Source organism: Chitinophaga tropicalis (genome assembly GCF_009758205.1).
GTDB classification, from domain to species: Bacteria; Bacteroidota; Bacteroidia; order Chitinophagales; family Chitinophagaceae; genus Chitinophaga; species Chitinophaga tropicalis.
Genome location: NZ_WRXN01000003.1, coordinates 230,685 through 288,355, shown reverse-complemented (window position 1 = coordinate 288,355; position 57,671 = coordinate 230,685). Strand labels below are relative to the sequence as shown.

The following is a 57,671-nucleotide window of genomic DNA, read 5'->3' as shown; positions in this document are numbered from 1 at the left end:
TCTTTCTCTGAGAAAGGGTCTGCAATAAATTTCTCTTCTGTTAATGCAGGCTGGTTCAGGTAACCGGCACTGACGCCGTCACCTCCTGTATAAAGCTCACCAATAGTTCCCGGCGAACATACCCTTCCCCACGCATTCAGCACATAAGCCGTCCTGTTATTAAGCGGGCGGCCTATCGGAATATGATTATCCAACGCCTGCTTATCCAACAGGCACGTTAATGAGAAAGTAGTATTCTCGGTAGGCCCATATCCATTAACTATCTTAAGATGAGGATATGCATTGCTTAATTTCCGCACATGCGGTTCAGATAGTTTCTCTCCACCCGCCAATACAGTATCTAAACCGCTGAATATATCAATATCCAGGTCTATCAGCTGGTTAAACCAGCTGGAAGTAAACCACATGATATTAACCTTCTGATGGCGCATCTCTTCCTTTAACAGCCCTGCATCCATCAGCTGTTGCGGCTTACAGCATACCAATCGCCCGCCGTTAAGCAACATACCCCAGTATTCAAACGTAGTAGCATCAAAACCGGGTGCACCGGTAGATAGCAATACACTTTTAGGGGATAGCTGCACATAGTCCACTCCCTTCACCAGGCTCACCACATTACGATGTGTGATCATTACCCCCTTGGGCTGCCCTGTCGAACCGGAAGTATACATCATATAAGCCAGGCTGTCTCCATCTTGCGCCAGTTCAGGAAGGGATTCCTGCATAACAGGATATTGTATCTCCGACAGGTCAATCAGTTCAACTGCGCTTCTTTCCGGGAGTATATCATCTGCGGCGCCACTAAATATCATGTACACAGCACCTGTATCGGCAAGCATGTACCTGATACGCTCCGCCGGGAAGGCAGGGTCCAGCGGTACATAATACCCGCCCGCCTTCAGTATGCCCAACAGGGCCACTATCATGTCTATCCCTTTTTCCATATATACAGGCACAGGCATTCCCTTTTTCACTCCACGGGCCACCAGGTAACAAGCCAGCTGCCCGGTCCTTTTATCAAGCTCACCATAGGTTATTTCTTCACTTCCGGCACTCACCGCCACAGCCGCCGGCGTAGTCTTTGCCTGCATCTCAAATACCCTGTGTACCGGCATATCAGCCGGATACACGGAAGCCCGGTCATTAAACCTGCGCACCAACCGGTATTGTTCATCCTGGTCCAGCATATCCAGGCTACCCACCGGGGCAATGGGGTCCTGTACAACGGCTTCGAGTAAACGGAAGTAATGTCTGGCCATCCTTCTGACCGTATCTTCCTTATAAAGCGAACTATTACAGATCAGATCAAGGTATAACCCATCCGCTGTTTCCGTCATATGAAAGCTCACATCAAACGGAGCAGCTGCCTGTCCCGCCGGTTCAACACTGATATCAACACCTTCCAGCCGGAGCATTTCAGCCGCCGGGGCATTATGCAGCACAAACACAGCCCGGAAAAGCTCATTATTCTCTCCGGTTATTTTTTCAAGAGGCACGTCCTGGTGTTCATAAGCAGCCAGCGCATTTTCCTTCACCTGCCTGAGTATGCTTATAAAACCTTCACGCCCCTCTATACGGCTCCTGAGCGGCAGAACATTCACAAAAAATCCTATCAGCGATTCCAGCGCCTGCTCTGAACGGCCGGCAGAAGAAATACCCACGGTAATATCCTCCTGGTCAGTATACCTGTACAACAGTACCTGGCAGGCACTCAGCAATACCATGAACAACGTAGCGCCCTCCTGGACAGCCAACTGGTTCAAGGCACCCTTCAGCATAGCGTCTCCCATTACCCGGCAGGTATATGCCTGCATACCGCCGGAAGTCTTACGCTCCTTGTCCGTCAGCAATGCTAATGGCTCAGCTCCATCCAGCTGATACCGCCAGTAGTCCAGCTTCCTTTCAAGCACAGCTGCCGATAAATATTTCCGTTGCCATAACGCATAGTCAGCATATTGAACAGGCAACAAGGACAGGTCAACCTTGCTACCACCTCTCCTTCCATTGTAAAAGGCCATAAGCTCCTGCGCAAGAATAGCAACAGACCACTCATCAAATGCAATATGATGCGCCAGGCAAACCAACCGGTATCCGCCTTCACTTAACTGTATTAACAGCACCTTCAGCATTATATCATCAGAAAGATCAAAAGGCGTAGACAAAAAACTGTCAATATATGCCTTTACAGAACCTGCCTTCCGGAGTATGTCCGCCTCCGTGAAATATTGTACCCTCCAGCTATCCACTGGCTGCACTAACTGATAGGCCACACCCTCATTCTCCCTGATCACCGTTCTCAACACCTCATGCCGCTGCACCACCTCCCTGAATGAGGTTTCCAGCAGCTCCACATCCAGTCCCCCTTCTATTCTGAATATCCAGCGTAGATGATACTGTGTAGTTCCATATAGTTTATCTGTGAACCACAACCGTTGTTGCGTAAAAGACAACGGAATATGTGCAGGCCTGGATTGCACGGTCAACGCAGGTACAGTGATGGCGCTGTCATCATCATCCAGCCTTACAGACAGCTCTCCTATAGTAGGGTGAGCAAACAGTTCATATATAGGCAACTCCCTGTTAAACCTGTTCCTGATAGCTGCTATAACCCTGGCAGCAAGTAACGAATGCCCTCCCAGTTCAAAAAAGTTATCCGTAATCCCTACCCGCTCAAGCTGCAGCAGTTCCTTCCATATCTCCGCCAGTACTATCTGTGTACCGGTAACCGGGGCAACATAGGTCTTGTCTGCAGGCCTTTCTTCCAATGGAACAGGCAACGCTTTCCTGTCTATCTTTCCATTTGAAGTAAGAGGCATCTGCTCAAGCACAACCAGCTGTGCCGGCACCATATATGCGGGCAGGTGGCTCCTCATCCAGTCCATGACAGTGCTACGGCCGGCTGGTGTTTTCAATACCACATAAGCCCTGAGTGTTGGATTGCCTAATCTGTCAGTCCCGGGCGCCACAACGCTCTGAGCTACCGGGGCACAGCGGTCCAGTACTTTCTCTATCTCACCCGGCTCAATCCGGTACCCTCTTATTTTAACCTGCTCATCCTTCCTTCCCTGGAATTCTATCCGCCCATCTTCCATCCAGCGTGCCAGGTCACCGGTGCAGTACATACGGGCATCCGGCAAAGTACTGAAAGGATCAGGCACAAAACGCTCCGCTGTCAGCTCCGGCTGATGCAGATACCCGCGCGATAGCTGTACCCCGCCAATATATATCTGGCCGGTCACACCAACAGGCGCCAGCTGCTGCCACGCATCAAGAATATAAACAGTATTACCCGAAAGGGGACTACCAATAACAGCTGCGGACAGAGGATCTTCCACACGATGAAAGGTAACAGCCACCGTTGTTTCACTGGGGCCATAGGTATTAACAACAGGTACCATTCCTGCCAGCCGGTCAATATAGGACGGCTGCAACACATCCCCTCCACTTATAAGATAACGTAAACGCCCCGTATGACTTAAAGAACGGTTCAGCCAGTCTATCACCATCGGGGTAGTGCTCACTACTGTTACCAGGCCATTCTCAATATATGATGTAAGTGTATCAATATCTTTTCCCCCCTCTTTAACAATCACCACTCCTGCCCCGTTCAACAGCGCAGGAAATATTTCCTCTACCAGCGTATCAAAAGAAACAGACGATTGCATCATCACCTTGTCTGTACTACCAATATCAAAGTACCGGCTGAATGCAAGACAATAATTACGCAATGCCCCATGCTCAATCATAACGCCCTTCGGCACCCCGGTCGATCCTGAAGTAAATATCACATACGCCAGCGCTGAAAGATCAGGCACGCTCTCCGTCAACAGCAACAGTGGCATTGCCGCCAGCTCACTGTTATTGTCCAGCAAAATCACTTCGTCCTGTTGCGGCAATGCACCCCGGTAAGAAGAAGTACTTAACACAAGGGCTACATTTGCTGCTTCCAGCATAAGAGCCAGCCTTTCTGCCGGATAAGCCGGGTCCAGCGGCAGATACGCTCCTCCAGCCTTCAGTATGCCCAATAAGGCAATCACCAGGTCTGTTGACCGGTCAATGCACACAGCCACCAGCCTCCCCTCCTGAATGCCCCTCTTCCGGAGATAGTTAGCAAGCCTGTTACTCTCCTCATCCAGCTGCTTATAACTAAATTCCTGCCCCCCATAAAAAACAGCTGTATTATCAGGCGTCTTGCCGGCCTGTATAGCAAACAGCTCCGACAACAGCGGCCCGGCCGGATATACCGGCAAAGCAGTATTAAATGTTTTCAGTAACAGCGTCTTTACATCCGCCGGCATTATCTCCAGCTGTGCAACCCTCTTATGCGGGTCCTTCACAATACTGCGCAACAGCTGCTCATAATGGGCAGCCATCCGCCTGATCGTCGTTTCCCGGTAAAGATCAGTTGCATATTCTATAGTTACTTCCAGTCCCTCCGTTCCCTGTCCTATCGTCAACGTCAGGTCAAACTTCGAAGTGGTCCTGGTATGCGTTTCCTGCAATAGCTGCAATCCATGCAGGGCATTGGTCATATCAGCAGGACGCACAGTATTCTGGAAAACAAACATGACGTTAAAGAGATTCCTCATACTATGCCCGCCTTCTCTGGCCACAGCATCCACCACCTTTTCATAAGGTACTTCCTGGTTTTCGAATGCCTCCAGGGAAGTACTTTTCACACGGTCCAGTAATTCAATGAAAGCAGGATTCCCTTCCAGCGATGTACGCAATACCAGCGTGTTGATAAAACAGCCTACCAGACTTTCCAGCTCCTTCTGCCCACGTCCTGCCACCGGCGTTCCGAGAATAACATCTTCCTGCCCGCTGAAACGGCTCAGCAAAACACTGAAGGCGGCCAGTGTTGTCATATATAAGGTAACGCCCCGCGCAAGCGACAATCTCTCCAGCTCTTCACTCAACTCCGCCCCCAGCGCAAAATACAATACGTTGCCATCCATACTCCTTATAGGCTTCCTTGTAAGGTCAGCCGGTAACACCAGCGGAGAAAGGCCCTGCAGTTTCTCCTTCCAGTAAGCCAGCTTACCCGCCAGCAAACGCTCCTGCTCCGCGCTACGCTGCCATATGGCATAATCTGCATACTGGAACGGCAGTAATGGCACGGGCATAGCTGCTTTTGCGGCAGCCGCATTATAATACGCCACCAGCTCTTTTATCATCACAGCCATAGACCAGCCATCAGAGGCCACATGATGCATCACCACCTGCAACAGGTACTCTTCTGGTTGCAGGATAAACAAACGGGCGCGTAGCATATAGTCTTTGGCCAGGTTGAACGGTACAGCATTCCAGCTGTCAACAGCTTCCTTCAAATAACTTTCATCATGCAATAAACCATCTCCTTCCAGCACCTCCATCTGCCAGTCTTTTATATCAAGAACTTCCTGGCATAACACTCCCTGCTCATCCCTGATAACGGTCCTCAGCACTTCATGCCGGGTTACTATCCGGCGTATGGCCGTCGTCAGAGCAGGTATATCCAATGCCCCCTTCAAACGCAGTACTACAGGAATATGATAATGTACACTACCTTCCATCTGGTCTACTACCCACAGCCTTTCCTGGCTGAAAGAAAGGGGAATATGTGTCAACTCCCTGCGGTCATAAGCACGCACAGTATCTGCAGAAGTATGCAGCCTGCGCCGGGTAAAATATTCCAGCAGATGAGGCTTGTTCGCTTTCAGCCTTCCCAGGAAAGCAGCATCTGCTTTCACCTCTTTTGGAATACGCACTACCAGCTCCTCATCTGCACACGATATCTTGATGCCAAGTCCTTCAGCCTCATCCAGGAGCCCGATCACTTCTGCCAGGTTTAAATCCGTCATACCAGGTTTAATTGAATGTCTATACTATAATTTACACGATACGTGTTCCGGAAATAGGCGTGTAATTAAACGCCAGTGCTGCCAGCTCATTGAGATGACCATCCAGCTTCCTTGTCTCATCCGGTTCAAATACATACTTCGAAAATTCCATTGTCAGCGTCCCTTCCGGAGTCATCCACCCGGCATTGACCAGGTCATGAATAGCAGTTCCATCGGTATTATGCTCATGACCATCCTTGCGTCTTTCCCAGAGATCTTTCTTGAAATAACCACGCAGGAACCAGCGGTCTTCGCCATTGAATGTAGGTTTATAACCGGTACGGGTATGACAGGTGTTATAGTTATGCAGGATCAGGGCATCTCCGGAAGTAATGATGGTGCCCGCAGTCTTCGCCTCCACAAAGTCTTCCAGGGCTGAAAGCCATTGCACGGCCTCTTCACTGATACAATCTGTTCCATTGAAATTGATATTGAGCCTCACCGTATCTCCTTCCTTTTCCAGCGGCGGCGCAAATGAATACCTGGCCGTTCCCATAGGAATACCGGCATTTTCCATCTGCAGGTACAGGTCCGGAGCTTTCAGACGGAACCAGTCCTTTATCTTCCCGGCCTCCTCCAGCCAGGAAGTGCCTTCAAACATTTCGACAGAGAACACCAGTGTATATGCTCCCGGCGCTTCGCGTACTCCCAGTAATATCAGGTAGTCAGGTCGCTTTCTATGCCACGCGCTTTCACAGTGAAATGGAAAATTATTATCATAGCCTCCGGCCCCTCTTTGAGACTTCAGGGCCTGTACAGGAACAATATTATCTATCAGCGGCGCTTTACCCCTTCCTTCCTGCCGGAAGTTAAACGGCTCTGCACCGGTCAGAACACCCAGCGCCACAAGCATAGCTTCCGATATAAAGGTCTTCTTATAGGCAACGGGCAGCGAGCCCCCCACCGGCGGAGTCTCTGGCAAGTCCTCATCTACAGGCAATCCCTTAACCAATACCGCCCCAAAACCATGCTCCAGCTCCCGCCGTATAAAAGCGGCAGAGGAGGCTGAAAAAGCACGTGCAATACCGGCAGCATGCCGGATAAACAGTTCCTGCTCTTTTGTATTGTATGGATTTGCCGGCACAGACAAAGCCATTTCAGCAAGTAATTGAGATTCCTCTGCGTTTAATGTAAGCACCGCCTTTTCAGGGAAAGGGGCTATCTGTGACCGGGAATAATTATAAGGTCTGGCACTGCGGTAGTCAATCCAGTTCATAGTTAACAATTTATGGGTGATATAGCTTATAACCTGATGGTTTCATAGTCTTCCTCTCTGACAAGGTCTTCCTGCTGCTGACCAAGATACCTGGCCAGTTCTTCAATGGTAGTGAGGTCAAACAATTTACTGATGGTCACCTCCAGCTTTAACTCCTGCCGGATAACAGAAATAAGGCGGATAGCCAGCAGCGAATCGCCGCCAAGCGAGAAGAAAGTGTCCTTCACACCTACCTGCTCCACTTCCAGCAGGTCCTTCCATATACGTACCAGGACAGCTTCCAGCTCATTACGCGGCCCGACAGTTGCCTGCTCTGCCGTCAGTTGCAGCAACGCTTTCCTGTCCACTTTGCCGTGTGAGCTCAGCGGGAACGATACAGGCTGGAAGAATTGATTGGGCTGCATATATTCAGGCAGCTTCCGCTGCAACTTCAACTGCACCTCCTCCATCAGACCGGGTTTGTCCCCCAGTATAAAAGCACAGATACGTTTATGCGTGTCCGGTTCATTGCCTGCAATCAGTATCCTGGCATCCTGCACACCCGGTACTTCCCTGATAGCCGCTTCTATTTCAGCAGGCTCTATCCTGTACCCTCTTATCTTCACCTGCTCATCTGCCCTGCCCAGGTACTCAATATTACCATCAGGCAGCCAGCGGACAAGATCACCTGTACGGTATATCCGGCCACTATCAAAAGGATTTTGCAGGAATCTGGTAGCAGTCAGCTCCGGCTGATGCAGATATCCCCTGGCAACCTGTACGCCTCCTATATACAACTCTCCCGTTGCACCAACAGGCACAGGCTCTCCGGCAGCATCCAGGATATAAAGTTTAACATTGTCCAAAGGCTTCCCTATAGGAACAGCTCCCGCTATTGAAGCAGCGCCGCCCCCCAGCACCAGGGAATAGACAGAACAACCCACAGTAGCTTCCGTAGGACCATACTCGTTTACGATCTCTACAACCTCTTCCTGGTCAGCCAGGAAACCCAGTTGCTCTCCCGTTAACGCCTCTCCGCCGGAAATGATCCTGCGCGTAAACGGATATCCTTCCACCTGCTGTTGTCCGGCCAGCAATGGCAGATGCGCAGGTGTCAGCTTAATAAAATCATAGGGAGCATTGCTGCTGAGTAATTCTTCTTCAAACACAGATACCCCTGTGGCCGATGGAAGCACTACCGGCGTACCACTGATAAGAGGAACAAACATCGCCGTTATAGCAGCATCAAAAGTATATGACAAATGCAGGTAACTACCGGCAGCATTATCCGTGCCTGTATATCGCTTCTTACTGTTCAACAGGTAATTGGTCAGACTCCCATGCTCCACCATTACTCCCTTCGGCGTCCCCGTAGAACCTGAGGTGTAGATCACATAGGCAAGATCCTGCAAACCGGCAACAGGAACAGGATTGACGGTATTACCGTCACCAATCACCTCCCTTACTCTCACCAGGGTTACTCCACTATCTGACAATACCTGCAGTTCACTATCCTGCGCAGCTGTCAGCACAACAGCAGCATGGGTATCTTTCAATATATACGCTATCCTGTCTGCAGGATATCCAGGATCTACCGGCACATAAGCAGCTCCGGCTTTCAGCACACCTAATATTCCCACCAGCATTTCAGCACAAGGATACATACATACCGGTACCAGCCACTCTTTGCTTACTCCTTTTTCCCGGAGATAATGCGCCAGCCTGTTAGCCTGTTCATTCAATGTATAGAAGTCCAGCTGGTAACCAGCTCCTGTAATTGCCGGCTTATCGGGTGTAAGCGCTGCCTGGGCTTCAAACAGACCTGCCACAGTACTGCTACTCTCTGCATAGGCCACAGCGGTATTATTCCAGCCATATAATATCTGGTGCCTTTCTTCTTCATTCAACAGCTGCAGCTCACTTACTGATAACTGACCATTTTGTATGATCCGGAAAAGTACTTCCCCGAAATGTCTTTTTATTTGCTGTACATAATAAGCATCCAGCAGCAGCGTATTGTAGAAGAAGTGAACATTGATCTCCTCAAACGCACCTACCGTAATGTAGAAAGGATAATTTGCCTGCTCCTGTACATCCAGGTCCTCCACTTTCAGCTGCCAGTCTTTCCCGCTGACAATAGCAGATATAGGAAAATTCTGGAACACCATAATACTGTCAAACAGGTCTCCCTGTACGCCAGACAGGCGCTGTATCTCCGTGAGCGGGGTATGCTGATGCTCACGGGATGCTACCTGGTCTTTCAACGTACGCTGCAGCCAGTCATCTATCTTCTCTTCTTTTCGCATGGAGGAATGCAACGGCAATGTATTGATATACATCCCCACCCTGTGCTCAATACCTGGCAGATCTTCCGGTCTGCCTGATACAACAGTCCCAAATACAATATGCTGTTTACCGGTATACTTATGCAACAGGAAGGCCCATACTGTCTGCATCAGCGTGTTCACCGTAATACGCCTGCTTTTCGCAAAATCGCTGACCTGCTGTGTAGCAGCTCTATCCAGGTGCAACACCTCTTCTCTATACCTGCCAATACCTTTGGTCCTCTTCACAGAAGAAGATATAAATGGCATAAGTGTACCTTCCTCCACCTCCTGGAGATAAGTACGCCAGTATTCCTCATCATTCTCAATATCCCTTTTCTCCACGTAACGTATATAATCCTCATAACGGTCCTCCGGCAACGGCTCCAAAGCAGCTCCGGTCACCTTTGCATCATATATGGTAAGGAATTCTTCCATCAGTATCGGCAAAGACCATCCATCATGTAGTATATGATGGGATGTCCATAACATACGGTACCGGTTATCCGCAAGTTGCAGCAATATCACCCTCATCAGCGGGGCCTTTGTAAAATCAAAGCCCGTTCTCCTGTCCTGCTCTTCATAACTGCGGATGGCGGCCTGCTGTTCATTTCCTGCCAGGTGCCGGAAGTCCGTTATCTGCAGGGGGATCTCTACTTTCTTATAAACACATTGCACCGGCACTTTAAATGTGTCCGGATGAATACTGCTTCGCAGAATACTATGCCGCTCCAGTATATATTCCCAGCTCTCACGGAAAGCAGCAAGATCTACATCTGTCAGATCAGCTTTCAGCTGGTTCCTATAGGTAAGCGCATCTTCATCATATAAGCTGTGGAACAACATACCGGCCTGCAGTCCACTCAGGCGGTAACAGTCTGAGATCAGCTGCTGCCTTGTTTTACCTTCCTCCAATGGCTCCCGCAGGAATTTCTCCAGCTCCTGGTAGCCTACTTCATTGGAAAGGCCGAAATCCGAAGGAGTGTTCTCAGAAATTCCCTTTCCATGCAGATCACAACAGTGGTCAATGATAAAGTCCAGGTTGCGGATAAAGCTTTCAGATAACTGGCGGATAGTAGCGGCAGTATATACGCCACTGTTATACTCCCATCTGAAAACAAGCTCATTACCTGCTATCTCATACCCAAGACGTATCTTTTCCTTTGTATCTGCCGGCATGGTTCCGGATAACTTACTATCCGTGAAGAGAATGTCCCAGCAATCTCCTTGCAGGCTCTCTTCGCCAACAATATATTTTAACACACCATATCCCAAACCCTCATCCGGTACTTTGCGTAATTGCTCCTTGATGCTTTTGATAAGCCTTGCAGGATGCATTTCATTATCCAGGCACAATAACACGGGGTAACGTATCCCACCCTTTCCATCTTCTTTATGAATGCCTGTTACAACCTGCTCTTTCCCCGACCATGCACACAGCGTTTTGGCAAGTGCAGCCAGCAGCAGGTCTTCCGTTGTAGTATGATATACGTCATGCACATTATGCAGCAAAGCCTCTGTCTGTGCATTATGCTCACGGGCTATAAATTGCTGCATACTGCTTACTGCTACGGTAGGGATATCATCTGCCGGAAGGGGACTGTACGCACCAACAACCCTATTCCAGAACTCCTTCTGCAACAGCAATCCTTTCGATGCAGCATATTTTTTTAATTCTTCCTGTTGATGATGCCATGAAGGCAAACCGCTCACCGCCTTCATCCGTTCCTGCACTACAGCAGCAATACGGGCAATTGTCTGATACGTGAACAGATCGCCTACCTGGATGTCATATCCCAGCTTACGGCATCTGCTCACCACCTGGATAGTTATGATCGAATCTCCTCCCAACTCAAAAAAGTTATCAAGGATACCTACCTGCGGCACGCCCAGCACATCCTGCCAGATGGCACACATATGTTGCTCTGTTTCATTGCCGGGAGCTTCATAATGACCACTTACCAACACCTGGCTGTCCAACGCTGCCAGTGCCTTCTTATCCGTTTTCCCGTTGATGTTCAGCGGTATCTTTTCAATGTCTACAATATGCGCAGGTATCATATAAGCAGGAAGCTGCCGTTGCAGGTATGCCAGTATCGCCTCCTTATCAGGTATCTCTGCGGTCACCACATACCCTGTCAGCCGCATATTCCCCTGCTCATCGGCAGACGCTACCACGGCACACTGCTCCACGCCCGGGGCCTGGCCCAGCACATGCTCTATTTCCCCTGGCTCTACCCGGTATCCCCGTAGTTTTATTTGTTCATCAGCGCGACCAATATACTCAAGGTTGCCGTCAGGCAACCAGCGTACAATATCTCCTGTACGGTACATCCGGCCCCCCGTTTGAAAAGGATCTGCCAGGAACCTTTCGGCAGTCAGCTTTTCATTGTTAAGATAACCTCTGGCCACCTGTGCTCCGCCAATATATAATTCACCGGCTACACCAACACCGGCAGGCTGCCCCTTCTCATCAAGCACGTACAGCTGCGTTCCCGATACCGCACTGCCAATAGGAACAGTAGCAGTATACCTGAGCAGGTCATCTTCTTTACAGAGGTATTGCGACACAGAAACGGCCGCTTCCGTAGGCCCGTATTTGTTATAAAACCGGCAGATGCCCTTCCATTGCTCCACCAGCTCCTTCCGGCACAACTCTCCCCCTGCAATCACCCTCCTGAGCCCATTGTATTTACCTGGCTTTATAGTTCGCAGTATGCCAGGTGTAGCATGCAGATGAGTGATCCGCTGCCGGTACAGGAAGTCCTCCAGCAGGTCAGGGTCCAGCAGTATATGCTGAGGTAATAATACAAGCGTGGCCCCGCTTAAAAGCGCTGTAAATATCTGTTCAGTGGCCGGGTCAAAACAATAGTTCGTAAGCTGGAGTATCCGATCATCAGGTGTAATGCCAAACGCCTGCTGCTGATGCCTGATAAAGCTGACAATATTGCGGTGTTCTACCATTACCCCTTTGGGCTTCCCGGTCGATCCTGATGTATATATTACATACGCAAGCTGCTCTGGCAACACCTCCCTTTCCTCATATTGCCCGGCAGCCGGGCTGTCCGGATCTGTTATCTCCACACCAGGGGCTGCACTTTGAAAGGCAGCCTGATATGTATTTTCCACCACCGCTACCTTTGCTGCCGTATCAGCAACTATGAACGCTGTACGGTCTGCCGGGTAAGCAGGATCAAGAGGCACATAAGCCCCGCCTGCTTTCAAAACTCCCAATATAGCTACCACCATATAAGGCGTCCGGCCGGTACAAACCGGTACAATTACGTCCGGCCCCACACCTTTGCTTTTCAGTACAGTTGCCAGGCGTTCAGCTTTTTCATTGAGTTGCCTGTATGTTATCTGCTCATCTCCCGCAACAATGGCAACGGCCTCCGGCGTGCTCTTCACTCTTTCAGCAAACAGACCGGCAAGCGTATACCCCTCCTCATCGCTTACGTTATTCGCAAAATTGAACGCTGCTGCCGGTATACGTACATCTGTTACCAGCAACTCGTCAGAGGCCAGCAACTGCAGCATTACCTTTTCGAAGTGCAGCTTGATCTGCTCTACATACAAAGGGTCCAGCAATTCATCCTTAAAAATGAGCCTCAGCGTAATGGCTTTGTCCAACACAAAACGCAGCAGCAACGGGTAGTTGGACGTTTGTTCCAATCCCTCTATATTCTCCACCTTCAGTTGCCACTCTCTTTCAGATACTATTTTTGCTACAGGAAAATTCTGGAATACAATGATGCTGTCAAACAGGTCTCCCTGAACGGCAGACCATCGCTGAATATCATTCAACGGAGTATATTGAAACCTGCGTGACATCATTTGCTGCTGCTGCAATTCCTGCAACCACTCTGTTACCTGGCCGCCGGCAGGATATACAGACCTCAGCGGTAAAGTATTGATGTACATTCCTACCCTCCGCTCTACCTCCGGCAGGTCTTCCGGCCTTCCGGACACTACTACGCCAAATGCTATATCAGGCTTTCCCGTGTATATATGCAGGAGTAACGACCACACACCCTGCATAAAAGTGTTTACAGTAATACGATGACGCTTTGCATAATTCTCTATCCGCGAAGTAAGCAGCTCGTCTATCATCAACACATCCTGCCTGAATGCCGCCACTCCTTTATTTCTCAGCGCTGAAGCAGGTATGAATGGCAGCCATGCCGGCTGGTCCATCCCCTCCAGGTATTTCCTCCAGTATGCTTCTTCCTGCTTTTTATCACGCTTGTCCACATAGCGGATATAATCTTCATAGCAATCTTCCGCTATCGTTGCAGGTACCGTACCCTTCACAAAAGCATCATACGCGGTAAGGAATTCTTCCATTAATACCGGCATAGACCAGCCATCAAAAAGTATATGATGGGAAGTCCACAACATCCGGTAATGTGTATCAGTAAGCCTGAGCAGGGTCACCCGCATAAGCGGGGCTTTGGTAAAGTCAAAGCCCTTCCGGTAGTCGTCCTCTTCATAGGCCTGCACGGCATCCTGCTGCTCTCTCTCCTGCAGCTCCCTGTAGTCAATGATCTCCACCGGCATTTCTACTTCCTGGTGCACACATTGCACAGGTATGCGGAAAGAATCATAATGAATACTGCTGCGAAGAATACTATGCCTGCCCAGCAACAACTGCCAGCTTTTACGGAAAGCGGCAATATCTACTCCATAAAGATCACATTTCAGCTGGTTACGGTAAGCACCCGTTTCCTTTTCATAAAGATTATGAAACAGCATACCTGCCTGCAAGGCGCTCAGCCGGTAAATAGCCTCCACATTCTCCGACCGCTTACCGGCATTGGAAAGATATTCTATCAGCAGTTCTTTATTATTACGGATATAGTCAGTTACTTCTTTATTATTTTTTACAGCATTGATGTCTTCATCCGTCAGCCTGTTCTTATCTGCCTTCAGGATAAGTTTGCTACCATCTGCAATCAAAGAAAAATTATGCTTTGCAAGTTTTTTCAGAAACTCTTTGATCTCCATACTGGACTTTTGAGTGGGTTAAAAAATCATTATATCATCATGGTCCTGGTTGCCGGAAGCCGCATCCTTCTCATTAAGGAAACTTTCCAGCTCCTGGTAGCTTATTTCATTTGAAAGGCCATAATCAGCAGGTGTAAGCTCTCTTATGCCCAATGCTTTCTGATGCAGGCAATGCGCTATCAGCAGCTCCAATGCTTTCCTGTAATTCTCTGCCAGCTTTCCTATAATGGTTTCATTATAATCCGGGGCAGAGTAATCGAAAGTGACCGAAAGTTTACCTGAGCTGACTCCATAGCTTACACTAAGCGGCGCATTTACCGGTGGATAACTGACCCTGCCTTTATATTCCGGTGCAATTGTCAGCCACCCGTTGCCATTAAGCGGATGCTCTCCTGTCTGATCTGCATTAAACAATATCCCTCCGCATGCCTTATATGACGCAGGCATAAAACAGGCTACATTGCCGGCCACATGGCGTAACTGCTCTTTTACGCTTTTTATCATTACACCGGGCTGGGATAAGGTAATATTCCGCAGTTGTACAGGGAACACAGCTGTGTGCTGCCCCGGCGAGCGACTGATATCAACACCCGTCAGCACATCCGTTCTTACAGAACGCAGCACACCTATTACCTGAGGCTCTTGCTCCCCTTCTGCTATTGCAGCAGCTAAAGCTGCCACCAGCATATCTTCAGTTACCGTATTATATACCATACCTGTCTCTTCAAGCAGTGCATGTGTTAGCTCCGCGCTAAGTCCAATGGTACATTGTCCTTGCTCACCATTACCTTCAGATCGGCTCACCGCTGCCACCTCCCGCTCTTCAGGGGCATATCCGGCCAGCGTCTTCTGCCAGCGGCGGTAAGAAGCTGTTTTCATTGGCAATACAGCCTCGTCACTGCCCAGCAACGCCTGCAGGTCTTCCAGTAATATCTTCCAGGAAACAGTGTCCATAGCCAGCGGATGAGCAGCCAGCAACAACCTGTTGTACAGGTCATGGTCCGGCGTCCGGAACAATGCTGCTTTAACAGCCGTTACAACACCAGCTCCCGTTTCACGGAATAACAGTTGCTGTGCCTGGTCAGGGTAACCCTCCGCCAGTATGAGAGGAGAAATTTCATCGGCATAGAACTGTTCTACATTTCCAGCCTCATCCCTGCTGTAAATAAAACGCAGACTGTCATGATGCTGTGCTAATTGCTGAATAGCGCTGCTCAGCCGTTCTGCAGATATCCGCTTATGAACAGATAATAATAATGGTACAGCGTACAACGGCAGCTGGTTTCTATATGCCGCCACTATCCATTTCTGCGTGGCGGTAAGCTCACATTTTCCCGCTTGCTGCTGCTGGTCCTCCAATGTATCTGCCGTATGCGCTCTGTCTTTTATAGCCTGCACTATACGGGCTATGGTCTGGTAGGTGAACAGATCACTGACCAGGATATCATGCCCAAGCCGGCGATAGCGGCTTACTACCTGTATAGTGATAATAGAATTACCGCCCAGCTCAAAGAAATTGTCCTGTACACCTATCTTCTCAAGACCCAATATATCCTGCCACACAGCTACCAGTTGCTCTTCTGCAAGGTTTCCGGGGGGCGCATAAGCCACCTGGCTTACATTGGCTATAGCTAAACCCAGTAATTGCTTCCTGTCAGTCTTCCCGTTTGCAGTAAGCGGCAAAGCCGTTAACTCCACCATTATATCCGGGATCATATAGACAGGCAAACGGTCTTTCAGCCAGCTAACAATACTATCCCTGTTAAAGGCACCAGCAGGTACTATATAAGCCTGCAAACGACGGTTCCCCATGGTATCCTGCCCTGCCAGTACCGCACATTGCTGCACATAATCACAGGTCTGCAATACACTTTCCACCTCTCCCAGCTCTACCCTGTTACCCCTGATCTTCACCTGGTCATCACGGCGGCCCAGGAACTCTATATTGCCATCAGGCAGCCAGCGGGCAATATCTCCCGTTGCATACAAACGTGCAACAGTACCATCATCAAACCGGTGCACAAAGAACCGCTCCGCTGTCAGACTTTCCCGGTTCCAGTAACCACGTGCCAGTTGTATACCGCCAATAAATAGTTCTCCTGCTACACCGGTAGCGCAAAGCTCTCTCTGCGCACCTAATATATAACAGGTGCTGTTACTGATAGGCTTACCAATAGGAGGCAAAGGCCGGGCTCTATAATCCTCTTCCGTTACTTCGTAAGATGTTACTACATGCGTTTCCGACGGACCATAATAATTCAGCAGCCTGGCATCACTTCTCAACATCAGTTCACCTATATCATCACTCAGCCTCAGTTGCTCACCTGCTGTAAATATCACTTCCAGGTGCTGCGGATAAACAGATTCCGTTGTAGCATACCCCGCAAAGTTCTTCAGTACCACATATGGTATGAATAAATGCTGTATACGGTAAGTATTCACCGCCTCCAGCAAAGCTTTCATGTCATGCCTCACAGCTTCCCTTATAAGACAGATGGTATCACCGAAACAAAGCGCTGAAAATATCTCGTTGGAGCTTACATCAAAGTTCAGGCTGGCAAACTGCAGCACATTCTTGACACCAGGCCTGCTAACCTGCTCTTCATGCCAATACATCAGGTTAGCCAGTGCTGCATGCTCCAGGGCTACACCTTTAGGCTGACCGGTAGAACCAGATGTATAGATGATATAAACCAGGTGTTCAGGCCCGCTGGTCCTTACCGGGTTAACAGATGGCTGTTCGTGGATAAGCGCCCTGTGAGATTCCAGGTTTACGATAACTGCCTCTTCACCAATACCGTCTACCAGTTGCCGATATTCTTCACTGCAGATCACCACACGGGCCCCGCTGTCCTTCACCATATAGGCAATACGCTCAGGCGGATAAGCAGGGTCCAGTGGTACATAAGCGCCACCGGCCTTCAGTATTGCCAGAACACTTATAACCATTTCTGGCGATCTTCCCACACATAACGGCACCGGGTCATCACAACCCACACCAAGACTACGCAGGTAATGCGCCAGCTGGTTCACCTCTTCATTCAATTGCCTGTAGGTAAGAGTGGTCTCTTCAAAAACCAGTGCAACCCGTTCCGGATGCTGCTCTACCCTGCCCTCAAACAGGTCTGTCACCGTCTTATCAGCCTCATATGCTGTCTCCGTTCTGTTAAACAGCTGCAACAGTTTATCCTTCTCTGCTGCATCCAGCATATCAAGCGCATATACCGGGGTTTCAGGGGCAGCTGCTATTGCTGCCAGCAACTGCCGGTAATTTGCAAACAGCTTTTCTATAGTACTTTGCTCAAACAGGTCAGAACAATAAGCAATGCCAACATGTATACCATCTTCAAATTCTGTTATGCTCATGTCTATGTCAAACCTGGATGTCAGCGTTTCATTATCTTCCTGTATCAGCGTCACTCCTTCCAGCTCTATCCGGCCTGTACCCGGCATGTTCTGCAATGTGAACAGTACCTGGAATACCGCATTCCTGCTCAGGTTCCTTTCAATGCCCAATGCTTCCACCACTTTCTCGAACGGCACTTCCTGGTGCTCATAAGCATCCAGCGTGGTCTGCTTCACCTGTTGCAGTAACTCTCTGAAGGAGCTTGCACCATTTATGTCAGAACGCAGGGCAAGCGTATTGACAAAGAAGCCCATAAGGCTCTCCAGCTCCTGCTGCTGCCGTCCGGCAATAGCCGTTCCCACACAGATATCCTGCTGACCGGTATAACGGTACAACAACACCTTAAATGCTGCCAGCATGGTCATGAAGAGTGTCACTCCCTCTTTCTGGCTTACAGACAACAGCTGCTCCTTCAGACTGCGGTCCAGCACTTTAGATATTTTACTGCCACGTATACTCTGACGGGAGGATCTTCTGTAGTCTGCCGGCAACTCCAGCGGAGTTACATCTTTCAGCTGTTGCTTCCAGTAGGCCAGTTTGCTGTTCAACACATCGCCCTCCAGGTAAGTCCGCTGCCATATCGCATAATCTGCATATTGCAGAGACCTGGAAACCAGTCGCGCAGGCCGTTTGGTCTTAAATGAATTATACAGCTCCGTCAGCTCCTTCACCAGTATGGACACAGACCAGCCGTCAAATGCTATATGATGCACCATGGTCAGTAGAACGTGCTCCGTAGCACTTCTCTTCACCAGGTATACCTTCAGTATCATATCAGCAGAAAGATCATAAGGTTGCAGTATTTCTGCGGAGAAATATTCGGCAATACTGGTCCATTGCTGCAACACCACAGCTTCATCAATGATGGTCATATTCCAGTCTTCCGCCGGCATCACGGCCTGGTAACCTATACCATTGTTATCCAGTATAACAGTTCTCAGTACCTCATGCCGTCTTACAATTTCCCTGAAAGCAGCTTCAATGAACCGGGTATCCAGCTCACCCTGCAAACTGAATACCCACGGCATATGGTATTGTACACTGCCCTGCAGCTTATCAATGAACCACAGCCTTTCCTGTGCAAAAGAAAGAGGAATATATTCCGTTCTCGGCTGTACCCTTATAGCTGGCAGCAATGCTTTCTTTTCATTTGTTTCCAGGTGTGCTGCCAGTGTGGCTATGGTTGTGTGGGTAAAGAAATCGTTCACGCTCAGCTCTTCCTGCAATCTTTTCCTGATCACAGATACCACACGGGTAGCAAGCAGTGAATGCCCTCCCAGCTCAAAAAAGTTATCGTGTATTCCTATACGTTCTATTTCCAGCAGCTCTTCCCATATGGCTGCCAGGCCCTTCTCAAGCGGAGTTCGTGGAGCAATATATGTGTCGGCCGTCAGCCCGGAGCTGTCCGGCTCCGGCAGGGCATTCTTATCAACTTTACCAGTTGTGGTGAACGGCATCTTTTCCAGCTCCATGAAAATACCCGGCACCATGTAATCAGGTAACTGTGCCTGCACATATTCTTTAACCAGCTCCCGGCTATATCCTTCTGCCGGTACTATGTATGCTACCAAACGTTTTACACCTGTCTTATCTTCATTGCCCATCACTACAGCGGCCAGTACGGCGGGTGCTTTACGCAGCACGCTTTCCACCTCTCCCGGCTCAACCCGGAAACCGCGGATCTTCAGCTGATCGTCCATCCTGCCTATATATTCCACATTTCCATCCGGCAGCCAGCGTACACGGTCACCCGTCCTGTAAACACGCGCATCCGGCTCCTCCAGGAACGGATCTGCAATGAACTTCTCCCTCGTCAGCTCCGGCAAGTGAAGGTATCCCCTTGCCAGCTGAATACCGCCAACATACAACTCCCCGCTTACACCTACCGGCACAAGCCCCCCGTTCTCATCAAGTACATAAAGCCGCGTATTGGAAACCGGCCGGCCAATAGGTATAGAGGTGGCCGTTGCTGTGTTTATATCCGGCGGACACGGGAACTCCGTTGCGGTAATAGCCGTTTCCGTCGGACCGTATTTGTTATAGAATTTTACAAGGTGCTTCCATTTTTCAAACAACCCTATGCTGCATATCTCCCCACCGGCAATAACCCTTCTTAGCCCGCCATAACTATCGGCTCTCAGGTTATTCAGGAATCCCGGCGTAGCCTGCAAATGAGTGATCCGCTGCTTTGTCAGGAAAGCTTCAAACAGGTCCTCATCTCTCCGGGTAGCATCGGGTATCAACACACAGGAAGCGCCGTTAATAAGCGGCAGGAATATCTGCTCTACAGAAGGGTCAAAACAGTAACTGTAGAACTGTAAAATACGGTCGTCTTCGAGGATGTTGAACTCGCGCGACTGATGCAACACAAAGTTCACGAGCGACCTATGCTCCAGTAACACACCCTTAGGTTTGCCCGTAGAACCGGAAGTATAAATAATATACATCAGGTCAGTATCCTCCAGCTCATTCGTCACCGGGCGCTCCGGCTGCCCGGCAATAACAGGAGAAAGTATATCTATCTCCGTTATAGTATCCAGCTTCCCTTTCCCTGCCAGCAAACCACTGCGCTGCTGCGTACTCAATGCCAGCGTGGCGCCGGTATCTTCCAGCATGTAGGCTATCCTCTCCTGCGGATATTCCGGATCTATCGGTACATAAGCCGCCCCGGCCTTGAGTATCCCTATAATGGCCACCACCATCTCCAGTGAACGGTCAAAACAGATCGGCACCAATTTTTCATTACCTATACCACGATCACGCAGGTAATTGGCCAGCTGGTTTGTTATTCTATCCAGCTCACGGTAAGTCAGCGTTGTATCTTCGAATACCAAAGCAGTATTATCCGGTGTACGGACTGCCTGCTCTTCAAACAGGTGCACCAGCGTTTTACGATGTGGCTGGGGCACAGCACTGTTGTTGAACTCAACCAGCAACTGCTGTACTTCCTCCTGCGCAAGCATTGATAATTGCCCTACCGGAGAACTGGTATTACGCACTGCCGCCCATAGCAGGTTTTCATAATGCGCCAGCAGGCGATGTATCGTTTCCGGCAGAAAGAGGTCTGCACAATACACAATGTTTATATGAATGCCCTCCTCAATTTCCGTAAGACTGAAATTAAGATCAAACCGGGAAGTAGTAATTTCATGATAGTCGGCCGCAACCTCCAGGTCGTCCAGCCTGAATTGTTCAACTTCAGGAGTGTTCTGCATCAGGAACTGTACCTGGTACACAGCATTCCTGCTCATATCACGTTCCACACCAAGCGCATCAACTACCTTTTCAAACGGCACATCCTGATGCTCATATGCCTTCAGCGTTGTTTGTTTTACCTGCTGCAACAGTTCCCTGAAGGAAATATTGCCAGTCACCTCACTGCGCAAAGCAATAGTATTGATGAAGAACCCTATCAGCCCTTCTATCTCTTTATACTGGCGCCCTGCAGATGCTGTGCCCACACAGATGTCCTGCTGACCGGTATAACGGTACAATAATACCTTAAAGGCCGTCAGCAACGTCATAAACAGGGTAGTGCCTTCTCCATGACTCAGCTTCAGCAGCTCATCACGTAATTCCCGGCTCAATACGCCCGATATCAGGTGGCCCTTTATACTCTGACGGGCGGAACGCCTGAAGTCCAGCGGCAGATTGATAGGCGCCACATCCCTCAGTTGCTCTTTCCAGTAAGCAAGTTTATTATTGAGCACCTCCCCCTGCATATAGCTCCGCTGCCAGATGGCATAATCAGCATATTGCAACACCATAGCCGGCAATACCGGCTTACGTCCCGCATGACCAGCCCTGTACAGCTCCGCCAGTTCTTTTACCAGCACAGATACAGACCATCCGTCAAAGGCAATATGGTGTATCATCACCAGCAACACATGCTCCTCGTCAGACAGGCGTATCAACTCTGCACGCAACATCATGTTGGCAGACAGGTCAAAAGGACGCTCTATCCAGGCAGCAATATATTCCTGCAATGCACCGGCGCCACCTATAGCACTGATGTCCTTACAAGGCATCTCCCACTCTTCCGCAGGCGCCAGGTACTGATACCCCACTCCATCCTTTTCCCTGATCAGCGTACGCAACACTTCATGCCGCCTTACTATTTCAACAAAAGCAGCTGTCAACGCAGCTCTATCGGGCTTCCCGGTAAGACGCAACACCCATGGTATCTGGTACTGCACACTGCCCTGCAGACGGTCTATGAACCAAAGCCTTTCCTGTGCAAAAGACAGGGGCAGATCTCCCTTTCTGGGTTGCACTGTAATAGTATGAACACTGAGCGGCTGTTCACTGCTCTCAATGAACGCAGTAAGACGGGAGATGGTCGTATGTACAAACAGGTCCTGCAGACTCAATTCCACTTTCAACCGTTTCCTGATAGCTGCTATCACTCTCACACCTAACAACGAATGCCCTCCCAGCTCAAAGAAATCATCATCCGGCCCTATATGCGCTGTTTCAAGCAGCTCCTGCCATATTTCCATAATAGTCTGTCCCGTATTGCTCACCACCACATGCTGTACCCTGGGCGCCGCCACCGGTATATCTTCCTGGGTTAACAACAGGGCACGGTCTACCTTACCATTCGCAGTAAGCGGCAGGAAAGGCAGAACATGGAAAAGCCCCGGCACCATATATTCCGGTAACCGTTGCTGCGCATATTCACGCAGCTCCTTCTGCAACAACAGGCTGATCTCTCTGAACAACGGTATATTACTTACTGCTGATCGTTCCCCAATACGGTAAGGCTCTTTTACAAAACCCTTCAACGGTACTTTTGACAGTAGTACATCCACTTTCAGCGGATCTTCATTCGGTATTAACCTGTATTCATATCCCAGCAGGGAGGCCGTTTCCAGGATACGCCTTACTTTTGCAGCCGCCTTATCTTCCCTGTTTATATATTCCCTAAGTTCATGCACAGTGTTAATACCCGGGTCATTCAGCCCTGCTGATAGCGCACTTTCTTTGTACAGGCGGAAGGCAGGCGCTCCTTTAATACCAACAATATCATCTGTGAATAAACGTGTCTGTCCCTCCTGCCACTCCATCCATTGTACCTCTTCTTCTGGTTGATCTCCGTCCACATCGAGTATCACCGTATAACGGTAAAGGGTCAGTTCATTTTCCGCTTCGCCCTGCTTCAAGCGGATATCCACATGCCTGATCCGCGGGTATATCCTTTGCAGATCATAGAAATAGTCCGGCGCAATACAAAGCTCCTCCTCATTCATCATCTCCCTTTCAAGCATCCATTCAAATTCCTTCCGGCTTACACCTCCCTGCATTTTCTCAAGCATAAGGCGGGCCTTGAACACTTTCAGCAACCTCAGGTCCCGCACATCGCCTATAATGATCCTCCCTGCTCCCGGCAGTAAGCCAATACAGTTATCAATTACTGTACTGAGATATTCAGCAGATGGGAAATACTGTATCACAGAATTCAGGATGATCGTATCTATGTTGCTTTCTTCCGGCAACCTGACTTCATGCGCAGCCCCCACAAACAACCTGGTATCAGGGTAAGTTCTGAGCTGCTTGTCAATATGCTGCCTTATACGGTTTATAGCCACAGAAGATATGTCAAAACCGGTATACTGATGAATATGAGAGGCCAGGGCATAGTAAATAAGTCCCATGCCTGTAGCTATCTCCAGCACATTACGCGGATTGGTTTCCCTTATCACCTGCGTAATATCATCCAGCCACTCACGCATCTGTATGGCAGGTATTGCCCCACCGGTAAAACTGTCGGCCCATCCCGTAATATCAAATTCCGCATCTGCTTCAGAAGCGGTCGATTTACCATACGCTGATTCATAAAGCTCCTTCCAGCTTTCTACCTGTCCAATAGCCATCTCCTGCTCCCTTGCACGCAAAGCTGCACTGTCCGGGACCAGGTAAGCTATCAGCCTGTTCATGTCCGAAGCGTCTTTCTTCGCCACAACACAGGCGGCAATAACATCAGGACTATCGTTGAGAATATTCTCTACCTCACCCGGTTCCACACGGTAACCTCTTATCTTCACCTGCTCATCAGCCCGGCCCAGGTATACTATGTTGCCATCCGGCAATCTCTTCACAATATCGCCGGTCCTGTACAACCTGGCTCCGGGCGCTTTACCCGGATGGCCCTCAATAAATCTCTCTGCTGTTAATTGAGTATTATTCAGGTAACCAACCGCTACTCCTGCTCCGCCTATATACAGCTCACCCGGCACTCCTGTTGGTGTCAGTTGCCCTGCCCCATCAAGAATATACAGGGTAACGTTATCCAGCGGTTTACCAATAGGTACAACGGTCAGCACGTCAGCAGCAGCATCCCTTGTTGTCAGCGTATAAATACTACATCCTACTGTTGCTTCCGTAGGGCCGTATTCATTAATAATTTCCACATTGCCTCCGCGAAGCAGAAAATCAATATGTCCCGTATTGAGCGCTTCTCCGCCAATAACAAATCTGCCGGTAAATGCCTGTGAAGGAATTTCCCTTAACAGCTGCAGATGCGCAGGTGTCATTTTAAGAAAGTCATAAGGCGCATTATCCCGGAATACCTGCGATCTGAATATATCTGTAATACCAGGCTCCGGGATCACCAGCAATCGTCCGCTTATCAACGGCAGGAATATAGACGTTACAGCGGCATCAAAAGTGAACGGCAGGTATAAAGCCGTTGCGGCCCCTGTAGCTCCGCTGTTCATATAACGGTGTACGCAGCTTTGCAGGTAATTGAGCAGGTTGTAGTGTGACACTATCACTCCCTTGGGCCTGCCCGTAGAACCGGAAGTATAGATCACATATGCCGGTCTGCCGGCCTTCATTGTAATGGCTGGTGTTGTAGCCGGCTGTGCGGCTATTGCTGCGCTCAGCTGACCGGGTATGATCAGCTTCACTATTTTACTTACCTCTGCCGGCAAACTGAAACCAGCGCCACACAGCATTACCGGTGCAGCAATATCTTCCAGCATCCAGGAGATACGTGATAACGGGAACTGCGGATCAACCGGCACATAGGCAGCGCCCGCCTTCCACGTTGCCAGTATGGCAACGATCAGGTCTGCACCCCGCTCCATACATACAGGCATCAATGCGCCTTCCTGCACACCGGCTGTGCGCAGATAATTTGCCAGCCGGTTTGCACGTTCATTCAGCTCCTGGTAACTCAGGCGCTCTGCTGCATCAATAATGGCCGTATTACCCGGCGCCAGTTTTACCTGCTCTTCAAATAAAGCGGTCACACTGTCAACTTCAGGTAACGCTTTATATGTGTTATTAACCTCCAGTAACAGGTGCTCTTCTTCCTGCCGGTCTAACAACGGTAACGCAGCTATTGCCGCCTGCCTGTCAGCTACCAGTCCCCGCAAAAGGTTCACATAATGCCTGAACAGATGGCGGATCGTACTATCGGTAAACAGGTCTGAGCAATATTCCACCCTGAACTCAATACCATCTTTTTGTGGCCGGAGGTCAAAGGTGAGGTCAAACTTGGAAGTATTATCTTCTGCCAGCTCGCCGGACAATACAATATTGTCCAGCTCCAGCTCAGGTACATCCGGTGTATTCTGCAATACAAACATTACCTGGATAAGCGGGTTCCCCACAACATCTCTTTTGCCGGATAATGTTTCCACTATCTTCTCAAAAGGCAGGTCCTGGTTATCATACCCCTCCAGGGTCGTTTCCTTTACCTGCTGCAGGAAATCACTGAATGGAAGAGCGCCGTCTATCTGGCTTCTTAATATCAGCGCGTTGACAAAGAATCCTATCAGCGATTCCGTTTCTTCCTGCGTACGGTTGGCAATGGCAACACCTACCCCAATATCCTGCTGACCGGTATACCGGTACAGCAATACTTTAAATGCTGCCAGCATTGTCATGAACAGGGTCGCATTTTCTTCGTGCGATAATGCCTGTAACGCCTCACCCAGTTCCTGACCTATATGGAAATAGATCGTCTTACCACGCACGCTCTGTATAGCCATTCTCGGAAAATCAGATGGCAGGTATACAGACGTCAGCCCACTCAGGCGTTTCTTCCAGTAAGCCAGCTGTTCCTCCATCACCGCTCCCCGCAGGTACTTATGCTGCCAGAGGGCATAGTCACGGTATTGTATCGCAGGTGCAGGCAACTGAAGAGGTATATGCCGGTGAAAAGCACGGTACAACGCAACAAGCTCCCGCACCATCACAGAGAGAGACCATCCATCAAACGCAATATGATGAAGCACTACTATCAGCTTGTGTTCCTGCTCCGACATCCGCAGCAGGGACACCCGTATCATATAGTCCTCTGAAAGATTAAAAGGTGCCGTGACCAATTCCTGCAGGTAAGCTTCCTGCGATGCCTCTGAATCAAAATAAAGCCCCGGCATATATTGCAGCTTCCAGTCCTCATGGCTGATAACCTGCTGGTAGGGTATCCCGTTGTTGTCCTTCAGCACCGTACGCAACGCCTCATGCCGGCGGATGATCTCGCGGAAAGTATTGTTCAGCGCATCCACATCCACCGCCCCATGCAAACGGAATACCCATGGCATATGATAAGCCACAGATCCCTGCAGTTTGTCAATTAACCACAAACGCTCCTGTGCATAAGACAACGGTATGTAACCTTCAGCCGGTTCAGGTATTATTGGCGGTAATGGCGACAAACGGCCGGCACTATCTATCTTCCGGGCCAGCAATGCAATGGTAGGCGCCAGGAACAGGTCTTTTACCCTGATCTCAGTATCCATCTTCCGGCGAATAGCAGATATCACCCTCGTAGCCAGCAACGAATGCCCTCCCAGCTCAAAGAAATTATCATGAACACCTATCCGCCTGCTGCCAAGCAGTTCCTGCCATATAGCGGCAAGATTACGCTCTGTAACAGTAACCGGAGGCTGGTAGTTATCTTTCTCTGCTATCGATGCTTCTTCCTGCGCCATAAGGAAACGGCGGTCCGTTTTCCCATTGGCGGTAAGCGGCAACTGCTGTATAGCATGAAATGCAACCGGCACCATATAGTCCGGTAACTTCATCAGCATCTCCTCCCTTATCTTCCGTTGAAACAGTATACTGATCTCTCTGAACAACGGCACATTGGCAGTAGCCGCTGCAGAAGGCGCACCGTATAACTGTTCCACAAAACCATTTGGCTCCTGCCTGTAAAAAAGCAGGTTCACTTTTAGCGGATCTTTATCCGGCATCAACCGGTAGTCATAACCACCGGCAACAGCTGCCTTCAGCAGGTCCTTTACAGCAACAGTATCATCATTCCCTGCCGCAAACAATTCCTTCAGGTCTGCCGCAACAGCCATATTATTCTTTTTCAACCCGGCATCAAGCAATCTCTCACGCCACAGACGGAACGCAGGAACGCCTTTTATTGCTACCATCTCACCCTGCAATGGGTTTTCCGGAAGCTGCTCCCATGGTATCCACTCCAGTCGTATAAGTTGCCGCTCTTCCCTGACGTGAAGCACTACGGTATAACGGTAAAGGTTTAATTCATTTTCAGCGTCCCCTTTTTTCCAGCGTATATCCACATGCGTGATCTCAGGGAATAATTCCCTGAGCTGGTAAAAATAATCCGGGGAGAAACAAAGCTCTTCTTCCATCAATACTTCCTGGTCAAGGGTCCATTGAAAGTCTTTCAGGGAAAGATGCCCCGGCGCCTTATCCAGTAATAACCGGGCCTTGAATAATTTCAGCAACCGGTTGTCACGAACGTCGCCTATAATGATACGCCCTTGTCCACTGATCAGCTGTATACTGTTTCCTATTACAGTGGTCAGGTACTCCTGCCCGGGAAAATATTGTACAATAGAATTGAGGATAATTGTATCTATATCACTATGCTCCGGCAACGTTACTTCATGCGCTGCACATACCTGCAAGGTAGTATCCGGATAAGCGTCCGGCTGTTGAGCGATATGCGTCCTCACCTGGTTAATTACAACACCGGAAAAATCAGTACCTGTATATTGGCGGATAAACGGAGCAATAGCATAATAAACAAGCCCTGTACCAGTGCCTATTTCCAGTACGCGTTCCGGCTTGTGTGACAGGACCAGCGTCCTGATATCCTCCAGCCACTCGCGCATCTGCGGGGCCGGAATAGGCTTACCGGTAAAGCTGTCATTCCAGCCGGTAATATTAAATGCAGGATCAGCTAATGCTGTATTATCTGACTGCGCATATTCAGTTTCATAAAGTTCGTTCCAGCTTTCTACATGCTTCAGGTACAACTCTTTCCCTGTTAACTTTACCACTGCGGGGTCAGGTACAAAATATGCGATCAGCCTTGGCATTCCTCCCCCATCAGTTTTCGCCACCACACTGCATGCAGCTACCATATTGCTCTCCGCCAGTATCATTTCCACTTCACCAGGCTCTATACGGTACCCCCTGATCTTCACCTGGTCATCAATCCTGCCCATGTAAACAATATTGCCATCAGGCAGCAGGCGCGCCATATCACCCGTTTTATACAGCCGCGCTCCCTCTTGTAAACTGATATGGTCCGGAATAAACTTCCTCGCAGTAAGAGCAGCGTCATTCAGGTATCCCCTGGCCACACCGGCGCCACCCACATATAATTCACCCGGTATACCGGCAGGCAGCAATTCCCCTTCAGTTCCCAGCACATAGGCCGTCCGCCCCTCAAGCGGCTTTCCGATAGGAATAATATTCGTATGCCTGCCCGGTATGATCTGGTAGGTAAGAGAGAAGGTAGTGTTCTCCGTTGGCCCATACCCGTTAATGATCTGCAGATGGGGATATTCCCCCTGTAATCTCATTACATGATCTTCAGATAACTTTTCGCCACCGGCTACAACCGTCTGCAGGTTCCGGAAAATAGAAATGTCCCAGTCCACCAGCTGATTGAACCAGCTGGCAGTAAACCAGATCCTGTTAACCTGCTGACCACTGATAAGCGCCTTCAGCAATTCATTTTCCAGCAGCACATCACGTGCCGCAAAGATCAGTTTACCACCATGCAGCAGCATGCCCCAGTATTCAAATGTAGTGGCATCAAAAGAAGGTGCACCGGTAGAAAGTAATACATCTCCCGGCTGGAAATTCACAAAAGTAGTTCCCTTCACAAGGCTCACCACGTTACCATGAGTCACCATCACACCTTTAGGCTGCCCTGTCGATCCCGAAGTATACATCACATAAGCCAACGCAGAAGGTATTATATCTGCATCCGGGGCTGTTACTGAGCATTGGGCTATCTGCTCCCGTTCATCACCGATATTGATCACCGTTATACCCTGCTCTGCTGCAATACCGGAAAGACGTATACTCTCCGTGTTACAGATCACAAACCGGGCATTCGTATCACGAAGTATGTATGCTGTGCGCTCCTGCGGATTGTCAGTATCCACCGGTACATACACAGCGCCAGCTTTCAGGATAGCAATAATGCTGACAATAAGATCTGCTGAACGGTCAATATACACCGGTATCATTTCCTCCCTGCCAACACCCTTTTGCAACAGGTAGTCAGCCAGTTGACTGGTCTTTTCATCCAGCTCCCGGTAGGTAAAACTACTATCACCGTAAGCTACAGCAACATTATCCGGCCAGTTAAGAACAGCGGCTTTGAATGATGCGTGAATGGATGTAACAGCAGGAATTGTAACGTGCTGTGCACGCAGCATTGCCTGCTCGTCAACTGTCGCAAACAATACCTTATCTGCCTGTATATCCGGGTTTGCCACCACAGCTTCCAGCAGCTGACTATAATGACGGATAAAACGCTCAATAGTACCCGCCTCAAAAAGGTCTGCACAATACCTGAATTTCAGCGTAAGACCTGTCGCCGTCTCCTTAAGATCAAATACAAAATCAAATACCGCTGTATCATCTTCCAGCGGAGCGCCCGTTAATAGCACACCATCCATTGCAGTTGCCGGTATATCAGGCGTATTCTGCAATGCAAACATGATATTGAACAACGGGTTGGCATCTGCCTCCCTTTTGCCGGCAATGGCCTCCACTACCTTTTCAAACGGCGCATCCTGGTTTTCGTAAGCTTCCAGGGTGATAGCCTCTACCTGCCGCAACAGCTCCCGGAAAGAAACCCCTCCCGTTACTTCACTACGCAATGTCAGCGTGTTCACAAAGAAACCGGCCAGCCCTTCCAGCACAGATTGCCGGCGACCAGCAATCGCGGTGCCTATACAGATATCTGTCCTCCGCGTATAACGGTATAAGAGTATCTTGAAAGCCGTAAGCAGGGTCATGAACAGTGTCACGCCTTCCTGGCGGGAAAGCGCCAGCAACCGCTCACCCAGCGTTACATCAAAGTTGTGATGAATAATATGCCCCCTTCTGCTTTGCACCAGCGGCCGCGGATAATCTGTGTCCAGTTTAACCGGGCTCACATCCCGTAATTTCCCTTTCCAGTATTGCAGCTGCCTGGCCATTACAGCTCCCTCCAGGTATTTTCTCTGCCAGCAGGCATAATCGGCATATTGCACCGGCAAAGCAGGAAGCACTGCATTCCCGTTATACAGGAAGCCATTGTACAATGCTGTCAGCTCCGTCATCAGGATAGGTAGCGACCAGCCATCAGCAGCAATATGATGAATAACCACCAGCAATACATGTTCCTCTGTCCCTGTTAACAGCGTAGCCCTCAGCAGGTAATCTGCTGACAGGTTAAAAGGCCTTCCGGCCCTCTCTTTCAGCCAGCCAGTTAATAAGTCATTATCCGGAAGTTCAGCATACGTTACTGTTTCCAGCTCCCAGCTTTCACTGCTCCTGGTCTCCTGGTATCCTATACCATCTGCCTCACTGATCACCGTACGCAACACTTCATGCCGGTCCAGTATAGCCCTGAATGCCTTCTCCAGGGAAGCAGCGTCCACAGTGCCCCGCAAACGGAACACCGAAGGCATATGGTACTGCGTACTGCCCTGAAGCTTATCAATAAACCAGAGACGCTCCTGCGCAAATGACAGGGGCACCCTGCCCTCCAGGGTATGAGGCGTTACATCTGGCAGGAGGCTACGCGCGTCAGTGGTTTGCAGCAGCGTTGTGATGCCGGAGATTGTGGGATGCAGGAAAATATCTCTTACAGAAAGCTCCGCATCAGCTTCTTTCCTGATGGCAGATACCAACCTGGTAACAAGCAGGGAATGCCCGCCCAGGTGAAAGAAATTGTCATGAATACCTATCTCCTTATTCACCTGTAGTATACGCTGCCATATAACAGCCAGCTTCCGTTCCAGCTCGCTACGCGGAGCAACATATTCTCCCTGTGCTATCCGCGTCACATCCGGTACCGGCAACGCTTTCTTATCGATCTTACCGTTTACTGTCAGCGGAAGCTGATCAATAGTAATAATAAACGCCGGTAACATGTATTCCGGCAACTGCTGCCGCAGGAATATGTTTACTTCCTCCTGCTCAAATGCCGGCGCGGCTACCACATAGGCCACCAGCCGGGTATTACCGGCATCATCCCTGTCTGCGATCACTATAGCCTGCGCCACACCAGGCGCTCCCTGTAAAACATTTTCTACCTCTCCGGGCTCTATCCTGTACCCCCTTATCTTCACCTGTTCATCAAGCCTGCCAATATATTCTATATCCCCGTTGGGAAGTCGCCTGGCAAGGTCGCCTGACCTGTACAGTTTTCCCGGGGCAAAAGGATTGTCAATGAATTTTTCTGCAGTCAATGCCTCCTGGTTCAGATAACCCAGGGCCACTCCATCTCCTCCCACACAAAGCTCCCCTGTCACATTTATGGGAACAGGCCTTTGATAGCTGTCCAGTACATAACACTGCGTTGTCGGAATAGGCAGCCCTATGTTGCTGATCTTTTCCCTGATCAGTGCTGCATCTACCTTCTTAAAAGTAGCATGCACGGTAACTTCCGTAATACCATACATGTTGATCAGCTCACAATCCGGATACTGCTCATGCCATGCCTCCAGCTTACCCGGGCTCAGCGCCTCTCCGCCAAAAATGACATACCTGATATAATGAGGTGATGCCTGCTTCAGCATTGCTTCCTGCAGATTATAAAAAGCAGAAGGCGTCTGGTTCAGTACAGTAACCCGCTTATCAAGCAGCAACTCTCCGAAAGCAAAAGCATCTACAGCAATATGCTTATCTATAATGATCGCCGTTGCGCCGCAACAAAGCGGACTAAACAGCTCCCATACAGAGAAATCAAAACTGAAGGAATGAAATACGGCCCACACATCCGCTTCTCTAAAATCAAAAAGCGGTTTATCCGTTTTAAGAAGACGTACAATATTCCGGTGAGAAATTAACACTCCCTTTGGTTTACCTGTAGATCCGGATGTATAAATGATGTATGCAGGATCTTCAGGGCTCACAGAAGAGGCAGGATCTTCTGCCAATGCTGCTGCGATCTTCTCCCTGTGTGCATGTATATTAATGACCTGTACACCGGCCCTCGCCGTATAATCTGCATCAGTGATGATCAGCGCTGCATTTGTGTCTGCAAAGATATAACCTGCCCTTTCTTCCGGCAGGTCTGATTCCAGCGGAACATACGTTCCCCCCGCTTTCAGCACTCCAAGGAAGGCCACTACCATCTCCACGGATCGCGTCATATATACCGGTATGGCTTGCGCCTTCTGAATACCATGTACCAGCAGGTAATGCGCCAGCCGGTTAGCCTGCGCATTTAATTCTTTATATGTCACTGTCCTGCCATTATGAGATATGGCTGTATTGTCGGGCGTTGCCTGTACCTGCTCTTCAAAAAGTGTTATCAGGGTTTTATCTGAGGGATAGGTCGCCTCCGCTGCATTACAGGTAACGGTCAGCCACGTACGCTCTTCCGCAGCAAGCATCTCCATCTTTCCTATCTGCGTTTGTCTTGCCCTTGCAATAACCTCCAGCAGGTTCTCATAGTGGCGCAGCATCCGCTCTATCGTTTCCTGTTTAAAGATGTCGCGGCAATAAACCAGCTCCAGTTTCAGCCCTCCGGCGGTTACGGTAACATTCAGCTCCATATCAAATTTGGTACTGATGTCTGTAGTGCGCAGCATGGTCAGCGGAATACCATCCAGCGCATCTATCCCGGTCTGCTGCTCCTGCTGCATTGCAAACACTATCTGGAAAATACTGTTACGGCTCATATCCCTTTCTGCGCCAATCACCTCCACCACTTTCTCAAACGGCGCATCCTGGTTATCAAAAGCTTCCAGCGTTGTTTGCTTTATGCTCTTCAGCAGTTGCAGAAACGTTTCTTTCGGATCAACCCTGTTCCGCAATGCCAGCGTATTGACAAAGAAACCTATCAGCCCCTCCGTATCTTTCTGCCTGCGTCCCGCCACAGGAGTACCTATACAGATATCCGCCTGGCCCGAGTAACGATGCAGCAATACCTTAAAGGCAGTAAGCAGCGTCATGAAGTAAGTAACGCCTTCCTCTCTGGATAACTTTTGCAACGCCTCATTCAACCGGCTATTTATTACATATTCAACAACACTTCCCCTCACACTCTGTACAGGCGGCCTGGGATAATCTCCCGGCAGTTCCAGCGGTGCCAGTCCGCTGAGCTTGTCTTTCCAGAAATCCAGGCTGGATGCCAGCTGCCGGTTGTCAGGATGCTGCCTTTGCCACGTGGCATAGCCGGCGTATTGAATATTCAGCGCCGGCAGTACAGCAGGTACCTGGTGCACAAACTGCCTGTAGAATGCCTGCAGCTCATTTACCAGTATAGATACAGACCATCCGTCAAACGCAATATGATGCACCACCAGCAACAGTATATAACTATCCGCCGTTTCCCTGACCAGTGTCACACGCAGCATCCTGTCCCTCTGCAGATCAAAAGGGACCTGTACCTGCTCACGGATAAATCCTTCAACAGTATTACCCTCTTCTGCCTCATAAAACCCCATTTTCCAGTCTTCATATCCGAGAAGCCGCTGATAACCTATACCATCCTCTTCAAGCACTACTGTACGCAATACCTCATGCCTGCGCACAATCTCCCTGAATGCTTTTTCCAGGGCAGCAACGTCCGGCGTGCCATGCAACCGGAATACCCAGGGCATATGATATTGCACACTGCCCTGCAGCTTGTCAATAAACCACAACCGCTCCTGTGCATAAGAAAGACGCACCGGCGTTGAGCCGCTGATATCCGCATGTGGAATATGATCTTTTGATACGGGCAGATCTCCGCCATGCAACAGCAGGAACGACTTAATTGCAGATTTCCACTCGTCTATCAGCTGCCATAGCTCAGGCTCAATCTTTACATCTTTGGGTATCCTGATCCTGAGCTTGTCTTCTTCAATAAAAAAGCTGATACCATTCTGCCTGGCTTTATCCAGGATGCTTTCAATTATCTGGGTGTTCATGAAACGAAGAATTAGAAAACGGGGTATAATAGATAATGGGCTAACTACCTGTAACGGTCAGTAATGGGTTAAAACACTACCTCTCTCTCGTATAATAACTCCTTCTCTCCATACAACCTCTCGGCAATGATACCCCTTTCGGTACATTCAACTACCAACCTGTCTGATTGTATGATAGGATCAGATTCGGCAGTATACTTGGTACTGGTAATAAACTCTATCCAGGGCTCCTGTCCCATGGCATAGACATACACTTCCTTCGGGTTAAAAATGTTAACGAGAGACATACCGCGTGAACAGTCAGACCCCGAAAGCCTTCTGCTGTTATCCTGGTCTCTCGGTAGCTTCTTCGTAAGCAGCGGACCATATAACCAGCTCAGCGGGGCGCCATGGCACTCCATACCCAGGAAAATAACATCCACATCGCCTATCACATCATGTACATGCGTATAAAGACCCGGCTCCAGTATGCGGGAATCTGCCATGAACATAAGTTTAAACTCACCGATACGTATCAGGAAACAAAGCTTCGAAAGAATATTCATATCACTATGCTCTCCTGTAAAAGGAATACCTGTGATAGTAGCATCGGCAAACCTCACTGTTTCCATTTCATCCAGCTCAATGATATTATTAAAACCAATACTGTTGAACATCAGCTTCAGGTCAGGATCTTCCAGCTTACCGCCTTTGGAACGTGGTACAACAATATTCCTGATCTTATGCCTGAGCGGCAGTAGCGTTTCAAAAAGAATATGGTCCTGGTGGTTATGCGTAATGATAACATAATCTATCACATCCGGCAGGTCAGCATCAGAGAAATGCTCCACATCCGAATGATAGCCATAGTAACTGATCAGCGGATCTGCCAGTATGCACACATCTTTCGTTTCAATAAGAATACAGGCATGGCCAAAATACCTCATCCTTATTTTATCGCCTGTATATTTATCATATGTAGGATGCGGCTCTTCTGTAAAAAAGGTCTCAAAAAGAGGTTCCTGCCTTGGCGTAATACCCAACAGATCACGTATATAGGAAAGCGGCTTAGGGTTCCTCTTCATTTTAGCCAGTTCATCTATAGCAGCATTATCAAAGGCAATATCAAGCTGCAGTATATTACTGTCTGCCAGCCTGGGCGTACTCAGGCAGAAAGGCCTGTGGTCATTATCTGTCAACCACAACGCCAGGCTCTGTGCACTTTTATCGAAGTACTCGCTTTCAAAAAGCAGCGACTCAAAAAACCGGAAACCGGGATTGCCGTTACGATCATAATGCAGCTCTACATACCCCTTTAACAACGGCGGCACTTTAGCATACAACTCTTCCACGCCATAACCTTTAGCCTCCGTAGCCAGCATCTGGTCAAGCTGCTTTACCGCTTCTGCAAAAGCCAGCATATTGGCCCGCTTACGAACAGTCTCCTCCCTCAGTTGTTTAACATCCTCAATACGGCCTTCCGGTATATCCATAAAAGGCCCTCCCAGCAGTTTCGGGTTACGGACCGCCTCAGCATGTACCTCCGGCGCATCGATATACGAATCGATGATCTTCAGATGTCTTCCCACAATATTCATAGCAGCAGTAGCCGGAGAGATAAGATGACTCCAGGCATACCACTTGTCTACCAATGGCTCAAATACCACATTGGGTTTCAGGTATACTTCTTTTTCTGTCATACAGAGAACGTTTTATAAGATTTGAATAAATTTTCTGTTATCGTTTTCAGGATCTCCTGCACATTGTCAAAGATGAAAAAATGCTTCCCTTCCATCTTCTTAAACTCTACCTGGTAAAGCGTTTCCTCCTGCCACAGGCTTATATCGTCCTCCTTCATCTTTTCACCGGTACCGGTAATAACGGTGAGTGGAAAATCGAACCTGCGCCCTTTCTCATACTCATAAGATTCAACGGCATAAAAATCAGCACGGATGATCGGCTCTATAAAATCAAGCAGCTCTTCATTATCCAGGAAGCCGCTGGGAAATCCATCCAGCTCTTTAAGCTTAAGAAAGAAATCTTCTCTCGGCAACAGGTACCACTTCTTTTCTTTCCGGCTGAGTGAAGACGGGCCCGTAGTACCTGTAATGAAAAAATGTAAAGGGGCAGGCCCGCCGTTACCAATTATCTGGCGTATCAGCTCAAAACCTACAGTAGCTCCCATACTATGCCCATATATGGCATACTCGGTATCTATGACCTGGCTTTTCAGTGTCCTGTATAAGTCTGTTGCTATATCCCTTATGTTGTTCATCAGTGGCTCCCTGAGCCGGTCCCCATGACCGGGGTATTCCAGTGGAATAATGTTTGCATGCGGCAGTCCTGCCTGCTCATACTTCCGGTATGAGTACCTGTTTCCTCCCGCAAAGGGTAAACAATACAAATTAATTTTTCTCATTACTCATCAGTTGAATTGACTCTCGTATCAGCCCCGCAAAGAGAGCTTTTATACCGCGCTACAAAGACGGGTTAACCGTTTACACGAACAAAGGCATAAAACAATCCTGGCTTCGATTGCAATAATTTTAATATCCACATACACTCAGCATAATTCTATATAATCAAAACGCTTCTCTTCCACATCAGTGATCATCCCCGCCAGCTGGCGGATAGTTGGCGATGAAAAAATATCTGACATATTGATTACAACATTCCATTTTTCATAGATGGCATTTGCCAGCATTCCCACCAGGAGCGAATGTCCTCCCAGCTCAAAAAAATTATCCGTTACACTAACCTCTTTTACACCCAACAACCCCTTCCAGATATCTTCAAGTAACCGCTCATTCCTGCTTGCAGGAGCTATCTTTATACTATTCCCCGTTACATTGCTCAGCAATGCACAGAGCGCAGCCAGATCAGGCTTTCCTCTGTCAGTAAGAGGGAACGCCTCCAGGCGTATAAATTTATATGGCGCCATATACGCGGGCAGATAACGCTGCACAAAATCACGTAGGGCTTCATCCCCGGGAAATACTTCACTGCTGCTGTCAGCAACCAGGAATGCAGCAAGCCCTCCACCCTGTAATAATGAAGTGTCTTTCATCACTATCGCACCACTGACGGCCGGATGTTGTTCAAGTACAGCAGCAATCTCCCCCGCTTCTACCCTGATGCCTCTTATCTTCAGCTGTGCATCATCACGCCCTTCATAAAACAGGGTACCATCATCCGTATAATATCCCAGGTCGCCGGTCTGATACAGCTTTCCACCAGGAGAAAAAGGATGGTCCACAAATTTTTCCTGCGTCAGTACCGGGTTATCTTTATACCCGCTGGCCAGACAGGCCCCGCCTATATAAATATCTCCCACAACGCCCGCTGGCTGTAGCTGACGGCATTTGTCCAACACATACACCTGGCAGTTAACAATAGGTCTCCCTATAGGTATAATTTCCTCCTGCCCGCTAACACGGTGATAGGAAACACATACGGTACCCTCCGTAGGGCCATACGTATTAAACACCCTGATGCCGGCTGCCAGCAGGTTATTAATATGAACAGGCAATAACACATCGCCACCGCTGATAACAGTATGCAATGCCCCTGCTTTTAAATGCGTATTTATCTGGCTGATGATAAGCGGAGTAGAACTGATAATAGTGATCCCTTCCTGCGGTATTACATCATACAATTGCTGCATATTCCTGCGCTCTTCCAGTATATGCACCCTTCCTCCCACACCCAGCAGGGGAAAGATCTCTTCCACAGAAATATCAAAGTTGACAGACGCCATCTGCAGCATAACATCGCCGGCGCCCGGGGTAAAATAGTCCTGGAAATTGCATATGTAATTGATCATAGCTGCATGGGAAACAGCCACTCCTTTCGGAGTACCATTAGAACCGGAAGTATAAATGATATAACAGTCCTGCGCCGGTCTTATCTCTGCTATTGCTGCTGTAGTCTTTACCACAGGTATGTCTTCTGCCAGCAAAACCTCAGTATCTTCCTGCAATCCTTCCGGCAGCAATACAGCTGTTGTCAGCAAAGTATTGCACCCTGTACTTTTCAGGATAGCTTTTATTCTCTCCACCGGCTCCTCCGGGTCCAGCGGAACATAAGCCCGGCCAGCCATCATACTTCCCAGCATTGCCGCAATCATAAACGGGGTCCTGGGCAACAGCAATGCCACCAACTGCCCCTTCTGCTGACGGAGCGTTTCTGCAATACCCAGCGCACGAAAATGCAACGCTGAATAGGTCAGGCTCTCATCATTACCGGAAACAGCTGTCCGCTCAGGAAAACGCTTCACTGCCTCCAGCCACATCTCCGTAAAAGAGGAATACCCCCAGGTGCGCAGGCTTCCGGCCAACATACTTATTACTGCATCTCTCACACGTTCAGGCATGATCCACATATCAGCTACACGCTTATCCTGCTGCCTGTCCAGTTGGGTAACCAGGAATTCCAGCCCCCCGGCCATTTCCTCTACTGTACGCTTATCAAAATATGCTTCATTATATACAAACCGGATATCAAATCCCTGCTGGTAATAATCTCTTATATAAATAGCCAGCGGCTCAGCCTCATAGTGATTGGAAAGGGCCGTTGCAGTAGCATTCACATCTCCCAGCTGATGGGCAAAATCAAAATCTTCATACGAAACCCTGACCTGGTACAGCCCTTCATGCTGCTGATGCAGTTTAAGATCTTTCACAAGATTGCCGTATTGATAACGCTGATGCTTCAGACACTCATACATCTTCTGCTTAACATTCTTCAGCAACTCCGGGAAAGTGGCTTGAAGGTCCACCTGGAACTGCGGACAAATAAGATTCATAAACACACCTGCCGTTGCTCTGTATACCTTCCTGGTACGGTTCAGTACCGGCAACGCAAGAGATATCTCTTCCCTTCGGCACGTACGGCCCAGGTATATTAACAGCAGGCTGACAAGTACCTGGAAAACAGATGCCCTGCCGGAACTGGCAATCTCCTGCAACGTCTGCTTTACTTCAGCGCTGACAGACAGGGTGATCGCATTTCCCGTATGAACAGGTACATTGCCCAATTTTTTCTTACGGAATAACGGCGCAGGCAATGCCCTGTATTCTGACAACCAGAATTGCCTGTCTGCCGCAGATTCTGCTGATTGGTAATATGCTGCGTCTTCCAACGCATAATCAGTATAACTATATTGTGGAAAATCGGGCTGTACGCCACCGGTAACAGCTGTATACCCGGCGGCCATCTGGTCCAGCAACAATTTAAATGACCACCCATCACTGATAAGATGATGCAGTTTGGCATAGCAGTAATACCTGCTTTCACTCACTTTAATCAACACCAGGCGAAATAGATAATTATCTTCCAGTACAAATGGTACAGAGAAATCCTCTTCCATCCATTGCAAAGCAAAATGGTCACCATTGGCACGCTCGCTCATATCAACTATCCTTAATGAAAATGATTGAGCCGCATTCTTTATATAATATCGCAATACATTATTCTCCTGCAGAAAGATGGCAGAATATATTTCCTGACTCCTTAACACAGCCTTCAAAGCCGCCTCCAGTGCAGACGGATCAAGCATTCCTTCAAATAAAGCATAGCCACCTATATTATACTTGGATGGACTATCTGTAATCAACTGGTCTAACCAGATTAACTTCTGAGTTAACGTAGGGTCCAATAGTGTCATTAATATGTGTTCTTACAGCTTCTTAAAAATCAGTGTGCTTGTGTGTGGCATCTGGGCTATTCTGGGTTATGGGTTTCTTTAAACGGCTTTAAGGTAAATAAATTTTCTGAAGTGACAAGTCACCTCTCACAAAAAAATTATAAAAATAAAAAGAGGCCATCTCTTCTTTTAAGATAGCCTCTTTTTTATATACACCAGTACAGGAATATACCGGTGGTCTGCTTAACCTACAACTGTTACACTGTTATATATTTTTTATTAATGCGCTCCTCCTATATCTGCTATTTCCCCTTTTTTGATCTTTGCCAGGAAAACCAGCGGAAGGATGATCGCGCAAATAATACCGATCATCATAAATCCTTCACTATATGCCAGTATGGAGGATTGTGTAGACAACGAGCCATTCATGATGCCCATTGCCATTTGCCTGGCCTGCTCTCCCGTCTTCCCGTTAGCCTGCAGCTGCAGCATAATGCCCTGCATCCTTTCATTAGATGTCTGGCTGTAAAGAGACAGGTTGCTCATAAGATCTGCATGATGCGCTGCTATCCTGCGGGTTATATATGTATTAAGAGCAGCAATCCCTACAGATCCTCCCAATAACTGCAACATATTAGACAAACCTGAAGCCTGACCTATATCTTTCCCCTTCAGACCAGCCAGGGTAAGACTGGCAGCAGGTACGAAAATAAACCCGAATCCAAGCCCCCTCACCAGCTGTGGCCACAGAAACTCCCATTCCCCGGCAGCAGGGGTGGCCAAACGGTACAGTATATACGCAAAAGTGATCACCATACCGAAGCCGAAAATGAGAAGTATCCGCGGACTAATACCCTTCTTGATCAACGCGCCGTTCACTCCCATCAGCATACCCGTCAGGAAAGCAGATGGTAATATAAGTAACCCTGTCCTCGTTGCATTCCAGCCTAAAAAACTCTGTACAAACACAGGATACAGGAATACCGAACAGTAAATAGCTATACCGAAAGCAAAACGCAGGGCCGATCCCACCGCCACATTCCGGTTACGCAATACACGAAGATCTATCACCGGGTTCTTAGTGGTCAGCTCTCTTACAATGAAAAGAATGATACCGGTTATGGCCAGAATAAAAAAGAATATGATAAAATTACTGGAAAACCAGTCTTTCCTCTCCCCTTCTTCCAATACCATCTGCAAACTGCCAACACCGGCAATCAAAGCCAGGATACCCCAGTAGTCGATCTTACCTGACAGCTTTTTCTTCCCTCCCTTTATAAACTTCCAGGACAGGATAGCAGCAATGATACCAACAGGTATATTGACATAAAATATCCAGCTCCAGGAATAGTTATCAGTAAGATAACCTCCCAGCACAGGCCCCAGGGTAGGCCCCATTACAATGCCGGCGCCAAAGATACCATTCGCCTTATCCAGCTCTTCCGGCGGAAAGGTTTCTACCAGTACCGTCTGAGCGGTGGCCAGTAAAGCCCCCCCTCCTATACCCTGCACAAAACGCCAGGCCACCAGTGTCCAGATAGAACCGGAAAAACCGCACATAAAAGAGGCAACGGTGAACAGGATAACAGAGGCGGTGAAATAGTTCTTCCTTCCAAACACATCCCCCAGGAAGCCGGTAAGCGGTATGATCACTATATTGGAAATCGCATAGGCAGTGATCACCCACGCCGTTTCTTCAACAGTGGCGCCTAAATTTCCGGATATCTGCCGGATGGCCACATTAACGATAGACGTATCTATCAGTTCCATGATCGCACACGTGATCACCGTAATAGTGATCAGCCACTTACGTGCCCCCACCTCATAAGTCGGTTTTGCATCAACTGCAAGTTCCATGATCAGTTAGTTTTAACTTTTACATAAACACTCATGCCGGCGCGGAGCGGATACTTCTGGCTATGATTCTCAGCGATGACAATTTTCACTGGCACACGCTGGGTTACTTTCACAAAGTTACCGGTTGCATTATCCGCCGGCAGGAATGAGAACTTTGCTCCCGTAGCCTGCGCAAGAGATTGTACCGTTCCGGTAAAAATAGTATCAGGATAAGCATCCACTTCTATCTCTGCCTCCTGCCCCGCATGCATCTTCTTCAACTGGGTCTCCTTGAAATTGGCCACTACCCAAACCTGCTTATCATTGGCAATAGCCATCAGCGGTGTTACAACAGACACTACCTGCCCTACCTGCGCATTCTTCTTTGATATCACACCGTCTACAGGCGCCAGTATCGTACAATAGGAAAACTGTAACTTCGCCGCGTCCAGGTCTGCCTGCGCCTTCTTAACGGCCAGCTCCGCCAGCCCTACAGATGCCTGCGTGCCTGAAAACTGGCTACGCGCATTCTCCACCTGGTACTTGCTGGCATCTATCTGTTTCAACTGCGCATTCCGTTGGCCAATAGCCGTCTGCAGCCTCGCTTCTGCATCTACCCTATCTGCTTTCACTTTATCAAACTGTTGCTGGGTTGCCGATTTCTGCTCCAGCAGCTGCGCATAACGCTCATAATTCTTCTCCGCTACAGACAGCTGCGCCTTTGCCGACTCAACAGCAGCCTCAGACGATGCCAGGTTGGCTGATACTGCGCCTGAACTGGCAGTAACGTTAGAAACACTCACACCGGCAGATGTACTGTTAATAGAGGCTACCTTCACATTCTGCATAGCCTGCTCCAGAACAACCTCAGACTGCTGAACCGCAATCCGGAAAGCTGCATCATCCAGTACCAGGAGAGTATCTCCCTTCTTCACATGCTGATTATCAACTACCCGAATATCAACCACAGTACTGCTAACCTTCGGAATGATAGGGCTGATATCTGCTTCCAGCTGCGCATTATCCGTACTCTCGCCTGAACAGGCAGCTATCAATAAAGAAACAGCAGATAAAATGAAATAAGTATGTATAGCTTTCATGATGTGATGTAGTTTAAATTTAATTATTTGGCGGATTCGCCTGTCGATCTGATCAGTTTTCTGTAGGCAAGTTCAGCATTAGCCTTGGCCGTAGCCAGGTTCAGCTGCGCCTGCAGCAATTTTGAATTGGCGTCAAGGAAGTCTGTCGGAGTAGTGGTTTGCGCATTAAGCCTGTTCTGTTCCACCCTGTAGTTCTCTGTAGCCTGTTCTAATTCCGTCTGCACTAACGTCATTTTATCCAGCGTCTTCTTATATTCCTGGTAATTGCTATTTACCTCCACCTGTATATTCTCTGTGGCCTGCTGTGTATTACTTTTAAGCTGCACAAGACTAAGCCTGTTCTCCCTCACCCTGGCATGATTGGTATATAAGGAAGATAACTGCCACGCCAGGTTCACCCCCGCATAAGCTGAATAATTATATTTGTTAACGTTGGGTATTACACGCTGGTTAGGTTTATCATAATTATAATTACCTACCAGGCTCACCGTCGGGAAATAATCTGCCCTGGCTGCCTTTATCCTGTAATCAGCCGCTTCACTGTGCAGCTTAAAGCTCTTAAGCTCAGCCCTCTGTGACAATGCCGTATTTATATAGGTCTGTAAAGGGCCTGCAACAGCCACAGGATGGAGATAATCGTCCGGTATCTCGATCTCCGTAGCCGGATCAATACCCATAGTTATACAGAGATTATAATTCAGACTGGCTGCAAGACTTGAAATATCTGCCAGATTGGAACGCAACCTGGTAATAGAAAGGTCGATCTGCAATACATCATTGGCTAGTACTATACCCTGTACACGGAATGTTTCCTGGTCGTCACGCTTCTTACTAAGCGCTTCAATATTCGATAATATGATCCTTTGCGAAGCTTTTGCGTTGTAGAGATTAAACCAAAGGTCTGTAACCTGCTGCTCCAGGTCCAATACATTTTTATTATAGTCTGACCTGGCAGCTTCAGCTTCCTTCCTGAAAGCCTTCGTACCATAGGTCACTTTTCCTCCGCTGAACAACAGCTGCGTAAGCTGCACGGAATTGTACGACTGGTTCAATATCTGTGAGTTGATGTTAAACGAGCCGGATGGCAGCGTAATAATAAAAGGTTCTATATTATTACTCAGCCTCCGGTAACTGGCATTCACATTCACTTGTGGCAGCGCATTGGCAGAGGTCTGCGCAATCTTTGCTTCAGCCATCCGATATTGCAGGCTATCTGCACTCAACCGGCTGCTATGATTACGTGCCAGCCCGATAGCCTCCTGCAATGACAGGCGCCTGAGCTGCTGTGCATAGCTAAGTACGGGCAGCAGCATGAATATCGGTATGCACCGAAAGATCATGTTCTTCGACGATAACATTTGATTATTGTTAATTTAGAGAATAGAGTGACTTTGATATTCCCCTGGAATATCTGAACTTTAAGGCCCTTAAAATTTCGAAACAAAAGTAATCAATGTTTACTAATTTAGTAAACATTGATTACTATATTTTCTGTATTTTTGACAAAACTGCGACAAATGAGCATCGATGAACGCCTACAGGAACTGGAAGATAAAGACCATGAAAGATGGCAACGATTAACCTATCTGATGAGGAAACACCTGGACATATGGACGCATAAATACATTAAACCGTACTGGAAAGAAATGAAACTCTCCTATATGCCGGTACTCTTTAATATTGATGTCCAGGGTAGTACCGCTATGGATATTTCCCGGGCAACAATGATACGGAAGCAGACCGTTAGCCGTACCATCAAAGAGCTGGAAGAAAAAGGCATAGTTACCAGCAAGATCAATAAAAATGACAGAAGAAGCGAGTTGCTTGAACTGACGGAGAAAGGGAAACAACTGGCGCTGGATGCCCAGCTGGAAGCAAAAAGACAGGAGGAGATCTATAAAGGGCTTGTAGGTGAAAAGAAATACGCCATTGCCATGGAAGTAATCAACAAGATAATAAATTACCATGAAAGCCTGGATATAGGAGAAGATGAATATTACGGCGACTAAACATAAAAAAGGCCGTCTTCGATCAGTTCGGAAACGGTCTTTTTAATTTCAGCATCTATACCATGGAACTTGCCCTCCCAAAACATCCTTTCATCAAATATGCCTGATGAAAGTAACCTGTCATGCTTATCTTAGTGACATCAGCTTTTCAGGATTAATCACACTCACTGACTTTTAAAGCTATGGAAAAAAAACAGTCCCTTTCCAGGAGAACTTTCCTGCAACAGGCAGGCCTGTCCGGCATTGCCCTTACCATTGGCTGTTACTGGCCCGGACTGGGCAAAACCACCGGCCAGATCGTTCATGCGGAAGATGCCTCTACAGAGCTGATGGCATGGATCTCAATAGACAATACCGGCAAGGTAACCATCTTTAATCACCGCTCCGAAATGGGACAAGGTACCTGGCAGGCAATTCCACAGATCATCGCAGAAGAACTGGAAGTCAGCATGGACCAGGTAAGTATCCGGTATACTGCCGCCCATCCTAAGAAATATGGCCCGCAACCACAGGAAGGCAGTTTTTCCATACGCGGCTGGTGCCAGCAATTATTACAGGTCGGCGCCTCCGCCAGGGAAATGCTTATCGACGCCGCAGCAAAACAATGGCAGGTCAGGACAGAAGAATGCTATGCAGAAAACGGACAGGTAATACACCACAACACAGGGAAAACACTCAGCTACGGTGCACTGGTAAAAGATGCTGCACAACTCCCCCCGCCACAACAGGTTAAACTGAAAGAACGTAAAGACTATAAAATCATAGGCAAGCCTCTGCATCGTAACGATACAGTCATCAAAACCAACGGCGCGGCCGTATTCGGAATGGATAAAAAGCTGCCGGGCATGCTCTACGCAGTAGTAGAACGCAACCCGCGCTTCAGAGGCAAAGTAAAAAGCTTCGACGACTCAGCTACAAGGTCTGTCAAAGGGGTAAAGCACGTCTTTACAGTACAAAGGGCCGTTTTCGGTTTATTATTCGAAGGCGTAGCCGTAGTGGCAGATTCCTCCTGGGCTGCTATGCAGGGCCGCAAGCTGCTGAAAGTTGAATGGGACGACAGCGGCTTTGAACACCTCAATTCTGAGCAGCTTTTAGCCAGGATGCAGGAAGACCTCCACAAACCGTTGCCATCAGAAGTATTTGAAACAGCCCTGAAAAACTCCGCCGTCAATATAGAAGCTGCATACGAAATGCCCTATCAGTCACACAGCTGCATGGAGCCCCTGAACTGCACAGCCCATGTAAAAGAGAACAGCATCGAAATATGGGGGCCCATACAGGAAGCCAACTGGATACAGGCAGACCTCAGCGAAAGATTTCACATGCCGGTTGAAAACATTACAGTGAATATGACCTTTCTCGGCGGGGGCTTCGGCAGAAAGGCCTTCACAGACTATCCGCTGGAAGCGGCGCTTATCTCCCAAAAAATAAAAGTACCGGTACAGGTCATGTGGACCAGGGAAGATGACATGACCATGGGGCCCTTCCGCGCCGGGGCACTATACAGATGCAGAGGCGGCATAGATACACAAAAGAAGATAGCTGCATTCCAGGTCATTTCCGCTTCACAGTATATAGGCCCGGGAGCTGATAAAGATGCTCCGCCACAGCCTGTATCTGTAAACGCCAATCACATAGACGGGCTGTTAAGCAACTACTGCCAGTCAATACCATGCTATAGCTTTGGCGGCATCATGACAAGGTCTCCCATCCCTACTATGTGGTGGCGCGCTCCCGGTGCTAATGTCGACGCCTTCGCCTGCGAAAGCTTCATAGACGAGCTGGCACACCTTGCCTCACAGGATCCGCTCACATTCAGGAAAGCCCATCTTACCTCTCACCGCTGCCAGGCACTGGTAGATAAACTCGCAGCCGCCAGTAACTGGGATTCACGGCGCAGGAACGATGGATGGGGAGTGGCTCTTACAGAATGCTTCGGCAGTATGGTAGGACAGGTAGTAAAAGTGTCCCGCAAAGAAGACAATAAGGTCAGGATCGATAAAGTATTTGCTGTGATAGACTGCGGCTGGTACGTAAACCCCGATATTATCCGCGCACAGCTGGAAGGAAGCATTATAATGGGACTGGGGGCAGCAACGCACCACGCCACACACTTTAAATCGGGTAAAGCTGTTGAAAAGAACTTCAGCACCTACCCCATGCCCCGCATTAATGAGATCCCCGAAATAGAAGTGCATATCATGGAGAACAATGAAAAGCCCGGCGGTGTCGGAGAACCTGGATTACCAGCCTTTGCCCCGGCGTTATGCAATGCTATCTTTGACCTGACAGGCAAACGCATACGCAGATTACCTTTTAATCTGGAAGAAATATAGATACTTTACAACAGACCCATCTTCACAGCCTGGTAACCCGGGGCTAAAGGCATAAAGTTTGCAGAAAACCAACAAACTGCAAAAATGAAAAACCCGGTCATCACACATAAATTCACTGCAGACCCAACAGTAATTGTACATAATGATACCGTATATCTTTACACCGGTCATGATGAACCTCCTCCTGCTGTTGATGACTACGTGATGAAAGACTGGCTCTGCTTTTCCTCGGCTGATATGATCAACTGGCAGGAACACCCCTCCCCGTTGAAGGCCACAGACTTCAGCTGGGCTAAAGGTGATGCCTACGCCTCCAAAGTGATTGAACGGAACGGCCGGTTCTACTGGTACGTAGCCGTAACACACGCTTCCATTCCGGGCAAAGCTATTGGCGTGGCTACAGCAAGCCATCCCACAGGACCATTTACAGACGCCATTGGTGCAGCCCTCATTGATACTACCCACATCCCTCCCACAGACAATGAAAAAGCTAACCTTGATCCTTCAGTACTTATTGATGACGACGGACAACCATACATCTTCTGGGGCAGCAAACAATGCTATTACACAAAACTCAGTTCAAACATGATCGAACTGGCTGATGTCCCTTCATTAATTTCTCTGCCAGGCTTCATGGAAGGTGTACATGTATATAAAAGGAATGGCTGGTATTATATCATGTACGGTTATGAATTCCCGGAGAAAGTAGCCTATGCAATGAGCAGAAACATTCAAGGGCCATGGGAATTTAAAGGCATTGTCAACGATGTTGTATTTAACTGTGAAACTAACCGGCCAGCTACACTCGATTTTAAAGGTCAGGCCTATTTCTTCTACCATAACGGCGCACTTCCGGATGGCGGTAGCCATAGGCGTTCCATATGCGTAGATGATCTTTTTTATAATGAAGACGGTACTATTCAACAGGTCATCCAAACAAGGCCTGATAATTGAGATCTTTGTAACATGAGGAAATTCATCTGCACAGCACAGGGTATATACTACCTGGCCACCGGCATCTGGCCTATCCTGCACATCGGTAGCTTTATGCTGGTAACCGGCCCTAAAACAGATATATGGCTGGTTAAAATGGTGGCATTACTGATTATCTCAGTGGGTATAACCATCCTCGTAATGAGCAGGGCCCGAACTAAATTCATGGTATTGAACTATACTTCCGCCCTGAGCTTCCTCATCATCGATACCTACTATTCGCTGACTGACATCATCTCCGATATCTACCTGGCCGATGCAGCAGTTGAGGCACTGATAATTATACTGCTGGCATTAAGTCCTCCCACGCCCCGCCAAAAAGAGTAGTTACGGGTGATCCATATGGTTTCCGGCAATAACATAACGTTACTAAACAAAAATAAAGATGGCGCCTCAACGACGCCATCTTTTAAATCTAATTGGTACAATTAGAATTCCCCTGTCTGTATCATTAATAATTTACAGTAATTCCTATATTAAACGCTGCTGCAGTCAGTGAAATAAGGCTGAAGAAAAATGCTGATACCAGCACTCTGAAAGAAGATAACATATTGTCCACTAAAAATTTCCGCAAAGTTATTATTGCAGGCACAGCATAATGATCGGATCGGGAATTTAATTTACGCAAACGGGAAAAATTTACATTCTGCGTATAAACGCAATATTCCATCATGGAAACCCCTATCCGGCTGGTACATCACTATCACTTTTTTCCCCGTAACCTGACTTCTATGAAGTATATAGTCAACACTTTATTTATTTACAGCCCGGACACCATCCCAATTTTAGAAGCATTAACAATTCGTAATATTTCTCAAAGTAGTAACTTGCCGCCGAAAATGCGATCCCTCCCGTTACACAGGATGTTTCGTTCTTCTGATTATACCATATTTAAATCTATGAAAACCAGAAAACAAGTACTGTTCGCACTGCCCATGCTACTGAGCATCTTGTCCTGCTCTAAAACGGAAACAACCAGTCCGGCAGAACCTGACCAGCAGAAAGTAACCGCTACTGACTACCGCCAGGAAATGCGGAATTTCGTGATCGGCATCAGCCAGTATGCCAAGGCAAAGAATTCTCAGTTCGCTATCATCCCTCAGAACGGAATAGAACTGATCACCTCTAATGGAGAATCTGACGGTACCCTGGTACAGGCCTACGTTAACGCTATCGATGGCGTCGGACAGGAAGACCTCTTCTTCGGCTATGATGAAGATAACCAGCCAACACCTTCTGCTGACAACCTGTACATCAGGGAATTCCTCAACAGGATCAAGACCGCCAAAAAGGTGATGGTAACGGATTATTGTTCCGGGAAAACCAACATGGACAAGTCTTACAGCTCCAACAACAGCAACGGCTATATTTCCTTTGCTGCCGATCAGCGTGACCTGAACAACATCCCTGCTTACCCGGCCCAGCCTTATGGTGTGAATACCAATAATATCACCAGTCTGTCCCAGGCAAAAAATTTCCTCTACCTTATCAATCCTGAGAAATTCTCCTCCAAGAAGCAGTTTATCGACTCTGTAAAGACCAAAAACTACGACGTGATCTTAATGGACCTGTTCCTGAACGACGTTGCATTTACCGCCACAGAGATCGATCAGCTTAAAACAAAGGCCAATGGGGGCAAACGTCTGGTTATCTGCTACATGTCTATCGGAGAAGCCGAAGATTACCGTTACTACTGGCAGAGCACCTGGCGCGTTGGTAACCCTCCGTTCATCGTAGCAGAAAATCCTGACTGGCCGGGTAACTATAAAGTACAGTACTGGAACGCCGACTGGAAAAGCATCATCTACGGTAACGATGCTTCTTATACCAAAAAGCTGATCGACAGCCACTTCGACGGCGCTTATCTCGACATTATCGATGGTTTCGAATACTTCGAGAACAACTAGACTTTCCCTCTCATAATACTACAATGATGCAGTATGCTTAATGCTGCTGCATCATTCCTTTTACTCCTACCGCGGATTTGGTGGATTAAGATCAAATCTTGGATGAGGTTCAGGGTTGATCGGAATACCATTTATGTAGAACGTATAACCTGCACAACCTTCTGATAATACAACTAATACCAAAAGGACCAGCAGCAACCAATAGGATTTACCTTTTGTAATCATGATAATAGTTTTTTAGTAAATTGAGAGAATAAGAAAAGGTTAAAGCATATCTGGGGCGCTTCAATAAATAATCAGTTATTTCAAAACCAATACCCAATGCCTGTTTCTTTGAAAGTTTCACATATGATAAAAGGCCTGTGCTGATGTCATATCCTGACCATTCAACTACAGCATTCGTCTGACGGAAAACGGGCACCGCTATGCTATAGAACGGATTCAGGTTTCCACTTCCATCTACAGTGAAATTTTTCTCTTTCCTGAACAATCCATTACCCGCTCCAACAGTTAAAGCTATATAACTGAATGCTGTTCCTATCTTCCTTTTCTTACTGACCAACAGAATAGTCCCTGAGCCGAAATAGCTTCTTTGAGCAGCCACTGCGTTCTCTGGCAAGCCCCAGAAAGTAAGGTTTTGAACGCCAACTTTTAAATATATCGCTCTGAAAAGCAGCTTACTGATATCTATGTTAAAGCTGCCTTCCCCAAAATTCCCCTTGCTTCCATACCTGTTGGAAACACCCATAATACTGACGGATGCCCCGATACCAATATATCTTATAGGGTCGCCCAGACCAGCATAGACGCCGGCATTAGCATCTGGCCTCCCCCCGCTCCGCGTTTTATGCTGACCGGCTATTCCCACGCCAATTGTCCCAAAGTAACCTCCTATCCCTGAAGGGTTCTCGATAGATATACCGGCAATGTCAATTGCTGAAGTGTCTTTTTGCGCTAAACAATTTGGGATATAGAATAAGAGTAGAATATGGAGTAAACATTTCTTCATTTAAAATGGTTATTGAGGTTCTCTGTATGGTCCTAAGGTAGAACAGCCAGGACTTCTCAACAATACCAACTAGTTTGTATTTTAATTAAGAAGCCCGGCTTCTTTCGAAACCGGGCTTCTTAATTAAATCTTCAGACATTACAGCTTTACCGTCTCAATATACTCATCAGTTAATATCCCCTGCTCTCTCAGTTTCAGTTTATTGATCTTTGCAACCACCTTCTCCAGGTCCTTTTGATACTTGGCATCAAAGCCTGTTGCTTTATGTAAAAGCAACGCATAGGTCTCGTAGAAAAGGTCCAGCACATCTTTTCTTTCTATCGGCGCCACCGTTTTCATCGTAACCTTGATATGCTTAAGCCCTTCCTCCACGGTTTTCAGATCTGCTGCCGTTTCATAGTAATGATAGGCTAAACTGTTATGGGCGGCACGCAGTGCAGCGCGTATAGGATTAAACTCCTCCAGGTAATCCCACAGGGTGATCTTGCTCAGTTCAGCAATGGTATTGCGGCATAATGCAAGCGATTCATCTTTCCTGCCGGCCTCATAAAGCGCATAACGCTGGTAGTCCCAGACATATGCCCATAACCTCGTTTCTGAACACTGTGCATCTTTAAGCCGCTTCTCAGCCTGATCAAGTATTTCGATGGCCTGTATGTAGCTCTTATCCTGTATCAGTAAAGTTGCTTCACGCATCTGGTTGCCAAATTCCTCCTGGCTGAATTCATATACACCAGGTACATCCGGCAGCTGGAAGGTAGCATAAGGATATGTCAACCAGGTCTCATCGGCTATTTTCTGCGATTTGGCAATGTCCTGCGATTTACGCCAGTATTCTGTAGCCTTATCTGCATCTCCTTCCAGAAAGTAGCTCCAGCCAAGATAGTAAGCAGATTGATGCAGGTAAGCCGGATCAGCGTCCCGGGTAGTCTCCGCCTCTCCTAATTTCTTCCTCGCCTCTCCGTAATTCTTATCAATGATCAGCCCTAGTCCCAGGTTTACCAGCAGATAATCCACTGAAAACCTGTTCTTGTATTTTATAAAGAGCATCTCATAAACAGCTCTATACTGCGCGTGCGGAATATATTTACCCAGCTTTTTGTTCTTCAGAATGGCTCCTGCACAAAACGCCTCTGTACGCAGTTCAACAGGTACAAATTTTATATTGGCTATATCCTGGCGTATCGCCAGTTCACAAACCTTCTCTGTACGCATAGATAAAGGAACAAATTCCAGCGCCGCGCCATAATCCATAGAGCAGGCCTTTTCACACATCTGCTTTGTCACAAATTGTTCAGGCACAAACTGGAAATCGTATGAGCTCTTTTCTACCGCAATATCACAGATTTTTTGCGTGAGATATTTCTTTGGCAGATCATAAATGCGTTCTTCAGCCTTGAGAGCTTTAATAATAAAATCCTCATCCCAGAAGCAGGCCCATACCTTATCAAAAATGTCATAAGTAAACTCTGACTCATCAAAAAATTTATCCACTACCTTGCCCCGTTCGTTCCAGCCGTATGAAGCAGCCCTTTCTTTAAATGCCGGTAAATGCCCCAGATGCTTCTTATAATAGCCATAGCTCCGGCTGTGTATCCGCTCAACATCTATATGCTCAAAAATATCAATACCGTATTTCTTTACAGCTTCTCCCATCCGCTTTACATCTGACCGGGATCCCCAACGCCATCTCTCCCTGTCATATTGTTCAACAATGAAAGGCCATTCCGGCTCCTGTCCGTACTTTCCGGCAGCATACTGGTATATCTCTGTATCCACCAGTTCGGCCGGGATCTTTTCAATAACATGAATACCCAGGTCAATAGCCTGTTTAATGCATTCATTACCATAATACTTTGAAGGCAGGTCCTTGTGATGCGTGCTTTGCAGGTTGCCGCCGGCAATAAGCGCAATATTCATCCGCTCATCCCTGAATGCTGCCGGCACATGCTCATAATTGTATTGATTTTCCGTTACCGCACGGAAGCACAGCTCATACGTCAACTGCTCCTTTGGCACATATTTCAGGTCAACACCATGCGGATGCACCTGGTACACCTGTTCTGTAAGGAATTCAGCTGGTATCTCCTGGTAATAACAAGGTTCCTCCCTGTTCACCGCCAGCAGGATAATTTCCTGTGTATACAGCTCAGGTTTGAAACAGGCTATCACCCGGCCTCTTACATCATATTCCCCCTTCGTTTTATGCTCCAGCAATGCCTGTAACATATCTTTCGTGCGGTATTGCTCCGGTATCGTCAATAATTTACTTTCAAGCCATTCATGGGGAAACTCACCCACCTTTTTATACATATCCGGCCCATATTTACCCAGCATGTCAGCAAAGAACTGGTCCCAGTATGCCTGGTCCTTTACAGCCGCTGCCGGCTTCTGCGTATCCCAGTTCACAGTCACCGGGTCTCCGTATATATAATGAAGACTGGTATGCTGCGCATAAGGCTGTGCTCTGGCGCTTTTTTGAACAGCAACCTGGTAGAACCTGTCCGCCTTTTTTTCATCTCCCTGAAGATGGTAGATCAATCCCAGCAACCAGTTATTGCTGAAAATGCTTCTTTTTTCAACCGATCTTTCCAGGTAGCCTTTAGCTTCCTCCAGCTTATTCTGGAAAATAAGCGCTTCTCCTATTATCCGTAACACAAAATATGCTGACTCATCCTTTTTCAATGCCGCATTCGCCAGTTCAATAGATTTATCATATTCCCCGGTACGTACAGCACATAAAGCAGCTTCCTGCAGACAGGTATATTCATATTTAACTTTCTCCGGAGTATAAGGAATACCCTTGATGAAGGTCTCCTTCGCCTGTCCGTATGCCTTCTCATCAACCAGGCATTTACCTGCATGATAGTAAGCCAGGTAATAACCAGGAGCTTTCGTGAACGCTTCTTTAAAACATTGGTAAGCGCCGGCATTATCTTCTTCCTTTTTCAGGCGCAGGCCTTTATATGTCAGTTTAATACCTTCCAGCGTAACTCCTTTCTGCAGCACTGGCTGATTGTTCTTCAGCGCCTCATAAACAGAACGGACACTGATGTTCAGCGTATCATGCCCGGAATCTTCCAGGGTATAACAAAGGTCCGGAAGGAAGGCATAAGCATAATCGTGCCAGGGTAAAAAAGCATTATCTGTTACATAAGATGATAGCTCATCGTAATTGTACAGGGCCGTGATCACTGTTTCCGGTGCAAATTCAAAACAACCCAGGTCATAGAACCAGGAGAAGAAATACGGCGCGTTAATGCTCCGGAAAGGCATGGAATGTACTACCTCATCATCTTCTCCCCAGGCAGAAGCAACATAACGGATGGTTTCTGTACCTCCGGTCTTCTGAAAATATCCCAGGCTAATGTAATCAACAGTTGTATTGCCGGTAACATAGTAAGCTGTAGTCTCCGTAATCTTGCCTTTTATGGTCATATTACCGCGCACCACAAGAAGATCTATATTACTATTCGGGATCTGCAGGTCTCCATCAATATGCAGGTCCCCGTCACAATAATAAATAGCGTTCATGTACTCTTCAAAATATTCCCGCTCGCTTTCATAATTGCCGGAGTAGGTATTATCTTCTCCTTCATCCCAATATTCAAATAGCTGATCTACGTTCAGAGCATCCAGTACTTCGCCATAAGAAACAGCCTTCAGACCATGCTTTTCAATGAAAGCCTTTGCTGCTGCATCCTCATCTTCATTCTCCCCTGTTTCCTCGTCTGCTTCATCAGTGTTAACAGTTAATGCCTCGAAAGCTGCCGTACCTATAAAAGATTTCAGCGAGGCCTTCGTTTCCAGCAGAGGTGATAAGGCCTGCAGAAAAGCCTCATCACTTGTATTTCTCAATGCCTGGGGGAAATGAATGCTATTTATCCTTCCCAATGGGTCACTGACAAAGATCCTCATTTCATCTCCATGGATGATCATCCCCAATACCCAGCAACATTTCAATAAGAAAGGGGCTTCTTCATCCAGCAGTTTGAACTTGCACCTGTAAAAACCCTCATAGAACTTTAAAAAGCCATACAGGCTATTCCCATTAATGCCTTCAGCATTATAACAATATACCGCACAAATAAAATCGTCTTTGCTAAAAAAGAGAGACCCTTTCTCCAGCCAGAAATCAACGTATTCCTCCGGCATCTGGAAACCGGCAGCAGCTTCCATCTCTTCAATATTCTCATCTGTTACAGGTACAGTTTCCAGCTCTCCCTCATACTTTCCATCAGCCAGGTGCTGCGCAAGCGCCAGCAGGTCTCCGAATAAATGCTGTGGTAGCGCAGAACCGTCGGTTTTGGATGTAACTGGTTCAGGAGCAGCTGCTTCGGGGCTAACAGTTTCAGGGCCGCCTTCTTCACTGATCGGGCTATACCCTTTCTTAGTCTTTTCAGCTATCAGCTTTTCAGCTGCTTTTCTGCACTCTTCTTCAGAAGTGAATTCCTTGGTTTGAATTTGTCCCTGAGTACCAGCTTTACCATAATAAACCGTAAACTGGCTACCTGCAATCTCGATGTCCCAGAACTTATGTGATTTTCCGTCCTGGTAAATAAATCTGGTTCTCATGTAAAATGTTTGTTAACAATTGTTCCTGTTATTTCCATGCTAATATTTGTTATTGAGGCTACGTATAATCAGCACAGTAACAATATAGTTGGCCATTCGCCGGCCAAATTAGGATAAAGGCGGGGAATTTAAAATAGCTATTTTTGGGTAGTATCCACAAAAACGGGCAATTACTAAATCATGAATAAGCCCCTCACTCGCAACATAACAACTTGCGGGTTTTTGCCTTATATTCGTCATAAACGAACCAGGAATTTCTTATGAAGGCATACGCATTAATCATTTTCACACTATTTACCTTAACAGGCTATTCACAAACCACCATCAACAATTACAAATATGTACTTGTTCCTGAAAGATTCGAATTTTCTAAAGAAGACGACCAGTATGGCCTGAATACCGTAGCAAAGCTGCTGCTGGAAGAGAAAGGATTCACCGCATTTGTCGGTAACAGCGGATTACCACCGGAGGTAGCTACCAATAAATGCAATGCGCTTAAAGCTGAAGTAACACAGAAAAAAGGACTGTTCAGCACCAACCTTACCCTGGTCCTGAAAGACTGCCAGGACAATATCATCTTTAAAAGCAAAGAAGGAAAAAGCAGGGAAAAGGAATTTCCCATTGCATACAACCTCGCTCTCAGAGATGCTTTCTCTTCACTGAACGATGTACCATATAAATATGACGGCGCCATAGCCACACAAGCACAGGCAACTACCCCGGCACCTGCACCGGTATCAGCTCCGGCACCTGCTCAGGTCCCTGCAGCTCCGCCAGCCTCAGTTACAATCCCCACAGGGACCTTATATGCACAAACCACTCCCACCGGGTATCAGCTGATTGATACCACTCCCAAAAAAGTATTAACACTGTTTAAAACATCCGCACAGGACTATTTCATAGCTGAAGATGGAACAACAAACGGTATTGTCTTCAAAAAAGACAGTGAATGGCTTCTGGAATACTACAAAGACGGTAAACTCGTTTCTCAGAAACTAGAGATAAAATTCTGATCACAGCATATATTATTAAGCTCTTTTACTTATTGGCTTCCCATACCCTGAATAGATTTAAACTATTAAATTATAGAATTAATTGATTTTACCTATATTAGTAATATCATAATTTTAGCCCCTGAACAACAACATCAGTTGCAGACTTGTATCTATTCAATTACCATAAATTTCTAAAAATGGGAAAAGAATCAAACGACATCAGTAAATGCCCGTTTCATAATGGCAGTATGAAAAACAATGTTGCCGGTGGCGGCACCAGGAACCGCGACTGGTGGCCTAACCAGCTAAAGCTCAGCATCCTCCGCCAGCACTCGTCCTTATCAAACCCCATGGGTGAAGACTTTAACTATGCAGAAGCTTTTAAAAGCCTTGACCTGGAAGCAGTGAAAAAAGATCTTCACGCCCTCATGACCGACTCACAGGACTGGTGGCCGGCCGACTTCGGCCATTACGGCCCCCTCTTCATCCGCATGGCCTGGCACAGCGCAGGTACCTACCGCGTATGGGATGGACGTGGCGGCGGTGGCTCAGGCCAGCAACGCTTCGCTCCCCTCAACAGCTGGCCCGATAACGTAAGCCTTGATAAAGCCCGCAGACTGCTGTGGCCCATCAAACAAAAATATGGCAACAAGATCTCCTGGGCAGATCTCCTGATCCTCACCGGAAACGTAGCATTGGAATCAATGGGCTTTAAAACATTTGGCTTCGCCGGCGGACGTGCAGACGTGTGGGAAGCAGATGAAGACGTATACTGGGGCTCTGAAAACACCTGGCTGGGGGGCGACATCCGTTATGCAAACGGATCAGAAGGCGTAGTAGAAAATCATGGCGTACTGGTGTCTGACGATAATCCCGATGGTAATATACACTCCCGCAACCTGGAAAAACCACTCGCAGCCGTACAAATGGGACTGATCTACGTGAATCCCGAAGGCCCGGATGGCAATCCTGACCCCATAGCTGCAGCTAAAGACATTCGCGATACTTTCGGCCGCATGGCAATGAATGACGAAGAAACAGTGGCGCTGATAGCAGGCGGACACAGCTTTGGCAAGACCCACGGCGCCGCTCCTGCCACACACGTAGGCAAAGAACCGG

The 57,671-nt window shown here is 47.9% G+C and carries 19 protein-coding genes (2 of these 19 cut by a window edge); 7 read left to right on the top strand and 12 right to left on the bottom strand.

Features of this window, described 5'->3' with window-relative positions:
• The 10 genes from GO493_RS09160 to GO493_RS09115 all read right to left on the bottom strand — a co-directional run.
• Positions 1–5,843, bottom strand: the beginning of a protein-coding gene (locus GO493_RS09160; RefSeq protein ID WP_157305845.1) for a non-ribosomal peptide synthetase. Its footprint begins 7,795 nt before the window's first position; 5,843 of the gene's 13,638 nt are visible here — the first part of the coding sequence; it begins with the start codon at positions 5,841–5,843; its stop codon lies off the left edge, out of view.
• A gap of 31 nt (positions 5,844–5,874) precedes the next feature.
• A complete protein-coding gene (locus GO493_RS09155; protein WP_157305844.1) occupies positions 5,875–7,098 on the bottom strand; it encodes a Fe(II)-2OG oxygenase family protein in 1,224 nt (407 codons plus the stop codon).
• Between the two features lie 26 nt (positions 7,099–7,124).
• A complete protein-coding gene (locus GO493_RS09150) occupies positions 7,125–14,405 on the bottom strand; it encodes a non-ribosomal peptide synthetase (protein ID WP_157305843.1) in 7,281 nt (2,426 codons plus the stop codon).
• Positions 14,406–14,423: 18 nt separating this feature from the next.
• Positions 14,424–34,169, bottom strand: a complete 19,746-nt coding sequence (locus tag GO493_RS09145; protein WP_157305842.1) for a non-ribosomal peptide synthase/polyketide synthase — start codon at positions 34,167–34,169, stop codon at positions 14,424–14,426.
• A 68-nt stretch (positions 34,170–34,237) separates the two neighbouring features.
• Positions 34,238–35,848 carry an MBL fold metallo-hydrolase gene (locus GO493_RS09140; RefSeq protein ID WP_157305841.1) on the bottom strand — a complete coding sequence of 537 codons (1,611 nt, stop codon included), beginning with the start codon at positions 35,846–35,848 and terminating at the stop codon, positions 34,238–34,240.
• The gene (locus tag GO493_RS09135; RefSeq protein ID WP_157305840.1) at positions 35,845–36,567 is read right to left on the bottom strand and encodes a thioesterase II family protein; all 723 of its coding nucleotides are present in this window, start codon (positions 36,565–36,567) and stop codon (positions 35,845–35,847) included. Before GO493_RS09135 ends, GO493_RS09140 begins: the two co-directional genes overlap by 4 nt.
• A 144-nt stretch (positions 36,568–36,711) precedes the next feature.
• Positions 36,712–39,813, bottom strand: a complete 3,102-nt coding sequence (locus tag GO493_RS09130) for a non-ribosomal peptide synthetase (protein ID WP_157305839.1) — start codon at positions 39,811–39,813, stop codon at positions 36,712–36,714.
• A 258-nt stretch (positions 39,814–40,071) separates the two neighbouring features.
• Complete coding sequence (locus GO493_RS09125; RefSeq protein WP_157305838.1) at positions 40,072–41,649, bottom strand: DHA2 family efflux MFS transporter permease subunit; 1,578 nt, start codon at positions 41,647–41,649, stop codon at positions 40,072–40,074.
• Positions 41,650–41,651: 2 nt separating this feature from the next.
• Positions 41,652–42,728 (bottom strand): HlyD family secretion protein, encoded by a 1,077-nt coding sequence (locus tag GO493_RS09120; protein WP_157305837.1) that lies wholly within the window; start codon positions 42,726–42,728, stop codon positions 41,652–41,654.
• A 23-nt stretch (positions 42,729–42,751) separates the two neighbouring features.
• Positions 42,752–44,041 (bottom strand): TolC family protein, encoded by a 1,290-nt coding sequence (locus GO493_RS09115; protein WP_198315657.1) that lies wholly within the window; start codon positions 44,039–44,041, stop codon positions 42,752–42,754.
• Between the two features lie 204 nt (positions 44,042–44,245).
• Between GO493_RS09115 and GO493_RS09110 the strand changes: the two genes are divergently transcribed.
• The 5 genes from GO493_RS09110 (at position 44,246) to GO493_RS09090 (ending at position 49,973) form a co-directional block, all read left to right on the top strand.
• Complete coding sequence (locus GO493_RS09110) at positions 44,246–44,737, top strand: MarR family winged helix-turn-helix transcriptional regulator (RefSeq protein ID WP_157305835.1); 492 nt, start codon at positions 44,246–44,248, stop codon at positions 44,735–44,737.
• Between the two features lie 182 nt (positions 44,738–44,919).
• Positions 44,920–47,073: a xanthine dehydrogenase family protein molybdopterin-binding subunit gene (locus GO493_RS09105; protein WP_157305834.1), complete on the top strand. Its 2,154-nt coding sequence runs from the start codon at positions 44,920–44,922 to the stop codon at positions 47,071–47,073.
• Between the two features lie 84 nt (positions 47,074–47,157).
• The gene (locus GO493_RS09100) at positions 47,158–48,027 is read left to right on the top strand and encodes a glycoside hydrolase family 43 protein (protein WP_157305833.1); all 870 of its coding nucleotides are present in this window, start codon (positions 47,158–47,160) and stop codon (positions 48,025–48,027) included.
• A gap of 12 nt (positions 48,028–48,039) precedes the next feature.
• Positions 48,040–48,393 carry a hypothetical protein gene (locus GO493_RS09095; RefSeq protein WP_157305832.1) on the top strand — a complete coding sequence of 118 codons (354 nt, stop codon included), beginning with the start codon at positions 48,040–48,042 and terminating at the stop codon, positions 48,391–48,393.
• A gap of 572 nt (positions 48,394–48,965) precedes the next feature.
• Complete coding sequence (locus tag GO493_RS09090; RefSeq protein WP_198315655.1) at positions 48,966–49,973, top strand: endo alpha-1,4 polygalactosaminidase; 1,008 nt, start codon at positions 48,966–48,968, stop codon at positions 49,971–49,973.
• A 208-nt stretch (positions 49,974–50,181) separates the two neighbouring features.
• Here GO493_RS09090 and GO493_RS09085 read toward each other — a convergent pair whose 3' ends face one another.
• A complete protein-coding gene (locus tag GO493_RS09085; RefSeq protein WP_157305831.1) occupies positions 50,182–50,982 on the bottom strand; it encodes a hypothetical protein in 801 nt (266 codons plus the stop codon).
• Positions 50,983–51,120: 138 nt separating this feature from the next.
• The gene (locus GO493_RS09080; protein WP_157305830.1) at positions 51,121–55,557 is read right to left on the bottom strand and encodes a WGR domain-containing protein; all 4,437 of its coding nucleotides are present in this window, start codon (positions 55,555–55,557) and stop codon (positions 51,121–51,123) included.
• Between the two features lie 260 nt (positions 55,558–55,817).
• On the opposite strand from GO493_RS09080, the gene GO493_RS09075 reads away from it, so the two are divergent.
• Both GO493_RS09075 and katG read left to right on the top strand, forming a co-directional pair.
• Entirely contained in the window at positions 55,818–56,570 is a 753-nt protein-coding gene (locus GO493_RS09075; RefSeq protein WP_157305829.1) for a hypothetical protein, read from the top strand.
• 179 nt (positions 56,571–56,749) lie between these two features.
• Positions 56,750–57,671: the 5' end (the start) of a catalase/peroxidase HPI gene (gene katG / locus GO493_RS09070; protein WP_157305828.1), read on the top strand. The gene runs 1,358 nt beyond the window's last position; only the first 922 of its 2,280 coding nucleotides appear in the window; it begins with the start codon at positions 56,750–56,752; the stop codon falls past the right edge of the window.

Bases quoted from the DNA above. Each gene is read 5' to 3' on its own strand.
- GO493_RS09155 (WP_157305844.1), bottom strand. From the start codon at position 7,098: ATGAACTGGATTGACTACCGCAGTGCCAGACCTTATAATTATTCCCGG.
- GO493_RS09130 (WP_157305839.1), bottom strand. From the start codon at position 39,813: ATGACACTATTGGACCCTACGTTAACTCAGAAGTTAATCTGGTTAGAC.
- GO493_RS09120 (WP_157305837.1), bottom strand. From the start codon at position 42,728: ATGAAAGCTATACATACTTATTTCATTTTATCTGCTGTTTCTTTATTG.
- GO493_RS09125 (WP_157305838.1), bottom strand. From the start codon at position 41,649: ATGGAACTTGCAGTTGATGCAAAACCGACTTATGAGGTGGGGGCACGT.
- GO493_RS09085 (WP_157305831.1), bottom strand. From the start codon at position 50,982: ATGAAGAAATGTTTACTCCATATTCTACTCTTATTCTATATCCCAAAT.
- GO493_RS09110 (WP_157305835.1), top strand. From the start codon at position 44,246: ATGAGCATCGATGAACGCCTACAGGAACTGGAAGATAAAGACCATGAA.
- GO493_RS09095 (WP_157305832.1), top strand. From the start codon at position 48,040: ATGAGGAAATTCATCTGCACAGCACAGGGTATATACTACCTGGCCACC.
- GO493_RS09105 (WP_157305834.1), top strand. From the start codon at position 44,920: ATGGAAAAAAAACAGTCCCTTTCCAGGAGAACTTTCCTGCAACAGGCA.
- GO493_RS09080 (WP_157305830.1), bottom strand. From the start codon at position 55,557: ATGAGAACCAGATTTATTTACCAGGACGGAAAATCACATAAGTTCTGG.
- GO493_RS09100 (WP_157305833.1), top strand. From the start codon at position 47,158: ATGAAAAACCCGGTCATCACACATAAATTCACTGCAGACCCAACAGTA.
- GO493_RS09135 (WP_157305840.1), bottom strand. From the start codon at position 36,567: ATGAGAAAAATTAATTTGTATTGTTTACCCTTTGCGGGAGGAAACAGG.
- GO493_RS09150 (WP_157305843.1), bottom strand. From the start codon at position 14,405: ATGGAGATCAAAGAGTTTCTGAAAAAACTTGCAAAGCATAATTTTTCT.
- GO493_RS09075 (WP_157305829.1), top strand. From the start codon at position 55,818: ATGAAGGCATACGCATTAATCATTTTCACACTATTTACCTTAACAGGC.
- GO493_RS09140 (WP_157305841.1), bottom strand. From the start codon at position 35,848: ATGACAGAAAAAGAAGTATACCTGAAACCCAATGTGGTATTTGAGCCA.
- GO493_RS09145 (WP_157305842.1), bottom strand. From the start codon at position 34,169: ATGAACACCCAGATAATTGAAAGCATCCTGGATAAAGCCAGGCAGAAT.
- GO493_RS09115 (WP_198315657.1), bottom strand. From the start codon at position 44,041: ATGCTGCTGCCCGTACTTAGCTATGCACAGCAGCTCAGGCGCCTGTCA.
- GO493_RS09090 (WP_198315655.1), top strand. From the start codon at position 48,966: ATGAAAACCAGAAAACAAGTACTGTTCGCACTGCCCATGCTACTGAGC.